At 64.5% G+C, this 56128-nt stretch carries 52 protein-coding genes and 5 pseudogenes (2 of these 57 cut by a window edge); 14 read left to right on the top strand and 43 right to left on the bottom strand.

Annotation, left to right across the window (positions count from 1 at the left end):
- The 23 genes and pseudogenes from aceA to ACZY0R_RS27795 all read right to left on the bottom strand — a co-directional run.
- Nucleotides 1–1177: the 5' portion of an isocitrate lyase gene (gene aceA, locus ACZY0R_RS27685; protein ID WP_045241535.1), read on the bottom strand. 119 nt of this gene lie to the left of the window's left edge; the window shows 1177 of its 1296 coding nt (coding positions 1–1177); it begins with the start codon at nt 1175–1177; its stop codon lies beyond the left edge, outside the window.
- A gap of 430 nt (nt 1178–1607) precedes the next feature.
- Nucleotides 1608–2027 carry a gamma-glutamylcyclotransferase family protein gene (locus tag ACZY0R_RS27690; RefSeq protein ID WP_488862887.1) on the bottom strand — a complete coding sequence of 140 codons (420 nt, stop codon included), beginning with the start codon at nt 2025–2027 and terminating at the stop codon, nt 1608–1610.
- Between the two features lie 2 nt (nt 2028–2029).
- Nucleotides 2030–2527, bottom strand: coding sequence for a ribonuclease E activity regulator RraA (rraA, locus tag ACZY0R_RS27695; RefSeq protein ID WP_488862889.1), 498 nt, complete (start codon nt 2525–2527; stop codon nt 2030–2032).
- A gap of 66 nt (nt 2528–2593) precedes the next feature.
- The gene (locus ACZY0R_RS27700; RefSeq protein ID WP_488866217.1) at nt 2594–4336 is read right to left on the bottom strand and encodes a thiamine pyrophosphate-binding protein; all 1743 of its coding nucleotides are present in this window, start codon (nt 4334–4336) and stop codon (nt 2594–2596) included.
- A gap of 91 nt (nt 4337–4427) precedes the next feature.
- Nucleotides 4428–5687 (bottom strand): MFS transporter, encoded by a 1260-nt coding sequence (locus tag ACZY0R_RS27705; RefSeq protein WP_488862891.1) that lies wholly within the window; start codon nt 5685–5687, stop codon nt 4428–4430.
- A 124-nt stretch (nt 5688–5811) separates the two neighbouring features.
- Nucleotides 5812–6642, bottom strand: a complete 831-nt coding sequence (locus tag ACZY0R_RS27710; RefSeq protein ID WP_488862893.1) for a LytR/AlgR family response regulator transcription factor — start codon at nt 6640–6642, stop codon at nt 5812–5814.
- Between the two features lie 72 nt (nt 6643–6714).
- A complete protein-coding gene (locus ACZY0R_RS27715; protein WP_488862895.1) occupies nt 6715–7911 on the bottom strand; it encodes a sensor histidine kinase in 1197 nt (398 codons plus the stop codon).
- A 106-nt stretch (nt 7912–8017) separates the two neighbouring features.
- Nucleotides 8018–8452, bottom strand: a complete 435-nt coding sequence (locus tag ACZY0R_RS27720) for a terminase (RefSeq protein ID WP_488862897.1) — start codon at nt 8450–8452, stop codon at nt 8018–8020.
- Complete coding sequence (locus ACZY0R_RS27725) at nt 8449–8655, bottom strand: LiaI-LiaF-like domain-containing protein (protein WP_488862899.1); 207 nt, start codon at nt 8653–8655, stop codon at nt 8449–8451. The genes ACZY0R_RS27720 and ACZY0R_RS27725 overlap by 4 nt, the downstream gene beginning before the upstream one ends.
- A gap of 208 nt (nt 8656–8863) precedes the next feature.
- Nucleotides 8864–9811 carry a CysB family HTH-type transcriptional regulator gene (locus tag ACZY0R_RS27730; protein ID WP_488862901.1) on the bottom strand — a complete coding sequence of 316 codons (948 nt, stop codon included), beginning with the start codon at nt 9809–9811 and terminating at the stop codon, nt 8864–8866.
- Nucleotides 9808–10956, bottom strand: coding sequence for a sulfate/molybdate ABC transporter ATP-binding protein (locus tag ACZY0R_RS27735; protein ID WP_045241545.1), 1149 nt, complete (start codon nt 10954–10956; stop codon nt 9808–9810). The genes ACZY0R_RS27730 and ACZY0R_RS27735 overlap by 4 nt, the downstream gene beginning before the upstream one ends.
- Nucleotides 10953–11891 (bottom strand): sulfate ABC transporter permease subunit CysW, encoded by a 939-nt coding sequence (gene cysW, locus ACZY0R_RS27740; protein WP_488862903.1) that lies wholly within the window; start codon nt 11889–11891, stop codon nt 10953–10955. Before cysW ends, ACZY0R_RS27735 begins: the two co-directional genes overlap by 4 nt.
- A gap of 1 nt (nt 11892) precedes the next feature.
- Entirely contained in the window at nt 11893–12837 is a 945-nt protein-coding gene (cysT, locus tag ACZY0R_RS27745) for a sulfate ABC transporter permease subunit CysT (protein ID WP_488862905.1), read from the bottom strand.
- Between the two features lie 192 nt (nt 12838–13029).
- Nucleotides 13030–13740, bottom strand: a complete 711-nt coding sequence (locus ACZY0R_RS27750; protein ID WP_488862907.1) for an RBBP9/YdeN family alpha/beta hydrolase — start codon at nt 13738–13740, stop codon at nt 13030–13032.
- Entirely contained in the window at nt 13737–14654 is a 918-nt protein-coding gene (locus tag ACZY0R_RS27755; protein ID WP_488862909.1) for an EAL domain-containing protein, read from the bottom strand. Before ACZY0R_RS27755 ends, ACZY0R_RS27750 begins: the two co-directional genes overlap by 4 nt.
- A 41-nt stretch (nt 14655–14695) precedes the next feature.
- Nucleotides 14696–14911 (bottom strand): TOBE domain-containing protein, encoded by a 216-nt coding sequence (locus ACZY0R_RS27760; RefSeq protein WP_006161487.1) that lies wholly within the window; start codon nt 14909–14911, stop codon nt 14696–14698.
- Nucleotides 14912–15162: 251 nt separating this feature from the next.
- Nucleotides 15163–16038: an ATP-binding cassette domain-containing protein gene (locus ACZY0R_RS27765; protein WP_488862911.1), complete on the bottom strand. Its 876-nt coding sequence runs from the start codon at nt 16036–16038 to the stop codon at nt 15163–15165.
- Between the two features lie 25 nt (nt 16039–16063).
- Nucleotides 16064–16873, bottom strand: a complete 810-nt coding sequence (gene ssuC, locus ACZY0R_RS27770) for an aliphatic sulfonate ABC transporter permease SsuC (RefSeq protein ID WP_488862913.1) — start codon at nt 16871–16873, stop codon at nt 16064–16066.
- A gap of 11 nt (nt 16874–16884) precedes the next feature.
- Nucleotides 16885–18048 (bottom strand): FMNH2-dependent alkanesulfonate monooxygenase, encoded by a 1164-nt coding sequence (gene ssuD / locus ACZY0R_RS27775; RefSeq protein WP_488862915.1) that lies wholly within the window; start codon nt 18046–18048, stop codon nt 16885–16887.
- Nucleotides 18049–18060: 12 nt separating this feature from the next.
- On the bottom strand, nt 18061–18291 hold the full coding sequence (locus ACZY0R_RS27780) for a hypothetical protein (protein ID WP_488862917.1): 231 nt from the start codon (nt 18289–18291) through the stop codon (nt 18061–18063).
- On the bottom strand, nt 18288–18515 hold the full coding sequence (locus ACZY0R_RS27785; RefSeq protein ID WP_488862919.1) for a hypothetical protein: 228 nt from the start codon (nt 18513–18515) through the stop codon (nt 18288–18290). The genes ACZY0R_RS27780 and ACZY0R_RS27785 overlap by 4 nt, the downstream gene beginning before the upstream one ends.
- Nucleotides 18516–18735: 220 nt before the next feature.
- Nucleotides 18736–19012, bottom strand: a pseudogene (locus tag ACZY0R_RS27790) (NAD(P)H-dependent oxidoreductase); the annotation flags it as partial.
- 61 nt (nt 19013–19073) lie between these two features.
- Complete coding sequence (locus tag ACZY0R_RS27795) at nt 19074–20081, bottom strand: sulfate ABC transporter substrate-binding protein (RefSeq protein ID WP_035865028.1); 1008 nt, start codon at nt 20079–20081, stop codon at nt 19074–19076.
- A 1051-nt stretch (nt 20082–21132) separates the two neighbouring features.
- On the opposite strand from ACZY0R_RS27795, the gene ACZY0R_RS27800 reads away from it, so the two are divergent.
- Nucleotides 21133–21285 (top strand): hypothetical protein, encoded by a 153-nt coding sequence (locus ACZY0R_RS27800; RefSeq protein ID WP_488866420.1) that lies wholly within the window; start codon nt 21133–21135, stop codon nt 21283–21285.
- A complete protein-coding gene (locus ACZY0R_RS27805; RefSeq protein WP_488866219.1) occupies nt 21230–21451 on the top strand; it encodes a hypothetical protein in 222 nt (73 codons plus the stop codon). Before ACZY0R_RS27800 ends, ACZY0R_RS27805 begins: the two co-directional genes overlap by 56 nt.
- A gap of 108 nt (nt 21452–21559) precedes the next feature.
- Here ACZY0R_RS27805 and ACZY0R_RS27810 read toward each other — a convergent pair.
- The 5 genes and pseudogenes from ACZY0R_RS27810 to ACZY0R_RS27830 all read right to left on the bottom strand — a co-directional run.
- Nucleotides 21560–23124 (bottom strand): IS3 family transposase gene (locus tag ACZY0R_RS27810; RefSeq protein ID WP_488859618.1). Its coding sequence is split into 2 segments (ribosomal slippage): nt 21560–22686 and nt 22686–23124, totalling 1566 coding nucleotides; the frame shifts between segments, so codons are not numbered across the junction.
- Nucleotides 23125–23228: 104 nt separating this feature from the next.
- Entirely contained in the window at nt 23229–24536 is a 1308-nt protein-coding gene (gene ltrA, locus ACZY0R_RS27815) for a group II intron reverse transcriptase/maturase (protein ID WP_488861568.1), read from the bottom strand.
- A gap of 537 nt (nt 24537–25073) precedes the next feature.
- A pseudogene (locus ACZY0R_RS27820) lies at nt 25074–25451 on the bottom strand (IS4 family transposase); the annotation flags it as partial.
- A gap of 180 nt (nt 25452–25631) precedes the next feature.
- A complete protein-coding gene (gene ltrA, locus ACZY0R_RS27825; protein WP_488858137.1) occupies nt 25632–26933 on the bottom strand; it encodes a group II intron reverse transcriptase/maturase in 1302 nt (433 codons plus the stop codon).
- Between the two features lie 504 nt (nt 26934–27437).
- A pseudogene (locus ACZY0R_RS27830) lies at nt 27438–28400 on the bottom strand (IS4 family transposase); the annotation flags it as partial.
- Between the two features lie 486 nt (nt 28401–28886).
- Between ACZY0R_RS27830 and ACZY0R_RS27835 the strand changes: the two are divergent.
- The gene (locus tag ACZY0R_RS27835) at nt 28887–29303 is read left to right on the top strand and encodes a helix-turn-helix domain-containing protein (protein ID WP_488858095.1); all 417 of its coding nucleotides are present in this window, start codon (nt 28887–28889) and stop codon (nt 29301–29303) included.
- Between the two features lie 189 nt (nt 29304–29492).
- Here the strand turns inward: ACZY0R_RS27835 and ACZY0R_RS27840 are convergent.
- Nucleotides 29493–30637 (bottom strand): annotated as a pseudogene (locus ACZY0R_RS27840) (IS3 family transposase); the annotation flags it as partial.
- A gap of 305 nt (nt 30638–30942) precedes the next feature.
- On the opposite strand from ACZY0R_RS27840, the gene ltrA (ACZY0R_RS27845) reads away from it, so the two are divergent.
- Together ltrA (ACZY0R_RS27845) and ACZY0R_RS27850 are read left to right on the top strand one after the other, a co-directional pair.
- Nucleotides 30943–32727, top strand: coding sequence for a group II intron reverse transcriptase/maturase (gene ltrA, locus ACZY0R_RS27845; RefSeq protein WP_488857409.1), 1785 nt, complete (start codon nt 30943–30945; stop codon nt 32725–32727).
- A 166-nt stretch (nt 32728–32893) separates the two neighbouring features.
- Nucleotides 32894–33451, top strand: a pseudogene (locus tag ACZY0R_RS27850) (IS630 family transposase); the annotation flags it as partial.
- A gap of 70 nt (nt 33452–33521) precedes the next feature.
- Here ACZY0R_RS27850 and ACZY0R_RS27855 read toward each other — a convergent pair.
- Complete coding sequence (locus ACZY0R_RS27855; RefSeq protein ID WP_488862921.1) at nt 33522–33899, bottom strand: hypothetical protein; 378 nt, start codon at nt 33897–33899, stop codon at nt 33522–33524.
- A gap of 907 nt (nt 33900–34806) precedes the next feature.
- On the opposite strand from ACZY0R_RS27855, the gene ACZY0R_RS27860 reads away from it, so the two are divergent.
- The gene (locus ACZY0R_RS27860; RefSeq protein ID WP_488866221.1) at nt 34807–35181 is read left to right on the top strand and encodes a cupin domain-containing protein; all 375 of its coding nucleotides are present in this window, start codon (nt 34807–34809) and stop codon (nt 35179–35181) included.
- A gap of 245 nt (nt 35182–35426) precedes the next feature.
- Here the strand turns inward: ACZY0R_RS27860 and ACZY0R_RS27865 are convergent, their stop codons facing one another.
- The 4 genes from ACZY0R_RS27865 to ACZY0R_RS27880 all read right to left on the bottom strand — a co-directional run bounded on the left by ACZY0R_RS27865 (nt 35427) and on the right by ACZY0R_RS27880 (nt 38630).
- On the bottom strand, nt 35427–36062 hold the full coding sequence (locus tag ACZY0R_RS27865; RefSeq protein WP_488862923.1) for a glutathione S-transferase family protein: 636 nt from the start codon (nt 36060–36062) through the stop codon (nt 35427–35429).
- Between the two features lie 46 nt (nt 36063–36108).
- Nucleotides 36109–36738: a glutathione S-transferase family protein gene (locus ACZY0R_RS27870; RefSeq protein WP_488862925.1), complete on the bottom strand. Its 630-nt coding sequence runs from the start codon at nt 36736–36738 to the stop codon at nt 36109–36111.
- A 275-nt stretch (nt 36739–37013) separates the two neighbouring features.
- On the bottom strand, nt 37014–37658 hold the full coding sequence (locus ACZY0R_RS27875) for a BON domain-containing protein (RefSeq protein WP_488862927.1): 645 nt from the start codon (nt 37656–37658) through the stop codon (nt 37014–37016).
- Between the two features lie 132 nt (nt 37659–37790).
- On the bottom strand, nt 37791–38630 hold the full coding sequence (locus tag ACZY0R_RS27880) for a universal stress protein (protein ID WP_488862929.1): 840 nt from the start codon (nt 38628–38630) through the stop codon (nt 37791–37793).
- Nucleotides 38631–38976: 346 nt separating this feature from the next.
- Here ACZY0R_RS27880 and ACZY0R_RS27885 point away from each other — a divergent pair, with 346 nt between their 5' ends.
- Nucleotides 38977–39399 (top strand): hypothetical protein, encoded by a 423-nt coding sequence (locus ACZY0R_RS27885; protein ID WP_488862931.1) that lies wholly within the window; start codon nt 38977–38979, stop codon nt 39397–39399.
- A gap of 17 nt (nt 39400–39416) precedes the next feature.
- Here the strand turns inward: ACZY0R_RS27885 and ACZY0R_RS27890 are convergent, their stop codons facing one another.
- The 9 genes from ACZY0R_RS27890 to ACZY0R_RS27930 form a co-directional block, all read right to left on the bottom strand.
- Nucleotides 39417–40766, bottom strand: coding sequence for a phosphoribosyltransferase family protein (locus ACZY0R_RS27890; RefSeq protein WP_488862933.1), 1350 nt, complete (start codon nt 40764–40766; stop codon nt 39417–39419).
- A 211-nt stretch (nt 40767–40977) separates the two neighbouring features.
- Nucleotides 40978–41133 carry a DUF3309 family protein gene (locus tag ACZY0R_RS27895; protein ID WP_045241560.1) on the bottom strand — a complete coding sequence of 52 codons (156 nt, stop codon included), beginning with the start codon at nt 41131–41133 and terminating at the stop codon, nt 40978–40980.
- Nucleotides 41134–41314: 181 nt separating this feature from the next.
- Complete coding sequence (locus ACZY0R_RS27900) at nt 41315–42016, bottom strand: VIT1/CCC1 transporter family protein (protein ID WP_488862935.1); 702 nt, start codon at nt 42014–42016, stop codon at nt 41315–41317.
- A 115-nt stretch (nt 42017–42131) separates the two neighbouring features.
- Nucleotides 42132–44714 (bottom strand): magnesium-translocating P-type ATPase, encoded by a 2583-nt coding sequence (mgtA, locus tag ACZY0R_RS27905; RefSeq protein ID WP_488866223.1) that lies wholly within the window; start codon nt 44712–44714, stop codon nt 42132–42134.
- 107 nt (nt 44715–44821) lie between these two features.
- Complete coding sequence (locus ACZY0R_RS27910) at nt 44822–46288, bottom strand: efflux transporter outer membrane subunit (RefSeq protein WP_488862937.1); 1467 nt, start codon at nt 46286–46288, stop codon at nt 44822–44824.
- On the bottom strand, nt 46285–47382 hold the full coding sequence (locus ACZY0R_RS27915; RefSeq protein ID WP_488862939.1) for an HlyD family secretion protein: 1098 nt from the start codon (nt 47380–47382) through the stop codon (nt 46285–46287). The genes ACZY0R_RS27910 and ACZY0R_RS27915 overlap by 4 nt, the downstream gene beginning before the upstream one ends.
- The gene (locus ACZY0R_RS27920) at nt 47379–48077 is read right to left on the bottom strand and encodes an ABC transporter ATP-binding protein (protein ID WP_488862941.1); all 699 of its coding nucleotides are present in this window, start codon (nt 48075–48077) and stop codon (nt 47379–47381) included. The genes ACZY0R_RS27915 and ACZY0R_RS27920 overlap by 4 nt, the downstream gene beginning before the upstream one ends.
- A 2-nt stretch (nt 48078–48079) precedes the next feature.
- Entirely contained in the window at nt 48080–49216 is a 1137-nt protein-coding gene (locus ACZY0R_RS27925) for an ABC transporter permease (protein WP_488866225.1), read from the bottom strand.
- Nucleotides 49217–49376: 160 nt separating this feature from the next.
- Nucleotides 49377–49844 carry a CBS domain-containing protein gene (locus ACZY0R_RS27930; RefSeq protein ID WP_488862943.1) on the bottom strand — a complete coding sequence of 156 codons (468 nt, stop codon included), beginning with the start codon at nt 49842–49844 and terminating at the stop codon, nt 49377–49379.
- 338 nt (nt 49845–50182) lie between these two features.
- Here ACZY0R_RS27930 and ACZY0R_RS27935 point away from each other — a divergent pair, with 338 nt between their 5' ends.
- The 7 genes from ACZY0R_RS27935 to ACZY0R_RS27965 form a co-directional block, all read left to right on the top strand.
- Nucleotides 50183–50518, top strand: a complete 336-nt coding sequence (locus ACZY0R_RS27935; protein ID WP_045241564.1) for an ElaB/YgaM/YqjD family protein — start codon at nt 50183–50185, stop codon at nt 50516–50518.
- Nucleotides 50519–50545: 27 nt separating this feature from the next.
- Entirely contained in the window at nt 50546–52846 is a 2301-nt protein-coding gene (locus tag ACZY0R_RS27940) for a heavy metal translocating P-type ATPase (RefSeq protein WP_488862945.1), read from the top strand.
- 136 nt (nt 52847–52982) lie between these two features.
- Nucleotides 52983–53477, top strand: a complete 495-nt coding sequence (locus ACZY0R_RS27945; RefSeq protein ID WP_052686213.1) for a hypothetical protein — start codon at nt 52983–52985, stop codon at nt 53475–53477.
- Between the two features lie 172 nt (nt 53478–53649).
- The gene (locus ACZY0R_RS27950) at nt 53650–53853 is read left to right on the top strand and encodes a YgaP family membrane protein (RefSeq protein WP_488862947.1); all 204 of its coding nucleotides are present in this window, start codon (nt 53650–53652) and stop codon (nt 53851–53853) included.
- 30 nt (nt 53854–53883) lie between these two features.
- Nucleotides 53884–54393, top strand: a complete 510-nt coding sequence (locus ACZY0R_RS27955; protein WP_488862949.1) for a hypothetical protein — start codon at nt 53884–53886, stop codon at nt 54391–54393.
- Nucleotides 54394–54406: 13 nt separating this feature from the next.
- Entirely contained in the window at nt 54407–55165 is a 759-nt protein-coding gene (gene phbB, locus ACZY0R_RS27960; RefSeq protein ID WP_488866227.1) for an acetoacetyl-CoA reductase, read from the top strand.
- Nucleotides 55162–56128: the 5' portion of a PHA/PHB synthase family protein gene (locus tag ACZY0R_RS27965; protein ID WP_488862951.1), read on the top strand. It continues 821 nt past the right edge of the window; the window shows 967 of its 1788 coding nt (coding positions 1–967); its start codon is at nt 55162–55164; its stop codon lies off the right edge, out of view. The genes phbB and ACZY0R_RS27965 overlap by 4 nt, the downstream gene beginning before the upstream one ends.

The raw sequence follows: 56128 nt of genomic DNA on the forward strand, positions 1-56128 counted from the left end.
CTTCGCGCTGGTGCTTGACGGCGGTGAAGCCCTTCTCGGCCGCCTTGAACTCGTTTTCCTGCAGTTCGACGAAGGCGGTCATCTGGTTGCGGGCATAGCCATAGGCCAGGTTGAACATCGAGTAGTTCAGCGAGTGGAAGCCAGCCAGCGTGATGAACTGGAACTTGTAGCCCATGGCGCCCAGTTCCTTCTGGAACTTGGCGATGGTGGCGTCGTCCAGGTTCTTCTTCCAGTTGAACGACGGCGAGCAGTTGTAGGCCAGCAGCTTGCCAGGGAACTTGGCGTGGACGGCTTCGGCAAACTTCTTGGCGAATTCCAGGTCCGGCTTGCCGGTTTCGCACCACACCAGGTCGGCCACTTCCGCGTAGGCCAGGGCGCGGGAGATCGATTGCTCGATGCCGGGCTTGGTGCGGTAGAAGCCTTCCACCGTGCGCTCACCGGTGCAGAACGGGCGATCGCGCTCGTCCACGTCGGAGGTCAGCAGGTCGGCGGCTTCAGCGTCGGTACGGGCGATCACCAGGGTCGGCACGCCGGACACGTCGGCAGCCAGGCGCGCGGCGGTCAGCTTGGCAACGGCTTCACGCGTCGGCACCAGCACCTTGCCACCCATGTGGCCGCACTTCTTGACCGAAGCCAGCTGGTCTTCGAAGTGAACGCCGGCTGCGCCAGCGTCGATCATGGACTTCATCAGTTCGAAGGCGTTCAGCACGCCGCCGAAACCGGCTTCGGCATCGGCCACGATGGGCGCGAAGTAGTCGGTGTCGCCCTTGCCTTCGCTCCACTGGATCTGGTCGGCGCGCTGGAAGGTGTTGTTGATGCGGCGGACCACTTGCGGCACCGAGTTGGCCGGGTACAGCGACTGGTCGGGATACATTTCGCCGGCCAGGTTGGCGTCGCCAGCGACTTGCCAGCCCGACAGGTAGATGGCCTTGAGGCCAGCCTTTACCTGTTGCATGGCCTGGTTGCCCGTCAGCGCGCCCAGCGTATTGACGAACGGCTCGGTGTTCAGCAGGTGCCACAGCTTTTCGGCACCGCGGCGGGCCAGGGTATGCTCGATCTGCACGGAGCCGCGCAGGCGCACAACGTCATCGGCGGTGTAGTGACGCGCGACGCCCTTCCAGCGGGGGTTGGTATCCCATTCCTTTTGCAGATTCTTTGCTTCGGTTTCGCGGGACATTTCACTCTCCTAGTGATTAAGACGGGTATGGCATAAGAAACTTGCGACAGGCTTGCCGGACCACGGTGCCGAACTTGCAGACCGGCGCGCTTCGGGGGACGGTTTGGAGGCCGGGTCCTGCTGCCTCGCCACCCCTGTTTTTCACGCTTCAGGTCATGTGTCTTATATAAGAGTGTAGGGAAACGTCCCGCGTCGCAACAGCACGGAATGCAGTCGTTGCTGAGTTTTTTTATTATTTTTAATCAATAACTTACGCAACATATTTCACGATGCGGCAAGCTGTTTTCCATCATGAGAAATGGCAGTTGTGCCTCGCATCTACATTTTTTGCCGCGCAAAACACCTTTCCGCATTGTGAAAAACGAACGGCCGGCAGTGCCGGCCGCGATGCTGCCCAAGGCGGAACGCATCCAGCACCGCCCGTGCGGTCCTACGCACGCGGATTTGCCTCGCGCTCACGCCGGTAAGCCACCCAGTCCCCGGAGGCAATGCGCGGCAAACCCGCCACCGCGTCCTCCCCCACCGGGTACAGCAGGCAGCGCACGGCCTGGCCGCCAACTGTCACCAGCCGCTCCTCGCGAGCGAACAGCGAGGCCTGGCCCGGATAAACCTCTTCGATTTCGTCGAGCACCGGCACCAGGGCGGCATCCACCTCGTACAAATCGCCAGCCACGCCGGGGGCGCCTGCATCCAGCACCAGGCCGGGATAGGTGCCGAAGTCATAGAGCCGGCCCGGCACGGTGGCGCCGCCGAGCAGGCGCGGCGCGGCAATGCCGTGCTTGCGCGCGGCCGCGTTGAGGTCGTTGACTTCGCCCGCGCGCAGGGTGCCGTAGACAAATACCACCGGCATGCTCAGCCCTCCAGCTTGCTGTCCGCCACCAGCACGCCGTCGGCGTCGGCATAGATCCAGTTGCCGGGCCGCACCACGGCGCCGGGCATCTGCACCGTGACCTCGCGCTCGCCCACATTGCGCTTCTGGCTTTTCTGCGGATGCAGGGCCAGGGCGCGCACGCCGATATCGCAGACCGCAAGCTCAGCGCTGTCGCGCACGCAGCCATTGACGATGATGCCGGCCCAGCCGTTTTTCTCCGCCAGCACGCCAAGGTTTCCGCCCACCAGCGCGCAGCGCAGCGAGCCGCCGCCGTCCACCACCAGCACGCGGCCGTTGCCGGGCGACTCGAGCGCTTCGCGCACCAGCGAATTGTCCTCGAACAGCTTCAGCGTGGCGGCCGGGCCGGAAAACGCGGCGCGTTTGCCGAAATGGCGGAATACCGGCGCCATCACGCGCAGCGAGCCGTCGGCCAGCCGTGCCTCATTGGCGTCGCACAGATCGGTGGTAGCAAAGCTCATGAAGAATTCCCAGATCAGAAAGGTGGAAAAAACAGGTTAGACGAGACGAGGCGATGGCGGCCTGCCTCAGGACGCGCCCCGCGCGGCCAGCGCCTGGTCGCGAATGGCCTGCAGCGTGGTGCGCGGCGTGATCTGTTCCGGATCGATGCGGATCTCGATCAGGCTGGCAACCGGTGCGGCCAGCGCCTCGCGCAAGGCCGGCTCGAACTCTTCGTTGCGGGTCACGACGGCGCCACGCGCGCCATAAGCCCGCGCCAGCGCGGCGAAATCCGGGTTGTGCAGTTCGGTGCCGCTCACATGGCCGGGATACTCCCGCTCCTGGTGCATGCGGATGGTGCCGTACATGCCGTTGTTGACGACGATGATGAGCACGGCTGCGCCATACTGCATCGCCGTGGCGAGTTCCTGGCCATTCATCAGGAAGCAGCCATCCCCGGCCAGCGCCACCACCGTGCGCCCTGGAAAGGCGATCTTGGCACCCACTGCCGCGGGCACCCCGTAGCCCATGGCGCCGCTGGTCGGCGCAAGCTGGCCGCGGCCGCCGCCGGCAAAGGGGCGATAGCGGAAATAGCGGTGCAGCCAGCTAGCGTAGTTGCCCGCGCCGTTGGTCACCACGGCATCGGCCGGCAGCACGGTATCCAGCGTGCGCACGATGGCGGCCATGTCCACGCCCTGCCCGGTATAGGGCGGCGGTGCCAGGTAGGCTTCGTAATCGGCGTGCGCCGCGGCGGTCCATGCCTGCCAGCGCGGCGTGGCGGGGGCATCAAGCTGGGCCAGCCGTTTCGCGATGGCCGGCATAGAGGCCTGCACCATCAGGTCGGCCTGGTAGACGCTGCCCAGTTCCTCGGCGCCCGCATGGACATGGATCAGGGCCTGCGCCGGCCGCGGCGCGGCCAGCAGCGCATAGCCCCCGGTGGTCATCTCGCCCAGCCTCGGGCCGATGGCAAGCACCAGGTCGGCAGCGCGGATGCGTTCGGCCAGTTGCGGGTTGATGCCGATACCGACATCGCCCGCATAGCTGGCGTGGCGGCTGTCGAACAGGTCCTGGGAGCGAAAGGCGCAGCCCACCGGCAACTGGAAGCGCTCGGCAAAATGCTGCAGGTCCTGGCAGGCCTCGGGGGTCCAGCCGCTGCCGCCGGCGATCACGAAAGGCCGCTCGGCGCTGGCCAGCATACTGGCCAGGCGGGCCAGATCGCCCTCGCCCGGCCAACTCATGACGCGCTGGTAGTGCGCCAGCTGCGTCACGGCAACCTGCTGGGTCAGCATGTCCTCCGGCAGCGCCAGGACCACGGGGCCGGGCCTGCCTGAGGTAGCGGTCTGGTAAGCGCGCGCGATGTATTCGGGAATCCGCTCGGCCCGCTCGATCTGCGCCACCCACTTGGCCATCTGGCCGAACATGCGGCGGTAGTCGATCTCCTGGAAGGCCTCGCGATCGGCGAAATCGCCGCCGACCTGGCCGATGAAGAGAATCATCGGCGTGGAATCCTGGTACGCCGTATGGACGCCGATGCTGGCATTGGTGGCGCCGGGGCCGCGCGTGCAGAACGCCAGGCCGGGCTGCCCGGTCAGCTTGCCGTAGGCTTCGGCCATGACCGCCGCGCCCCCTTCCTGCCGGCAGATCACGAAGCGCAGGCGGTCGCGCCGCGCATGGAAGCCGTCGAGCACCGCCAGGTAGCTCTCGCCCGGGACGCCGAACGCCAGCTCGGCGCCGTGCGCCAGCAGCGCATCGACCAGGATATGGCCGCCCTGCTGGAGCAGCGGTACCCCGTCGGGGGCGGCATGGGACGGCGTGGCGGCAGGATTGACCATGGGGGCGGCGGACAAGTTGATGGTTCCGTGCGGAACCGTGGATCAGGAATTCGGTAACAGCACAGGGGGGCCAATCGAGGCCGGAAGCGTGTCAGCCAGCGGCCGCGCGGTTGCTCCCCGCATCACGGCGCGAGCGGTTGCCATTGCCCACCGTGACGGCGGTGAAGATCGCCAGCATCTGGAAGGCGCCGATCATGAAGAAGACCCAGCTCGGCCAGCGCGCATCCATCAACATGCCGAAAAACAGCGGTCCGCTGGCCAGTCCGATATCCAGGCCGGAGTAGACCACGCCATAGACTCGCCCGGTGGCCCCGGCCGGCGCGGCGGCGCGCACCAGCAGATCGCGCGAAGGCCCGGCTGTACCCGCACCGAAGCCGATCACGCCCATCAGCACCGGCACCATCACGGCCGGCAGCACGCCCAGCCCCACCACGATGGCGACAAAGCCCGACAGCGTGAAGCTCATCGCAATCAGGCGGTCGTGGTTGCTGGTGCGTCCCGCGGCGAAGCCGCCCACGATCATGCCGCCGGCGCTGCACAGCATGTAAACGGTGTAGGACGCCGTGGCCAGCGTCAGCGGCATGCCGTAGAGCTGGGTCAGCGCGGTCGGCGCGAAACTCTGGATGCCGGAGAACGAAAAGGTGGTGACCAGGAAAAAGGCCCAGCAGATCCACACCTGTGGCAACTTGAGAAACGCCAGCATGCTGCCGCCCGCCTTGGCCGCGGCCTGCCTGGGCGCCGCGCCTGCGGTGCCGCGCGGGTCGAGCACGTGCCGGAAGGCCAGCAGCACCGCCAGCACGCCGAAGGCCACGGCCGAAGCGCAGGCGAGCGCGGTGCGCCAGGTGCTGAACTCGGCAATGGTCACCAGGAAGATCGGAGCGGCGGCCCAGCCAAGGTTGCCCGAGATACCGTGCACCGAGAACGCATGGCCCAGCCGCGGCTGCGACACATGTTTATTGAGCAAGGTGAAATCGGCGGGATGGAACACGCCATTGCCGATCCCCGCCACGCCGGCGCCAAGCAGCAGCATCGCGTAGCTGGGGCTGACCGACAGCAGCAGCGCCGCCGTGCCCAGCAGCCCAAGGCCGCCGAACAGCACCGGCTTGGCACCGAAGCGGTCGACCACGAAGCCCGACGCCGTCTGCACCACGGCCGAGACGGCGAAGAACACCGTCATCAGCAAACCCAGTTCGGCATAGCTCAGGCCAAACTCCGCCTTGATCCATGGGAACAGGGGCGCCAGCAGCAGGTGGAAAAAGTGGGAAACGCCGTGGGCCAGCCCGACCAGGCCAATGACCTGGGCATCGTGGCGCAACGGATTGCGAATGGGATCGAGAGCGGCGGCAGTCATCGGGCGGCAATCTTGCTGGACTTGGCGCGCCGGCCACTGCTGCCTGACCCGGTCACGGACCAGGGGCGCGCTGCGAATACCGCATCATAGAGTAAAATCACCCTCGGCAGGGGTGCCCTGCCCGTTACATCTGCTTGAACAGGTAGGCATACTGGCGAGCCACCGGCAAGGTCTCCGCGCGATTGCGCAGCTTCAGCGCGAGCCGGCCGAGCGACTGGTTCACGGCACTGGCCACGCAGTCGATATTCACCACCGTGCCGCGATGGATCTGCCAGAAACGCTCCGGATCAAGCTGCTGCGTCAGCTCGCGCAGGCTGGTGCGAATCAGCGCCTCCCCGCTGGCGGACACGACGTTGACGTACTTGTCGGTCGCCTCCAGGTAAATCACCTCATCCACCGGGATGATGCGGATTTCCTGCCCGACCAGCGCCTTGATGAAACGCAGGTAGCCATGCTGGGGCGAGCCCGCGGGGGCGTGCAGCGCTGGCGCGCCGCCCGGTTCCAGCGTCTCGAGCCGGGCCAGCAACTGCGCCAGGCGATCGGTGTCGAGCGCGGAGCCGCCCTCCTCACTCGCCTGCGCATGGGCCGCCAGCCTTGCCTTGAGCCGGTGCACGGTGGCCTCCAGCCGGTCGGGCTGCACGGGTTTGAGCACGTAGTCGACCGCCTCGCGCTCGAATGCTTCCAGCGCGAACTGGTCGTACGCCGTGACGAACACCACCAGGGGCGGCGGATCGAACGCCATCAGCTCGCGCGCCACGTCCATGCCGCTCATGCCCGGCATGCGGATATCGAGAAACGCCACCTGCGGCGCGTGCTGCCGGGCCGCCTCCAGCGCGGATACGCCGTCGTGCACCACGGAGACGATCTGCGCCTCGGGCCAGAGACTGGACAGTTCGGCATGCAAGGCGCGCGCGAGCAGCGGCTCGTCGTCAGCGATCAACAAGGTCGGGGACATGGAAGCGGCAGTAATGAAGCGGATCGTTCGGAACGGCGGTTGAGACCGGGGCGGCTGTGGCAGTCAGCCGCCTCAGGGATGAGAAATGCCATGCGCGGCACGGGTAACGGGGGCCATCCCGAGTCCGCCAGGGGCGCTGGCCGGCACCGGCGCAGGCGCCGGCACGGGAACTGCCGCCGGCAGCCGCACGACAGGCAAGGTCAGCCGGACGATCACGCCGCGCGGCGTGTTTTCTTCCATCTGCATGCTGGCCGACGCCCCGAAAATACGCGCCAGCCGCTCGCGCACATGGGTCAGACCCAGGCCGGAGCCCTTGGTCACGGCATGCCCGAACCCCACTCCGGTATCCTGGATCACCACCTGTACCGCGTTCTCGCCCTGCGCGCGCGCCGACAGCACGATGCTGCCGCCACGCATGCATGGCTCGATGCCGTGGGTGACCGCGTTCTCCACCAGCGGCTGGATCAGCATGGGTGGGATCTCCACTTCCGCCAGCTCGGGCGGCAGTTCGATCTGATAGCTCAGGCGAGTGCCGAAACGCAGCGCCTGGATGTCGAGATAGCTGCGCAGCAGCTCGAACTCCTGGCGCAGCGTGCATTGCTCGGCGCGCGTATGCGACAGCGACATGCGCAGGAAGCCGATCAGCCGCTGCAGCAGCCGCCGGGCGGCCTGCTGGTCGGTGGCGATCAGGCAATCCAGGTTGGCCAGGGAGTTGAACAGGAAGTGCGGCTCGATCTGCGCCTGCAAGGCCATCAGCTGCGCGCGCACCAGTTGCTTTTCCGCCTCCTCGCGCTGCAGGGCGTCAAGCGCGGCCTGCCGTTCCAGATGGGCGAGCTTTTCCCGCGACCAATAGAAATAGATCATGCTGGCCGAAGCGAGCATGCCTACCACCAGGCACATGCGCAGCGTGTCGGCGGCTTCCTCGAAGGACTTCGCCGGCTCGTTGAGGATGATGCGCGTCGCCCAGCTGCCCATGATCACGCCAAGCGGCACGGCAATGGCGGTCAGGCACAGGAAGGGCCAGCGCCTGGGCCGCTCGTTCCACCAGATCAGCACGCGGGCGACATCGATCAGCAGCCAGATCGACAGGCCGATCAGGTGGCTATAGACGAAGTTGTGCCACAGCGAGCCGCCGGTACGGAAGCCATAGTTGAGGCTGACGGCAATCATGGTGTTGATGCACAGCACAAACAACAGGTCGCGCGCGAGGATCGAGATCCGGGAAGGAATGGCGGCGGGACAACGAGCTAGCCGATCCAGCGATTTCATGTGGGCAAGGCCTCCCTGCGCGACGGGGAAAATGGCGCCGGTCCTGCCAGCGCTACCGCGGCCGCAGGACAAGTCGGGGATGACTGATCGCTATTGTAATAGCCGCTCATAAGCTCTGGCACCCATTGCCCGGTCCGCGTGTGCGCTGGGTCACCTTGCCACCGGCGTCATTATCGTCATCGCCGGCCACACGGCCATGCAATGCCGCCCACCATTGGCCCGACAAGACAAAGCGCGGAAACGTGATCCACTGCTCGGCCAGGATGCGCAGCGCGATATCGAGCGGCCCGGCGAACGGTTCGGGCCTGACAGCCTCAAGCCGGTGGGCGCGGCCTTGCAGCATCATGGACAAGGCCATGCACAGCACGCCAAGCGCCACCGCCGGGACGGAAAGCGCCACCGCGCCATAGAGGAACAGCACATTGCCGGCCATGAACATCGGCACCGCGACCACGTGCAGCAGCAAGCTGCGCGGGTGATTGTGATTGCGGGCGTAGCCGCGCCACTGCCAGCGCAGCAGCCCTTCCGGGCGCGCGCTCATTGCTCCGGCCCGCGCCGGTCGACACGGCGCCAGGCGAAGCGGCGCACGAGCAGGATTGCACCCACGGCGATCAAGAGCACCGGCCATCCTTCGCGGACGATATAGGCGGGCAGGATGCCGCTGTTTTGCGCCAGGAAGGTCGCGCCCAGTGCAATCAGGATGATTGGGACAATCAGCCCCCTGCCGCTACGGCCTCGTTTCATCGCGCTCTCCTCGTGCAGGACTCGCGCACCGTCGATAGTGCGGTGCATCATTGCCATGTGACGGCATGTGTATTCCGCCACGGACTGTAGCGACTTTACGCCGACAAAGTTCGGGACGGAAGTGGCGTGCGACGAATGGAGAGCGGACGGCGCGAAACGCGAGGATGCGGCGCCACCGGCACCGCAGGGCCCCGTGTCCCCGAGGTCTTCAGGCCTCGACCACCTGCCCGCCCGCGGGTTCGGACAGGGCGCTGGTGAGGGTGTCGCGCGACAGATGCGGCGCGAACATGTTGATAAAGGCATGGGCGTAGCCACGCAGGTAGGCCCCGCGCCGCACCGCCACGCTGGTAGTATTCGGCTCGAACAGGTGGTCGGCCGCAATCCGCACCAGCCCGGCGTCCTTGCGCTCGTCATAGGCCATCGAGGCGACGATGCCCACGCCCAGGTCCAGTTCCGCGTAGGTCTTGATCACGTCCGCGTCCATGGCGGTGAGCACGATCTCCGGCTGCAGGCCGGCGGCGGCGAAGGCGCCGTCGATCTTGCGGCGCCCGGTGAAGCCGGCGTCATAGGTAATGATCGGGAAGCCGGCAATATCCTCCAGCGTCGGCTCCGGCAGGTGCGTCAGCGGGTGGTCCGGCGATACCACCAGGACGTGGCGCCAGGTATAGGCCTCGAAGGAAGTCAGGCCCGCCTCGCTTGCCACCGCCTCGGTGGCGATGCCGATATCGGCCTGGCCGGTCAGCAGCAATTCGACAATGTGCGCCGGCGAGGCCTCCTGCAACGCCAGCGTCACATGCGGATAGGCGCGGCGGAAGCTCTGCACCACCTTGGGCAAGGCGTAGCGGGCCTGGGTATGCGTGGTGGCCACCGTCAGGCGGCCGGTATGCCGGCCGGCGAATTCGTCTCCGGCCTGGCGCAGGTTCTCCGCCTCGAGCAGCAGGCGCTCGACGATGCGCACGATTTCGCGGCCGGGCTCGGTCAGGCCGGTCAGGCGCTTGCCATAGCGCTCGAAGATCTCCACCCCGAGTTCCTCCTCCAGCTCGCGGATCTGGCGCGACACGCCGGGCTGCGAGGTGTAGAGGGCATTGGCAACCTCGGTCAGGTTGAACTGGCGGCGTACCGCCTCGCGGATCGAACGCAGTTGCTGGAAATTCATTGTACGGCTCCCGCCGGGGCAACATTGGCCCTGGCTTGTGATTGTGTTTGTGTATGTGCCTGGGCTGCAGGTTGAGGCTGGACGAAGACACGCAACTGGCGCGGCCGCACCGCCAGCAGCTCGCCTTCGCGGAAGCCCTGGTGGCGGAAGCGTTCGAGCGGCAGCGCCACCTCGATCACTTCCTGGGTGTCTTCGCGCTCCAGTTCGAGCTGGGCCACGGGCCCCAGCGTCAGCGCGCGGCGCAGCGTCACGGCGATGCCGTCGGCGCCGGGCGCGTAGCGCTCCAGGTCGAGATCGTGCGGGCGGACATAGGCCACGGCGTCGCCGGCGGTTTCATGGCCGCTGCCGATGACGGGCAGGATCGAATCGCCGGTGTGCAGCAAGCCGCCCCGCTCGCCCACTTCCAGCCTGCCGTGGAACAGGTTGACGTTGCCGAGGAAGCCGAACACGAAGGGCGTGGCCGGATGGTTGTAGACCGCCTCCGGCGTGCCCGCCTGCTCGACGTGGCCGCGATTCATCAGCACGACCTGGTCGGCGACTTCCAGCGCCTCTTCCTGGTCGTGGGTGACGAACACGCTGGTAACGTGCAGTTCGTCATGCAGGCGCCGCAGCCAGCGGCGCAGTTCCTTGCGCACCTTGGCGTCGAGCGCGCCGAACGGCTCGTCGAGCAGCAGCACGCGCGGTTCCACGGCCAGCGCGCGGGCCAGCGCAATGCGCTGGCGCTGCCCGCCGGACAACTGCGGCGGATAGCGGTCGGCCAGCCAGTCGAGCTGCACCAGTTCCAGCAGCGAGCGCACCTTCTCGCGGATCTGCGCCTCGCCCGGACGCTCGGCGCGCGGTTTCACGCGCAGGCCGAAGGCCACGTTCTCGAACACCGTCATGTGCTTGAACAGTGCGTAGTGCTGGAACACAAAGCCGACCTGGCGCTGGCGCACATGCTGGTGCGACGCATCGCGCCCTTCCAGCAGGATCTGGCCATCGTCCGCCCGCTCAAGACCTGCAATGATGCGCAGCAAAGTGGTCTTGCCGCAGCCCGAGGGCCCCAGCAGCGCCGTCAGCTGGCCTTCGTCGAAATCGAGCGTGACATCATCGAGCGCGACGAAATTGCCGAAGCGCTTCTGCACATTCTTGACCTGGATGCTCATGATGCCTGTCCTTGCAATTTGCCAGCGACCGGATTCCCGGGCGCAAAATTTGCGTCTTCCCTTTGTTCGCCGCGCGCCCGGTATTCCACCAGCGTCTTGATGCCGAGCGTGACCAGGGCCAGCAGCGTCAGCAGCGACGCCACCGCGAAGGCTGCCGCGAAGTTGTATTCGTTGTAGAGAATCTCCACGTGCAGCGGCATGGTGTTGGTAAGCCCGCGGATATGGCCCGATACCACCGAGACCGCGCCGAACTCGCCCATGGCCCGCGCATTGCACAGGATCACGCCATACAGCAGGCCCCAGCGGATGTTGGGCAGCGTGATGCGGCGGAAGGTCTGCCAGCCGGAGGCGCCCAGCACGATGGCGGCCTCTTCTTCCTCGCTGCCCTGCGCTTGCATCAGCGGAATCAACTCGCGTGCGACGAACGGAAAGGTGACGAAGATGGTCGCCAGCACGATGCCCGGCACCGCGAACATAATCTTGATATCGTGTGCCTCCAGCCACGGACCCAGCCATCCCTGCGCGCCGAACAGCAGCACATAGACCAGGCCCGAAATCACCGGCGACACGGAGAACGGCAGGTCGATCAGCGTGATCAGCAGGTTCTTGCCGCAAAAATCGAACTTGGCGATGGCCCACGCCGCCGCCACGCCGAACACCACGTTGAGCGGCACCGCGATGGCCGCCACCAGCAGCGTGAGCTGGATCGCGGCCACGGCATCGGGCTCGACCAGCGAATCGAAGTAGGTCTGCACGCCCTTGCGCAGCGCTTCGTAGAACACCGAAGCCAGCGGGATGAACAGGAACAGCGCGAGGAACACTACCGCTATCGTGATCAGGGTGTAACGCACCCACGGCGCTTCGCCCGTGGCATCCCGAAAACGCGCGGCGGGGGCGGAACGGCCGCCCAGGCCCCGGGTAACGACGCCGGCCATTTCAGTTCTCCTTGTCCGGCGCCACGGAGGCGCGCACTGCCTGGTGGTGACGGCGCGTCCACGCTTGCAGCAGGTTGATCAGCAGCAACAGGGCAAAGGAGATCACCAGCATCACCACCGCCACCGCGGTGGCGCCCGCGTAGTCGTATTGCTCCAGCTTGGAATAAATCATCAGCGGCGCGATCTCGGAGATCATCGGCATGTTGCCGGAGATAAACACCACCGAACCGTACTCGCCGGTGGCCCGTGCGAACGACAGCGCAAACCCGGTCAGCAGCGCCGGCAGGATGGTCGGCAGGATCACGCGGAGAAACGTCTGCAGACGGGTAGCGCCCAGGCTGGCGGCGGCCTCCTCCAGTTCCTGCTCGGCATCCTCCAGCACCGGCTGCACCGTGCGCACCACAAAGGGCAGCCCGATGAACGTCAGCGCCACCACCACGCCCAGCGGAGTGAAGGCGACCTTGACGCCCAGCGGCTCCAGGTAGCGGCCGAGCCAGCCATTGCCGGCATACAGCGCGGTCAGCGCGATACCGGCCACCGCGGTGGGCAAGGCGAACGGCAGGTCCACCAGTGCATCAACCAGCCGCTTGCCGGGAAATCGGTAGCGCACCAGCACCCAGGCCACCACCAGTCCGAACACGGTATTCACGATGGCGGCGATCAGCGAGGCGCCAAAGCTGAGCTGCAGGGAAGCGACGACCCGCGGCGCGCTGATTGCGCTCCAGAACGCCTCCCAGCTCATCGTAAAGGTCTTGAGGAAGGTGGCCGACAGCGGGATCAGAACGATCAGCGTCAGGTAGAACAGCGTGAAGCCCAGCGAAAGGCCAAAGCCCGGCAGCACGGTAAAGCGCTGTTTGCTTGGCCTGGCGGGCGCGCGCTTGCGCGCCTGCGGGGAATCCGGCCTCGCCGGGGGCGGATTGTCCGCCAGGGAAATCGAGGGTGGCATGTTGTCTCGTCTGTGCCGTCAGTGTCGCATTCACCACCCGAAGAAGGATTTCGGCAAACGCTCGGGCCAGAAATCCGGGAAGCGGGGGTGGCTTCTTTATGACGCCGGCGCATAACGCACCGGCCTACGAGACAAATTCTGCAGATCCCGCCTTATAAACAGAACGAATCTTTACGTATGTTCTTAGGCGTTTTAGATATAAGGAAACGTGGACGACACCTCGACACCTGTTTCCCAAGGCTCGGTGCGGTCGTCAGACGCCCCGGCGCAGCCGTCGGCCTCGATGCGCTGTATCAATGTAGCAAGCAAGGCCAGCCCTTCGGGCCACTGGTCCAGCCCGGAATCGGCATTGATGAGGCCTGCCAGGCCAGCGTCGTGCAGCTCGCTCCCCCATAGCGTGCCCCAGCTGAAGGCGGTGCGCTGCAGCATCCAGGGATCGTTGCGGCTGGCGACAAGAATGGTGGGAAACGGCAGCCGGTGGGCCGGCAGCAATGCCGCCACGCCGAACTTGTCGGGGTCGGCTGGCGCCACGAGGAGGGCGCCCGCAATGCCCTCGGCGTCGAGCGCTGCCTGGCGCAAGGTGGCCAGGCAGCCGAAGCTGTGCGCCACCAGGATGGCCCCGCGCGATGCCACGCGCTGCGCCCGCATCACGCTTTCCGAGACGCGCTCGGCCCACAACGGCAGGCTGGGGCGCGACCAGTCGTGCTGCTCCACGCGCTGCCAGTCCGGAAAGCGCTGTTCCCAGCGGCTCTGCCAGTGGCCCGGGCCGCTGCCGTGCAAGCCCGGCACCGTCAGGATCTGCAATCCCTTGGGCACCTTCAGCCGCACGTCGGCGGCGCGCCCGTCGGCGCCCGCCTGGCTGCCGCGCTGGCTCGGCGCGGCAGGCCTCTTCGTCTGCGTCATATCGGCTCCTTGCTGAACTCCATCGGGATGCGGCCGGATCCGCTCCGGGCCGCCCCGCCCTCGAATTCCTCATTGCCTGCGTCGCCGCCGCCAGGCTCCGCTTGCAGCACGCGCAGGTTGCGCGCGCTCACGGCCGCGCCGGTGAAACTGCCCTGCCCCAGCCCGATGCCGGCTGCCTGCAGCCGCTCGGCGTTCTCGGCGTTCTCCAGCCGGCGCCCGATCAGGGTCACGCCGGCGCTGTCCGCGCTGGCCTGCAACCCGGCAAGCTGGCGGTCGGTCCAGTTGCGGCGCATGTCCAGCTTGAGCCAGTCGGGCAAGGCGTGCGCCATCAGCGCACCCGCCTCGGCCGGGTCAGATGCCTGCAGGCTGACGGCAAAGCCGTTGCGGCGATAGTTGCCCACCACATGCAGCAGCAGCGGCAGATCGTCGTTGGCGCTGGCCGGTACCTGGATCACGAACCGTTCGAGCGGCAGTCCCAGCGATTGCAGCGCGCGCCGGAAGGCCGAGCCATGATCGTCGGCCACCGCCGCCAGCAGCCGGTTATGCACATTGAGCACCAGCTTGCGCTCGCCATCGGCGGCGAAATAATTAATGGCGTGCACCAGCCGCGAGAGACGGTCCAGCGACACCAGCGAGGCATCGTCCGCCGCCATCGCGAACAGCTTCCACGCCGCCAGGCCGACACCGTCGCCGGCATAGGTGCGCAGCGTGCCCTCGTGCGCCACCACGTCGCGGCTGGACAAGGTGATGAGCGGCTCGAAGGCACTGGTCAGCGAACAGTTGTAGAACTGGCCCTGCACCTGCCCACGCTCGTCGCGCCAAAGTTGACGATCGCTCTCGGGCCGGCGAGGCAGCCCTTCCAGGTAATGGGTGAGTGCCGCCAGTCCCGCGCCTGTTTCGTTCGCGCTTGCCATTGCCATTTCCTTTGCGTTGCGCTTGCGCCTCGGGCGAGGCTTCAAAGCTTGGCCAGGGACACCTCGGTAGCCTTCACCAGGGCAACGACTTCGCTGCCGATGGTGAGGCCGAGATCCTTGACCGAGCGGGTGGTGATGACCGAGGTGACGATGCCGGCCGGCGTCTCGACGTCGACCTCCGAGACCACCGGGCCTTCGATGATGGCGGCTACCTTGCCGCGGAACTGGTTGCGTACGTTGATCGCCTGAATGCTCATGATAGAAGTTCCTTTGCGTGAGTGAAAATGAAGATTGCGTAAAACTTTGATTTAGCGCCTTGCGTGGTGAACCGGGATGAGTGACGTTGCACGCTCACACTTGCCGCTGCTATGCCGCGGGTTGCACCGGGTACATGCAATTGCGCCGGCACGACCGTTGTCTCTAATTTGTTTGCAACCTGGTTTGCTGCCTTGCCTCCTGCGTCATCCGCCAGCCTGCCTGCACTCGCTTATCCGGTGGTTGGCTTGAGCTAGACTGCCCAGCGCACCGAATCGGCCGTGCGCGCGACCGACCAGTCCACCGCGGGCGCCAGTGCCTGGCCAGACCCGCCGGCGTCGGCCGCCACTGCCTCGTCGCGTTGCATGACCCGCCGCAGCACCGCATCCTCCAGTTGCGCGAAAGCGGCCGAGCCTCGCTGGCGCGGTCGTGGCAACGCCACGCGCTTGTCCAGTGCAATGCGCCCGTCTTCGATCAGCACCACGCGGTCGGCCAGCGCTACCGCCTCGGAGACATCGTGCGTGACCAGCAGCGCCGTAAAGCCCAGGCGTTGCCACAGGGATTCGATCAGCCCCTGCATCTCGATGCGCGTCAGCGCGTCGAGCGCGCCCAGCGGTTCGTCCAGCAGCAACAGCCGCGGGTGATGCACCAGCGCGCGCGCCAGAGCGACGCGCTGGCGCTGCCCGCCCGACAGGCGCGCCGGCCATTCGCCCGCACGCTCGGCCAGGCCGACCTGGCCCAGCACCCTGGCGGCATCGGCCAGCCGTGAGCGAGGCAGGCCCAGCGCCACGTTGTCCAGCACCTTCTTCCACGGCAGCAAGCGTGCGTCCTGGAACATCACACGGACCGCCTCGCGCTGCTTGCGGCCCGGGCCATCGTCAAGCGTCACGGCGCCGCCGTCGCTGTCTTCCAGGCCCGCCACCAGCCGCAGCAAGGTGCTCTTGCCGCAGCCGCTGCGGCCCACGATGGCGAGGAACTCGCCGGGGGCGGCCTGCAGGTCGATGCCGTGCAGCACCTCGCGCCCGCCGTAGCGCTTTACTACCTGCTGCACGCGCAGCGACAGTCCGTTGCCGGCTTTGCTCGCCGGCACTTCCGCCAGCGCAGCCTGTTCGATCGGGTTGCTTTGCATTTCGTGTTCTCCTTGGGCCGCGGGCTCAGTGCGCCTGGTAGCCGGGGTGCCAGCGCAGCCAGAAACGTTCCAGCCCGCGCGACAGCAAGTCAGCCAGCTTGCCCAGCAGCGCGTAGAGCAGGATGCCCACCAGCACCACATCGGTCTGCAGGAACTCGCGCGCATTCATGGTCATGTAGCCGATGCCCGACTGGGCCGATATGGTCTCGGCCACGATCAGGATCACCCACATCAGGCCGAGCGAGAAACGCACGCCGACCAGGATGTTGGGCAACGCACCCGGCAGGATCACCTCGCGGTAAAGGCGCCAGCCCGACAGGCCGTAGCTCTTCGCCATCTCGATCAGGCCCGGATCGACCGAGCGGATGCCGTGGTAGGTGTTCAGGTAGATCGGGAAGAACACGCCCAATGCGACCAGGAACAGCTTGGCTGTCTCGTCGATGCCGAACCACAGGATCACCAGCGGAATCAGGGCCAGCGTGGGAATGTTGCGCACCATCTGCAGGGTGCTGTCGAGCAGCGTCGCGGCCGGGCGGAAGGTGCCGGTGAGCAGCCCCAGCAACAGCCCGAAGCCGCCACCGATGGTGAAGCCAAGCACGGCGCGCCAGCTGCTGACCCACACATGGCGCCACAGCTCGCCCGTGATGGCCAGGCCCCAGGCAGCCTTCACCACATCGAAGGGCGCGGGCAGGATGCGGTTGGACAGCCAGCCGTACTGTGAAGCCAGCTGCCACACCACGATCAGCAGCACTGGCACAGCCCAGGGCGCAGCCGGGCCAAGTACCTTGTTCAGCCAGTCGGCGCGGCGCGGCGGGAGCGTGAGGGGAGCGGGCATGTCGGCCTCCTTCAGCGCTGCGCCGCGCGCGGCACGATGCCAGTCGCCATGACTTCCCCGAAGGGCCCCGACAACACCTTGCCCGGCAGCTTGTCGCGCACGGAACGCGGCAGCAGCGGGGACACCAGTTCGGCGAAGCGGTAGGCTTCCTCCAGGTGCGGGTAGCCGGACAGCACGAACGTATCGATACCCAACTCCGCATACTCCTGCATGCGCGCCGCCACGGTGTGCGGATCTCCCACCAGCGCGGTGCCCGCGCCGCTGCGCACCAGGCCCACGCCGGCCCACAGGTTCGGGCTGATCTCCAGCTCCGCGCGGCTGCGCTCGCCGCCGCCGGCATGCAGCGCGGCCATGCGGCGCTGGCCTTCGGAATCCATCCTGGCGAACACGGCCTGCGCGCGCGCCACGGTATCGTCGTCGAGCTTGCTGATCAGCTTGCCGGCGGCGGCCCAGGCTTCGTCATCGGTCTCGCGGACGATCACGTGCAGGCGGATGCCGAACCTGACCGAGCGCCCATGGCGCGCAGCGCGCTGGCGCACGTCGGCGAGCTTCTTCGCCACCTCGGCGGGCGGTTCGCCCCACGTCAGGTAGGTGTCCACCTGCTCGCCGGCCAGCTCATGCGCGGCATCCGAGGAGCCGCCGAAATACACCGGCGGATGCGGCCGTTGCAGCGGCGGGAACAGGACTTTGGCGCCCTTGACCCTGAGGTGCCTGCCTTCGTAATCGAGTTCGGCGCCTTCATGGCTGGCGGCCAGCACCTCGCGCCAGATGCGGATGAACTCGGCCGAGGCTTCGTAGCGTTCGGCGTGGTTCAGGAACAGGCCGTCGCCCTCCAGTTCCGACGCGTCGCCGCCAGTCACCAGGTTCACCAGCAAGCGGCCACCCGAGAGACGGTCGAAGGTCGCCGCCATGCGCGCGGCCAGCGTGGGCGCCATCAGGCCGGGGCGCACCGCCACCAGGAAGCGCAGGCGGCGGGTGACCGCGGCCAACGTGGAGGCCACCACCCAGGGGTCCTCGCAGGAGCGCCCGGTGGGAATCAGCACGCCTTCGTAGCCCAGCGCATCGGCGGCGGTGGCGATCTGCTTCAGGTAATCGAGATTGACCTCTCGCGCCCCTTCCGAGGTGCCGAGGTAGCGGCTGTCGCCGTGCGTGGGGATAAACCAGAAAACTTGCATGCCTTTGCCTCTTCAGCTTGTCTTGTTGATCTCGTCCATTCGGTATGACTGCATCGCGGGATCCCGCGCAGGCACAGTGCCTGCCGTCGCGGCGTGCATGGCCGCCGCCCTGCCCCACTTCGCCGTGCCCAGGCCGAGCGCGAGCAAGGCGGTGCCCAATCCGCCAGTGAGCAAGGCCACGATCAGCACGTGGCGCAGGCGAGCGCGGCGCGCGGCGTGGCCCTGTTTGCCAGCCTCGTTCAACGCTGTGCCTGCCAGGCGGCATCCGCCGCATCGACCGCCTCCTCCGCCTGCGCGCGGCCGGGCAGCAGCGCATAGGCCAGACCCGTGGCCGCAACCAGCGCTGCCAGGACCAGGCGGCGCTTCAGGTTGCCGGTGCCCGCAACGCGCTGGCGTCGCGCGCCGTTGCCGGCTGGTGTTTCCTGAATATCGCGTTCGTCGGGATGCCTGAAAACTGCCGAGTTCATATCGATGTTCCTGTGCACGATGCAAACGCGATCGCGCCGGCAGCGTGCGGGTGCACGCTCCCCCGCCGCCCTGCAAGGCAGACGGCACAGCAATCACGGATAAGGCTGGTTCTCCCCGGGCGGCGCTCGCGCCCCCCGCATCAACTCAGGCGGAACATCGCTCGGCCGGCACAGGGCGCCGCGCGGCACGACCGAAGGTGCCAGGCAGTACGTCCGGCGACAGCAGGTCCAGGAACGTCTTGAGCAGGCCGCCATAGGCAGCCTTGTAGACCGGGGTGGCAAGGATCACCACCTGGGCCTCGGCCACCACGCGGATGGTGGCAGCGATATCGGGATCGTCCACCCTGGCCGCCAGCAGCGCCGCGGGCGGAAGCTCGCGCAGCGCCAGGTGACTGGTGCGTTCGCCGGTGGCTTCGAGCACGCTGCGCAGATGCGCCAGCAGGATGCCCGGAACGCGACGGGGCGGACGGGCTGCCGGACAGGGTCAGGATGGACATCGGGCTTCCTTCTCAACTGAATGGCGCGGCTGACGCAGTTCGCGCCCGCCCATGCCGCTGATTACTTCTTGCCGGGCTGGTAGACCTGGTCGAACGAACCACCATCGGCGAAGTGCGCTTTCTGCGCCTTCTGCCAGCCGCCGAAGGCCTCGTCGATGGTGAACAGCTTGACCTTCGGGAAATTGGCCGCGTACTTGGCAGCAATCTTTTCCGAAATCGGTCGGTAGTAATTCTTCGCGGCGATCTCCTGGCCCTCGTCGGTGTACAGGAACTGCAGGTAGGCCTCGGCCACCTTGCGCGTGCCCTTCTTGTCCACCACCTTGTCGACCACCGCCACCGGCGGCTCGGCCAGGATCGAGATCGACGGCGCGACGATGTCGAACTTGTCCGGACCCAGTTCCTTGATCGCCAGGATCGCCTCGTTCTCCCAGGCAATCAGCACATCGCCCAGGCCGCGCTCGACAAAGGTCGTGGTGGCGCCGCGGGCGCCGGAGTCCAGCACCGGCACGTTCTTCAGCAACTGGCCGACAAACTCCCTGGCCTTCTGCTCATTGCCGCCCGGCTGGCGCAGCGCGTAGCCCCAGGCAGCCAGGTAGTTCCAGCGCGCGCCGCCCGAGGTCTTCGGGTTCGGCGTGATCACCTGCACGCCCGGCTTGACCAGGTCGTTCCAGTCCTTGATGCCCTTGGGGTTGCCCTTGCGCACCAGGAACACGATGGTCGAGGTATAGGGCGAGGCATTGTGCGGCAGGCGCTTCTGCCAGTCCGCCTTGAGCAGACCCTTCTCGGCAATGGCGTCGATGTCATAGCCCAGCGCCAGCGTGACCACATCCGCATCCAGCCCGTCGATCACCGAACGCGCCTGCTTGCCCGAGCCGCCGTGCGACTGGCGGATGGTCAGCGCGTCGCCACCCTTGGCCTTCCAGGCCTTGGCGAAGGCGGCATTCACGTCCACGTACAACTCCCGCGTCGGGTCGTACGAAACATTCAGCAGGTTGGTGTTGGCCCAGGCGGTCTGGGTGGAACCGATCACGGCCAGTGCCGCGAATCCGATGGCCAGCTTGCGAATCATCTGTCTTGCTCCCGTCTTGTCGTCGTGAATTGGCGGCTGCGCGCCTCGTTTCATGGCCTTCCTTGCGTGGGAAGGCTTGTGTCAGGGAAGGAGACTACCGAGGGGGCTATGTGAAAGGAACGAATGGTTTCGCCGATCCTTGCACGTTTTCCGCATAAGATTCGGCGGAAATATGGACATGCCGCAGGGGTACTGTCGAAACCGTCAGTCTTCAACAACGAGAGGCTGCGGGGACGCCCGCGTGCTACAGGTAGTGCCGAAGGTTGGTCGCCGCAATGCAAATGCGTACAATTCTCACTTGCAAGTCATCCGTTGGCGTGAAGACAGATCACCCCACGGTGTAGCAACCAAGGAGCTTTCCGCGGGAAGGCCTTGGCGTAGCGGAATGCCGTGGCTGCCATCCACGCGACGCCAAGTGCCTGAAGTTCGTAGATCCATTGAAGGTCCGTTCCGCCGGCAATGGGCCGCTTGCCCGGGATACAGCGATTTCGAAGGCTGGGGCGTCGTTGTCCGCACCGCACCTCAAGTTGCCCGGTTTTCGCATTCAGCACCACCTATTGATGCCAAACGTGGAGAGACATAACCTAACCTTAGCATCACCACCCCAATAGATTGGATTATTGAATCCTTTAATCTTTTTCAGCAAACACATTCTATGATTTCCAACTTATACAAAATTAAAATTTTCATTCTCAACTTGATATTATTACAAACCATTACCCAAGCCATCGCCAGCGCAACCGTCGATCAGATTGGCCGCGACAAGGAGAAATTGGCCGACACCAAGAACTTCTCCCACGGGATGGTTGGATTTTCCGGACACATCAGTGAAAGCGAGAATATCTACAGAAAAATACTAAGGAGCGAATTCGAAAATGATATTTTTACAGAAATAATAAGATCCGAATAATCCACGAATGAAGCAAAACTCTATGCCGCGTGCGGACTTCGCGCGCTATCGCCTCCCCTATTCAAGAAGGAAACCCTCAACATCCTTCAAAAGGACGGCTCAGCCAGCGTATTGAGGGCAGATATCCTTAACAAGGAGAAAATGACCGATCTAATTGAATCCATTGAAAAAAAACGGCTGCAATCAAATATCGAAACGAGAAAGACACGACGCTATCGAAAAGATCGACTGGTACGCGATGCGCTGGAAAATAGAGACGTTTCACAAGAACCTGAAGTCCGGCTGCAAGGCTGAAGAGTCGCAGTTGCGTACAGCCAGCCGGTTGACCAACCTGATCGCTATTTTCTGTATCCTTGCTTGGCGAGCATTCTGGCTGACTGAGATCAATCAAGTTAAAACTCCCTTCCACCCAGAATTTGCAAACGCCCCATCAATTTTCCGAACAACGTTTATCATTTAAACTCCTTGCCCGGGACGAACGCAGGCCATGAGCTCATAACAGCACCTGTCGAAGTTGATATACCCCCAGGGGGCATACCGGCGCGCGTCAAGGCAGATGTCGCCTCATTCATGCAGCCAAACGCTGTTTTTTGGCGCCTGGCTTGATACCGCTGGGCACGGCAATCTCGCGCTCCGGGTTGAGCGTGACCGTGCCGATTGGCGTCCAGTTTCGCGTGTGGCGTGACCAGCGACGTGGGTTGCGCTCGCGGGCCTCGGCATAGAGCACATGACGAGCGGCGAGAATCCTATCGTCGTGCCCGGCGTGGCGCTGTGCCGGGCTCACGTAGCGGATGCCGCTGTGCCGATGCTCGTGGTTGTACCAGTGCACGAAGTGCGCCGCCCAGGCGCGCGCCTTGCTCAGATCGGCGAAGCCGCTGGACGGGAACTCCGGCCGGTACTTGGCCGTGCGAAACAGGCTCTCCACAAAGGCGTTATCGTCGCTCACGCGTGGACGCGAATACGAGGGCTTGACACCCAACCAGTGCAACATCGCCAGCACCGTGGTGGCCTTGAGTGTGGCGCCGTTGTCCCCGTGCAGCACCGGCTTGGCCGCCATGGCGTGGATGCCCTCGGCCAGCGCCGTGCGCTTGACCAGATGCGCCGCGTGGTCGGCGTCGTCGCGGTCGTGGACTTCGAAGCCCACGATCTTGCGGCTATACACGTCCAGGATCAGGTACAGATAAAACCAGCGCCCGGTGATCTCGGCAGGCAGGTACGTCATGTCCCAGCACCATAGCTGGCGCGGTGCGGTAGCCACGTGCGTGGTGGGCGGGCGGCTTTGACGGGGCGCCTTGGCGCGGCCTCGATGCCGGCTCTGGCCATGCGCGCGCAGCACGCGGCCAAAGCTCGATTCGCTGGCCAGGTACACGCCTTCGTCGGCCAGCATGGGCACGATGCGCGCCGGCGGCATATCGGCGAAGCGCGGCTCGTTGGCCACGCGCAGGATCTGCTCGCGCTCAGCCTCGGTGAGGGCATGAGCGGGCATTGGCCGCACCGCCTGGGGCCTGCCGTCACCCGATATGAGACCTTGGCCGTCCGTCCAACGCTGCAGCGTGCGCGCGCTGATGCCAGCGGTCTCGCAGGCCGCGTGCAGCCTTGCCCCAGCAGCGTGCGCCACTTCGATGTCGCGGGCCAGAGTCTGGCGATCTTCGAGGCCGATCATTCGTCCTCGCCCTTGTTGAAGATCGCCGCGACTTTTTTTGAAAGTACCAGCAATGCAGCAGTCTCGGCCAACGCCTTCTCCTTGCGCCGCAACTCGCGTTCGAGCTCCTTGATGCGGCGGCGATCATGCTGGGTCTGCTTCGGACTGGCGCGCACCTCCTCCGGTTCAGCCAGCGCCTGCGTGGCGGCTTGGCGCCACTGTTCAAGCTGTTGGGGGTACACACCGTGCTCGCGACACCAAGCACTGCGCGCAGTCTCGTCCATGGCCGCCGTGGCGATTACAGCCTCCAGCCGGGCAGGCGCTGTCCATGCCCGCTCGCGAGCGGGCATGGACAGCGCATCCGCACGCCACCGCTCCAACGTGGCCACTGCCACACCCAGTTCCCTTGAAACCACTTCCACCGCCACACTCTCCGGCGGCAACAACCGCGCTACTGCACGGTCCTTAAACACTTGTCCGTATCGAGCCACTTCCATCTCTTATCGCCCCCAAGGTTCAGATTCTATCTGGGGTCGAGTGGCCCGAGGGAACTGCCCCCTCAGGCTCTCACAGATCCGTACGTGAATCTCTCGATTCATACGGCTCCTCTTGTCCGCCGTTCTTCGAAACAGAAATCCCAGTGCGCGAATAGCTGAGGAAGACTTTCCCGACAACGCTTGAGCCACGCCCAGGATTGCCGTTTGTGTCCTCTCAACCGCTTGTACTTGTTTCGCGCCCACCTTCCAAGCCGTAAGTCTATTCTGATCAAGAACCGCTTTAGCGGCTCCGGATAGAAGGCACCGTAGTAATTCACCCATCCCCGTACCATCGGGTTTATGCGCTGCGCCAGTTCGGGCAGCGTCAATGAGGTACTTCGATTGAGACTCAAGCTTCTGATGGCCTGAGACATTCGCGTTAGCGCCTTTTGACTTACCGCAGGTCCGAATCCGGTGAACAAGTTTCCCGCTCGGTCTTGTACCGTCCGAGCGTGAAAGCTGAATCCAAGGAAGTCGAACTTAGTATGGGTATGTTCCTCCCGACGTCGTCCATCTTTACAGTAAACCAAGCGTGTCTTTTCCGGGTGTAGCAAAAGTCCACAAGCGGTAAGCCGTTCCCTCAAGACCGACAGGAACTTCTCCGCCTGCTGCTTCGTCCTGCAATGACAGACGACATCGTCGGCATACCGTTCAAACGGCACCTCCGGATGCTCAGTCTGGACCCATCGATCAAACGCATAGTGGAGAAAGAGGTTCGCCAACAATGGACTGATCACCCCGCCTTGCGGAGTGCCTCTATCCCGAGCCACCAGTTCCCCGGTTTGCTTCTGCACCGGGCTCTCTAGCCAGCGTCTAATGTAGAGTCGTGCCCATGGCTCCGTGACATGCTTTTCTACCGCACGTCTGAGGAGCTCGTGGTCGATGGTGTCAAAGAAGGATTTCAAATCAATATCGACTACCCAGTCGTAGCGCCAACAGTTCCTTCTCGCTTGCGCCACAGCTTGCTTCGCCGATTTGTTAGGACGATAACCGAACGACGATGAATGAAATATCGCGTCGATTCCCGGCTCAACCATTAACTTGACCGCCATCTGAGCCACTCGGTCCGTAATCGTCGGTATCCCGAGAGGGCGGAACCCATCCCCCTTCGGAACCAGCACCTCTTTGACCGGCTGAGGAAAATAACTCCCCGAACTCATTCGATTCCACAGGGCGTATAGATTTCTCGCCAAGCGATTTCGGAATACTTCAATACTTTCCCTGTCCACGCCCGGCCCTCCTTGATTGGCGGCCACGCGCTTCCAAGCTTCCCAAATCAACCGCTTGGGTATTTCGAACGACTTGACATCAACCCCGGAATCCTCCCGCATCGCGGTTGTTCTGTGATCTCCGTCAGACAAGGTCATGCCTTCGCTCCAGAGGTCATTACAACCCTTTCAACGCTACTACGCATGACTCCGCCCCTGTGCCTCGCATTGGTACTCTGACTCTCACGGGTTCTCCGCTTGAGCTTCTCCCTTAGCATCGAGACGACAGGTTCCCAAGTTCCGTATCCATGCCTGCAGGAAGGTCGCGCCATCTCTATGCCGGATGCCGTCAGACCCACCTCCAGGCTGCCGTCTGACTGATCCCGAGGTGTTGTCGAGCCCTCGGTTTTGACATCATTGCAATTATCGACACTTCTTCGATGGTTCACTTGCGTTCGCCTCCTTCTAGCCTACCTGACGAGATTCATCCCGCCTTTTCCCTAGACGCTCACCACAACCGCTCTTAACGGAAGCAGCTCTGGGTGGTTTGGTATCACCGCCTGATCGGCGAAACCGAGGGGCCTGCCCTCATCACGGATACAGCATGTACGACGACAAACTGTCGCTTTCCTTCTTGGCACACCGACATCTATTCTGACGCGGGGGGATACTTCTAGTCATCTCCTTATACAGAAGTCATGCGCCCTCGTTGCGTAGGGCCTGAATTGTGGCTGCAGCGTCCCTGGTTCGCTGCAAGCCGATCCAGAGCGTCTTTGCGCCGGGTTCGCCATCGCTCTTGCGGCCCAAGAAGCCACCCAGTGATGCAATCAGGCGAATTATTTGATTGAGCGTGGGTGGCTTTGGAGGGCGCGGCTTCTTCGCCAGCAGATAGGCACCCCGTATCTCGTCGGCATCAAAGAACAGCGACGCGTCCAGCTCGGGGCAGGTCCTGCCCAGGCGCATCAGTCGCGCAATACGCCACGAGACCACCATGTACAGCACAAGCGCACGTTCGACTCGGTCCATGTGCGAGAGCTGTAACGCTTCCACCTTGCAGCCGTTTTTCAGCACATGGGTAGGGTCGAGGACTGGCGCGCGCACCTGTAGGCTCCGGTGGTAACTCCACCGCTTTCGCAGTGGACCGCAGTCCGGCTACCATAGTCACGTTTCCAGCCCCCGCCACGTCAAACGGAGCGGGCGGTTTTCCCGCACTCCGCTTTCCTGTGCGCTTCGCACCACGGCTTATGAGACCTATCATGCTGGGGATCCTTTCGGCATGCTCCAGTGCACCCTGTAGTTGTCGAACAACCCCAGAGTGTCGTAGAGCCATCGCGTACTCCATCTCGCCCAGCCGAAGCCCCGTCGTCCCCGAGCGCGCATCAGATGACTTCTGATCTTCAATGCAACCCATCGTTTGACCACTTGGAAGCAGCGACTTGAGTGACCGACAGCAAAGTAATTCACCCAACCGCGCAGCACCGGGTTAATGCGTTGTATCACCCGTGCCACAGGCTGAGAACGATACCGTCGGAACACTTCCTTGAGCGATTGCATCAACGCCGTACGTTTCTTCAACTTCGGCGTGAACTGCGCCCACCACAACCCTTTACTGCTACGGGTCCGTCGGAAGTCGAACCCCAGAAATCCGAAGCTCTCGCCTCGTGTGAGGTCAACCATTCGGCTCTTGTCCTCATTGATCTCTACTTGGAGTTTGGCGAACTCCTCCCGCAATCGCACGACCACCGCTTTATGTAACCAGTCATGCCGCGCATGGGCGTCCACGAGCACTACCAGATCGTCTGCAAACCGCGCATACTCGATTTGGGTGTACTTGCCCCGGCGAGTCAGGGTCTTCGCCCGCTCCAACATCTGATCAACCTCATTGAGGTAGAGATTGCTGAGCAGTGGCGAGATCACGCCGCCCTGAGGGACGCCCATCTTCCCGGAAGATTTCAGGATCATCTTGAGCAAGCGCATTACATCCTCGTCCTGGATTCTGCTTGCCACCTTCCCCAGTAGCCGATCATGCCGGACACTGTCGAAGTAGGCTTTCAGGTCAAGGTCAATCACGCGCGTCTTGCCACTGACGATCGCTCCAGCCACCCGGTCTATCGCTTCATGCGCTGTCCGCTTGGGGCGGTAGCCATATGACCCCGGTTGGAAGTCCGCCTCAAAGATCGGCTCCAATATGAGTTTCAGCGCCCCTTGCACCACGCGGTCACGGATCGAAGGAATCGACAGGACGCGGACTTTCGTCCCCCCATCCTTGGGAATCTCCTTCTTGCGCGCCGGCCTCGGTGCGTAGGTACGTCGTATCAGTTCATCTTGAATCTGCTCGAGGAATCCTGGGCGCCCTGCCGCCTCGATGGCTTCGAAGGTCTCGCCGTCCCCGCCGGGGGCGCCGCGATTCTCCTTGGCCATCTGGTAAGCCGCTTGCAGCGTTTCCATCTTGCAGACATGCACGTATAAACCCCAGAAACGCCAGGACGGTTCAGACTTCGCCTTGACGTATATCTTCCTTCTCAGGTCCTGCAAACTGCCGGGTGTCTTTCTCATCTCACCCTTGCCTCCCTTATGTTGGAAGAGTTACACACAGTAGGGTGCCTTCGCTCCACGGGCATTACCCCGCTTCGTCACTACTACACACCCGTCCGCCACCCTCTCGCCTTCGGCCGACTTCCCGGTGTTGCCGGTTATACGACCTACCCAGCTTCCGTCGATTTCTCGACGGGGCAAGGAGGGCTTCTCCAGTTGCTCAGCATATCCTTGCCACCATGCCGTCGCTTCCACCCCGCCGAAGGATCCCACCGCTTCAGTCAGCCTGCGGTAGGCTCTGCTGCCTTCGCCCTATTCTTGGAGGCTCGGCCTTCGGGGACAGAGTTTCGAGGCCACATCCGCGTTCATTTTCATTACGGCCTGGTGACTCGCCGCCGCCCCACGGACGACGTTGTCGATGGGCTTCAGCGTCCCAGTTTCCCAGGCACGCTGCCATCCTAGCTACGGGGCCTTGACTCTTACCCCGGCGGGACTGACTCCCGCTGAATACGCCAGCCTTTGCTGGACGCACAAGAACATCTCGATCTCCCATCTGGCCCGATACCAATCGATTAGCTCGATCACCGCATCAAGATCTTGCGCGTCCCGATTAGTCAGCAATCGCCACACCACCGGCTTCACGCCGGCCGGCGCGCCGCGTTCCGCGGCCACCAGGCAGGTGAGCGACAGTCCTTTGCGGCCTGGCAACATCACGCGTTGCGCACGCAGCTCCTGCCTGACTTCACGCGCCTTCTGGCCAGCACGCCCGGGCAAGATGAAGGCGATCTCGCCGAGCGCCTCGCTGGCCTCGACCGCATCCCACAGTTTGGCTTCGGCAGCGCCAAGGCTGCGGTTGTGTTGCGATCGGATCAACCAGTCAGCAGGCTGGCCTAACTCATCAGCCCGCTGCATCAACGCAGCAATGTCGCCTTCCCGATCCGCCACATAGACCAGCCGGGTCTGCAGCAGTGTTGCCGCCTGCTCGGCCACGCGCTCATAGCCTTCGATCCACCTCACGCTCTCCTTGATACCGCCGCGTTGCCCGTCCGCATCCTTTGGCTCACGTGCCCACATCCAGGCATCGACCACCCCCAGCGGCTCCCGATCCGGCGTAACCGCATAGGTCGCGTGAAGATACATCCCGCGTTGAACTTCATAGCTCAACGGCCCAGCCCCCTCCATCTCCTGGCCGTTAAAGTCAAGCTCGGTCGTATCGGCAAGGCATAGCACCACCGGAAATGGATGCATCCGCCCAGCCGTACGATCCCAATGCGGCTGCATCATGTCTCGCCACTCGACCTCTTCGTTGCCGAGAAATCGGTACGCACCCATGGTCTCGGCCCAGCCGTCGCATGCCCCCGGGATGCTCGCCGTCGGCTTGGCCGCAAACCGCTTCAGTAACTCCTTCGCGCGACGGTCCCGTCTTGGATCGCCAAGATCCAGCGCTTCAAATTCCTCGTCCACCCACGCTCCTGACTCGTTGCCCATTTGCTCTAGCGGGAAATCCAAGAGTAAACGCGAGTTCGCGCCGGTTTACAACCCCCTCTGCCTCGACATCCATCCACTTCTGCCTCGCACCATCGCTCTGGCCGGCGGTACTTCTGTATAAGGAGATGACTTCTAGTGCCTTACAGTAAAATCGGTAAGCTTGGATTTATTCCATTCGCAGCACCGACTTGGGCAGCGAACGTACCAGCCCCACCAAATTACTAATCGTCTGCGCTCGCTGGTTATCTAATTCATTCTTTTTCGTAAACCCACATGGCAAGTGCACATGGCCAAGTAACGATACCGACGAGCTTTAACCACTTACACAATCTTTCAATTGATGGAAAATGATAACCATCAGCACCAGCAATCCACGCCAAGAAAGGCCAAAAAATAAATTCACAGAAAACCCCTGATATGCTTATTAAGCGCCTCACAAGAAGTATCTCTATAATGTCGGGCCGAACAAGAACCGCGACATAGACGATGGCCGTATTGAAGCCGCTGGAACTGACGAAGGAAGAACGTACCGAGCTTGAGGTTCTGGCGAGAAGCCGCCGTGATTGGAGAACACGAGACAGGTCTCGGACGATTCTGATGTTTAGCAACGGCGTGCCAGCCAAGGAGATAGCCAGGCGGCAGGAGTTGACGTTGGAGGCGGTGTACGAGAGGCGCTATCGTTGGTTGGACAAAGGCATGGCGGGGCTGTCGGACGCGCCGCGTAGCGGTGCGCCGTCGAAGCTGTCGCCGGCGCAGGTTGAGCAGTTGAAGATGTGGGCGACGCAGGAGGCGCTGACGGCCGCGGAACTGCTGGCACGACTCGAAGAGAAGTTCGGGATTCGAGTTCATGTGCGACCTGAAAGTCGCTTGAGTTTCTGTTTCACTGGAGCAGGTATTACCTGATGAAACCGGTTGTTCCATCAACCGTTTGAGGTTACCCCGCTTCGTTGGACAGTCTTACGTTTGAATTTTATGTCTATAGTTGGGTTCCTTTTGATGCGTCGTGCGAGTTGTCCACGGGCGGACGGCGGGTCGCCTTTGTCGACCACGACGCCGCCCGCCCGTGGGCAACTCGCTGGCGATCGGGTCTGCCGATGGCCGGGGGTGAAGCTGTTCAAACTCATGTGGCGAACGATAGCCCAGGGCACTATGTAACCGATGTGGGTTGTACCAGCCTTCGATAAAAGTAAACAACGCCTGGCGCGCCTGGTCATGGGTGGCAAAGCGGTGACGTGCCAGGAGTTCGCACTCGAGCGTGGCGAAGAAGGATTCGCACATCGCATTGTCGTACGCGTCACCGACTGAGCCCATCGAGGGACGTACACCGGCGTCGCGGCAGCGCAGCCCGAACGCGATCGAGGTGTACTGACATCCCTGATCCGAATGATGGATGACCCCATCGGGACGGCGTTGCGTCAGTGCCTGCAGCATCAGGGCGGTGCGCAGGTGACTGTCCATGGCCCAGCCCACGATGCGCCGGCTGTACACATCCAACACCACCGCGAGGTAAAAGAAGCCCATCGCGGTCGGGATGTAGGTCGCGTCGGCGACCCACAGCCGGTCGGGGGCGTCGGCCTGGAAGTGACGCTGCACCAGATCCGGCGCTGGGCGTGCGGTTGCGGCACGCTGGGTGGTGGTGACCGAGCGACGCCGACTGACCCCGCGCAGACCCGCTTCGCGCATCAGGCGCGCCACGCGCTTGCGCGCGACGTGAATGCCCTCGCGGGCCAGCATCGCGTGAATGCGCGGCATGCCATAGGTGCCATGCGATCGCAGGTAGATCGCTCGGATCCGGGCCAGCAGAGCCGCATCCTGCTGCGCATGCGCCGAGGGGACGTGATGCTGCCACGCATGAAAGCCGCTGCGCGAGACTCGGAGCAGTCGTGCCATGGTGGCCAAAGGCCAGGTGGCCTGATTCGCCTTCATGAATTCGAACCCTTGTCGGGTACCGATCCGGTCTCCCGGGCGAACCAGGCCGCCGCTTTTGCCAAAATATCCCGCTCCATCCTGACCTGACGAAGCTCCTTGCGCAGCCGCACGAGCTCCTGGCGCTCGGCAGTGGTCAGGCCGTCATGACGCTTGCCGGCATCGCGATCGGCCTGCGCCACCCAGTTATAGATCGTCTGGGCGGTGGGTTCGAATTCCTTGGCCAGGTCTTCCGGCGTACGGCCGGCATGGACGAGGTCAATCATCTGTTGCCGGAAGGCCGCGGCATACGGCATACGATGCTTGTGCATAGTGGGCACCTCCTACGGTTCAAGATAGGCAGTGTCCAAAAAAACGGGTCAACTCCAGTTCCCTACCCGGGCATGCGGAGCCGGTAACAGCTCGGTGTGAAGCTCTGGGGACAACGTAGCCGCCGGATAACCGGTACGCCGAGCCGCGAGGTAAGGCCGAATCTGCCAGCACAGAGGCGGAGAGGAGCAAGGGATGAGTGGGTACGATCAACATATGTGAACTTCCGATAAACGTCGTCAGAATCAACAAGCCAAACGTGCTGACAGGCTTGGACCAAAACGGTACGCGGTGTGGAGTGGCCTTCGTGAACTGGGCCACCATGGACGACAAGCCGCCGGCGAAGAGGAAGGGTCCGCCCCGCTCGGAAATTCATGCGGAACAGGGTAAGCCCATCGCGGCGCCGGCAACGGCAGGCGAACCGCGAGGAACGCTGTTGGCGCGGTGGGTAAAGGAATGCGGAGAAAGCGAACGCCCGGCTGTAATGGACGGGATACGGGCTGAGACATCGCCCGACGCGAAAGCGGGCAGACTTCCGCGTGGTCATTCATGGCGAGATAACCTTGAACAATCGTTATACGGGGGAAAGCAGATGACGGCAACGGACGCGAAAGCTCCTGACGCTGGTGCACTCTCGAGCGCTGCGCAGATGTGGGACCATGCAAACTGGTCGCACATCGAAGCAGAGGTGAAGCGACTTCAGATGCGTATCGCCAAGGCCGCTCAGGAAGGCCGATGGGGCAAGGTGAAAGCATTGCAACGTCTGCTAACCCGCTCGCATGGCGGCAAGATGCTCGCCGTCAAGCGTGTGACGGAGAATCGCGGTAAGAGAACGCCGGGGGTGGACGGCAAGATATGGTCATCCCCGGCGGCCAGATGGAACGGAATGCTGTCGCTACGACATCGCGGCTATCGTGCGATGCCGTTGCGGCGTGTCTACATTCCCAAGAGTAATGGGAAGAAGCGTCCGTTAGGAATCCCGTGTATGCGGTGCAGGGCGATGCAGGCCTTATGGAAGCTCGCTCTGGAACCCGTCGCGGAGACCCTTGCAGACGCCAATTCCTACGGCTTTCGGCCCGAGCGCTCGACCGCCGATGCCATCGAACAGTGCTTCAACGTTCTGGCCAAGCGTGCCTCGTCAGAATGGATTCTGGAGGGTGACATTCGGGGCTGTTTCGACAACTTCAGTCATTCCTGGTTTCTGGAGAACGTACCGATGGATAAGGAGGTTCTGCGCAAGTGGCTTCGAGCCGGATATATCGATGAAGGAACCTTGTTCGAGTCACAAGCGGGCACACCCCAAGGGGGTGTGATCTCGCCTGTGATCGCGAATATGGCGTTGGACGGACTTGAAGCAGCAGTTCATGCAAGTGTGGGCACATCCACACTTGAGTGCAGAAAGGCGCAGCTCAACGTCGTCCGCTATGCCGATGACTTTGTGGTGACTGGCGTATCGAAAGATGTGCTGGAATCCCGGGTACTTCCGGCAGTCAGGCAGTTCATGGCGGCTCGGGGTCTGGAGCTCTCGGAAGAGAAAACCCGGATCACGAACATAGCGGCGGGTTTCGATTTCCTTGGCCAGAACGTGCGCAAGTACGACGGCAAGTTGCTGATCAAGCCAGCGAACAAGAGCATCAAGTCGCTGCTTGACAAGGTCAGGGGAATCATCAAGGAAAACGCGAGCGCCACGCAGGAGGCGTTGATACGACAGCTCAACCCTGTGATCCGGGGATGGGCCCAGTATCACCGTCACGTCGTGTCGAAAGCGATCTTCTCCTCAATCGACTCCCACATCTGGCAACGGCTCTGGAGATGGGCGAAGCGTCGTCACCCCATGAAAGGAGCCCGATGGGTCCGGCAACGGTACTTCCGGCGCGACGGATACCGGTCCTGGGATTTTGCAACAGAGGGTTCAACCGAGGGTGACACCTGCGGCCTGCAACTCTTCCGCGCAACGACCGTCGCGATCCAGCGACACGTCAAAATCCGGGGACTGGCCAATCCGTTTGACCCGGCATGGGCCGCCTACTTTGCCCGCCGTCGAACCGCGAAACGTTCCGCTGGTCTGCCCGGTGCCACACAATGGTGCTGAACGAATGGCTTGAGCCGGATGCGGGGCGACTCGCACGTCCGGTTCTTAGGGGGCGGCGACGTAGTAATGCGTCGCTGCTACCCGACCGCAATACGCTGACAGGGATTCTCAAACGGGCGGGGCTGGTATGGAAGCGAACCCGGCATAGCTTAAAAAAAAGCGGGACGAACAGCGGTTCCGACAAGCCCAATCCGAAATTGGGGAGTTGGTCCAGCAAGCCCAGCGTGGCGAAATCGAACTCGCCTACGTAGACGAAGTTGGCTTCGCGCAAGCGCAGCCGAATCGAAGTGCGTGGACACCTGTCGGGGAGCAACACATGATTGAAGCCCGGCGTGGTAAGCGTCTGAACGTGGTCGGAGCACTGCTGTCCTCGGGAGAACTGTTTGCAGCGAAGTTGTGGGAGACGATGACCTCGATGCTGTTCGCTGGATTTCTCGGCCTGCTGGTCGAACACGTCGGCAAGCCGCTGACCGTGATTCTCGACAATGCTTCGGTCCACACGGCCCGCGCACTGCGGCCTTATCTCCGGCTGCTACAAACGAAAGGCTTGACGTTGTATTTCCTGCCACCGTACAGCCCGGAGCTCAATCGCATCGAGAAGCTCTGGCACAAGATGAAATACGAGTGGCTGGCCTTCAAAGCCCGCGACACCAAAACCCTTGAAGCTGATGTCGATGTAATCCTTCAGGGATTTGGAGCAGACTACAGATTCACTTTTTGTTGAAAGCTTATCAGATCAAAAAATATGCAGTAGTAAAGAAATATAATTAATTTTTTCATTATGTGCAATCTCATTATTTTTTCTCTGACGTCTTACGATTCAGAATTCCATTAACTGCTTCTGATGCGCCCTCCGAGCTGATTACCCCAGCCGTAGTGCCGCCAACAGATGGTAAGGCGCTTGGTGGAATATATTGAGACATACCAAATCCTATATCCTTCCATGTCTGACGATACCAAGGATTTATGCTGTTGTTTAATGCGCCCTCAAGCTTGCCGCCAGCATAAAAACCTACCAATGTACCCGCAACTGCAACTGCCATATTGAGATTTGGATTTTGTCCCGCAATGGAAGATCCCGCGAGCGCACCCCCTGTATTTACAAGGAGGTTAGGTAATAGGCTTACGCCGAATGTCAATGCACCAGTTGCACCTGCCATACCAACATTCACTAAATTTATTTTTCCATCATTGAGAACGTATTAAGCTCCGGCATTAACGGAGGCCCCAATAGTTCCGCACTTGTTCGCTCACGCAACTGGGAGTGACTTGCAACCAAACCTAGAGTTTTTGCGCTGTGAAGTGCGGCGTGCTTAGGAAATTTCCTGAAATTGGGGAGACTTTTCCCAACCTTGCACGATTCTTTCGCATGACTGCAGACCGCGCCTGCGGCTCCGCGTCAGCACCGCATGGGGTAATTCCGTGTCACAGGATCTGCTGGCCTGGCGAACCCCATGTCCTGAAGACCAGTTGCAGGGTCGAAGCGCTGCAGCTATCGCACATGGGCTTGACTGGGTGGATTTCCTTGGCGCAACAGCGATGGTGAACCTGGCGCCAAGACAATCTGGATCGGCATGCAGCGAACCATGGACGGCGCACCCGCTATTCAGGCACTGCGGGAAGAACCATGACTTCTGCATAAGGGAATGCACATAAAATCACTTGCCGAAACTGAGATCCTGCAACTGGCAGGAGCCATGAACCTAGACGGCGACGCCATGTCCACCAACCTCCCATCCTGGCGCGATCACATAGCGCGTGGGCATCGGCAGCGTCCGGCTTGTGTTGCCATTGAAGTCGGGCAGGTCATTCCTGAGTTGCTTGCAGAGCGCCACCAAGTAGTCCAAGCATGACGCTTGCCGATGTAGGGCTGCGCCTTATTCCAAACACACCGGCGCATTTGCTAGCATCTGCCATCGTCTCGCCGGCCCGTTCCCGTCGGCCACCTGCCCCGCTTGCATCCAGTTCCAGGCGTCCCCTGAATGCCACGCTTTCCAGGCGACATGCCTTTTGAAGTGAAACGCAGCAAAACAAGACCAATCCGGGAGAAGACAGACCATGAACACCAGGACACTGAGCATGCTTGCGGGCGCCGGGCTATGGCTCGCATCTGGCGCCATGCTGGCGCAGGGCAGCGGCCTTACACGTACCCTCGTCGGCAAGGAGGACGTTTCCGTGCCGGGGCGGGAGGCCGTGGTGGCACGGGTGGAGGTGGCGCCCGGCGCCTATGCGGGACGGCATACGCATCCGGGCGACGAGGTCAGCTACATATTGGCAGGCCAGGCCGAACTCCTGATCGACGGGCAACCGCCGCGGGTCGTCAAGGCGGGCGAGTCGTTCGTGGTCCCTGCCGGGGTCGCGCATGACGCGCACAATCCCGGCACTGCGCCGGTCAGCCTGGTCGGCGTGTATGTGGTCGAGAAGGGCAAGCCGCTCGCAACGCCCGCGCCCTGAGCCTGTGGATCCCGCGTGAGACTCACATAAAAAAGCCCGCCCCACTTGCGTGGCGCGGGCCAAGTTTCCGTATTCTGGAAACGGGTAGACAAGTCATGAAGAGCGCCCCCGCATCTCCATGACAGAAACCATCTTATCCGGACTGACCGTTGCTGCACTTGACCCATGTCAAACGGATCGCAGGTGCCGGAGAGCCCCTTCTGCTGGCACGATTTCCGTGGGCGCAGCCATCGGTCGGCGATGGCCTACGCCGCATCGTCCAGCTTGACCGCAAAGCCGCGCTGTACCCCTGGCCGGGCGAACAAGGCGTCGTACCAGCGCCGGATGTTGGGAAAGCGATCCAGGGAGACCTGATGGCGCTCGTGCCGCCACGCCCACCCGAGGATGGCGAAATCCGCCACGGATAGCGCGCCCGCGACGAATTCCACTTCCGCCAGCCGCCGGTCCAGCACGCCGTAAAGACGGTTGGTTTCCTCTGAATAGCGCTTGAGCCCATAGTGCCGGTCGGCCTCCGGCTCCACAGTGCGGAAGTGATGGACTTGTCCCGGCATGGGCCCGAAGCCGCCCATCTGCCACATCAGCCACTCCAGTACCGGTACCCGGTCGCGCAGGGAGGCTGGCAGGAATTTGCCGGTCTTCTCGCCGAGGTAAAGCAGGATCGCGCCGGACTCGAACACGCTGATCGGCTGGCCGTCGGGACCATCGGGATCGACGATGGCCGGAATCCGGTTGTTCGGGCTGATGCGCAGGAAGTCCGGCTGGTGTTGCTCGCCCTTGGTGATGTTCACCGTCTTGACGGTGTAAGGCAATGCCATTTCCTCGAGCGCGACGCTGATCTTGCGTCCGTTCGGCGTGTTCCACGTGTGCAGGATGATGGTCATGGGAGTCGGTAGGTGATGAGGGGGTTCGCCCTGGCTTGCGCCCGGATCAGCTCAGCGGCACGCCAACATACTGCCGGAAGCCGGCACGCCCGCCGACGCGCTGGTACCAGCGATCCAGGTCCGGCGTCGAGGGGCGGTCGATCCGGGCGTCGAGGCCGTACCAGCGGCGCGCGTAGGCGCCCAGCACCAGGTCGGCCAGCGTGAACGTGTCGCCCTCGAGAAAATCGCGGTCTTGCAACTGACGGTCGATGATCTGCCACAGGCCCGCCACCGTGGCGGCGTCGGCATTCAGGCGCGCCACGTCGCGCCCTGCGGCCGGCGTTCGCACATAACCCCAGAATACCGGCCTTTCCGCCGGCTGCAAGGTCGAAAGGGACCAGTCCAGCCAGCGGTCCACGCTTGCGCGCACCTTCGGCTCGGCCGGGTACAGCGTGGTGCCTTTCCCGTACAGCATGGCAAGGTAGCGCAGGATCGAATTCGACTCCCACAACACAAAGCCGTCATCGATGAGCGTCGGGACGCGCCCGTTCGGATTCATCGCAAGATACTCGGGCCGGTCGTTGCCGCCGAATTGCATGCCGGCGTCGATCCGCTCGAACGGCAGGCCGAGTTCGCCGCAACACCACAGTACCTTCTGCACATTGACCGAATTCGCCCTGCCCCAGATCGTCAGCATTCCATGCGTCCCCAGTGAAAACACCTCGTTTGCGGAAGACGTCAACGATACACCAAGGCCGGGATGCCAGCCGCTGGCTCCGCCTCGGTGGAGCCAGCGGCTTCTCCTCTAGTTTCTCCATTGGCGCAGAGCGCCGGGGTAGCGCGCAAGGGGGGGCGGGCAAGTTGAAAAACGACGCCGGCACCATGCACCAGCGTTCTCTATTCTAGAGATTGTGCCCGGCTCAAGCGATAGTCATTGACTTCGGAATACTCGGCCAGTTCGAGGTAAAGGCCTCAGGAGAGCACGAGATGATCGACCACCCTGGTCACGCCCGGCGCCGACCGGGCCGCTCCCAACACAACCTGCCGCTCCCGTGGCGAATCGACCCTGCCATCCAGCGTCACGACGCCACCCAGCACCTCGATCCGGATATGCGCCGCTTCACGCCCGGCATGACGCCGCAAGGCTGCGTCGATCCGCTCGGCCACGTCGGGCGGCGCGATGCGAGGCTTGATCGCAATCTGGTTGATCACACCAGCCACGCCACGCAGAAGTCCGACGGAGCGCTCGGCCAACTCGCTCTGATAACTCCATTCCACTTCGCCAGCCAGCGATACCCAGCCCTTTTCGACGCGCACCTTGATCCCGGCGGCTGGCAGGCTCGCATGCGCTTGCAGCGCTGCCCTGGCCGCTTCGGCGATGGCCTCGTCATCGTGCTCGCCCGCAACGCGCACATCGAGTTCGACCACCACGGCCTTGACACCGTCAACGCGCTCGGCGGCGCGCTCCGCCGCCAGCTTCTCCACATAGGTTCGCAGGTGGCCGCTCAAGGTCACCACGCCACGATTTACTTCCACGCCAACCGTGGCGGCGTCGACCGCGGGATCCCAGGCGAGTTCGTCACTCACGTCCTGCTTGATCTGCAAATCGGTCTTCATCCATGTTCTCCTTACTGGTACCGGCGCCGGGTCCATCTGGCGCGACCGGTATTCCAGCTTAGATGCCGGGCAGGCGCGGCCCTTGACACATATCAAGCCCCGGACTTCCGTTTTGCGCTCTGGATATCGGACTCAGTGCGAGAACAGCACGGGAATCGTCATGGTTTCCAGCAACGTCCGGGTCACGCCACCCAGCATCACCTCACGGAACCGGTTGTGCCCATAGGCGCCGGCCACGATGAGATCGGCTTCCAGGTCAGCGGCTTCCGACAGCAGCCGCTCGCCCGCATCGGCGAGGGTGGTCACGGGGAGGTTGCAGACCGCCGCCGTCACGCCATGCGCCGCCAGCCAGGTCGCGGCGTACTGCGCAGGCGTGTTCCATGGGTCGCCGGCCTTGCCCGCCACCGTGCAAGTGGCAATGGTCACGGCCTCGGCCTGGCGCAGAAATGGCAGCGCATCGTGGATGGCGCGCGCCGCCTCGCGCCCGCCGTCCCAGGCGATCAGCACGCGGCTGCCAACGGTGTTGAACCGGCCCACCCTGGGAATCGCCAGTACCGGCCGGCCACTGGCAAGCACGATGGATTCGACAAACCCCTCGGCCACGAAGGCCGTCGGATCCGCCGGGTCGTCCTGGCCGACCACCAGCAAGTCCGCCAGGCGTGCTTCGCGCTGGCCGATGGCCAGGGGAAGCCCGTCGAAAGCCTGCCATTGCGCAGTGATCGGCAACTCTTCCGTCGCGCCCTCGAAGCTGCGCCGCACGATCTCGCCATCCTCCTCGTAACGTGCCTGAAGGGCATCGAGGTAACGCGCGCCGTCGGGCAGCCGGTACACCCACGCGGGCTCGGGACGGTGGCAGGCGAACATGCCGACCAGCGTGGCTTTGTGTCTGGCGGCCAGCTGCGCGGCGATTTCGATGCGATGGTACGAGCGGCGGCTGGGATCGAGAATCACCATGATGGTGGCGTAGGACATAGGGAGGCTCCCGCCCGTCGACCGGGCTCGTGATCGGGTCAGAATGCACTGTAGTGCCTGCGCCGTACAGCGCAAGCGCGGCCGGTCCGGTCGTTGCGCCAGGTCAAGATATTGCCGGGCCACGGCCACCGGGCAACGCAGTACATGAGAAACCGCAGCAGTGCGAGCCGCGCTTCGGCGCCTTCGCAATGCGCGCAGCGGATATTGGCATTCTGTATCACGCTGCTTGAGGGGAATATGACGCACGTCAATGCGCGGCATCTGCGCGAGCCTATTCTTCCCAAGGAGCCGCCGCCGGGAAAACCCCATGCCGCGGCGAACCACCGGCCGCAGCCTTGGAGGCGCGATGAACAGGTCCAGGATCCTGCCCTTGGCGCTGATCTGCTTCCTGCCGGGTTGCGCCATCCATGCGCCGGCGCAGCAGCAGACCAGGCCCCCGGCCGCGATCGCCACGCCAGGCGTTCGCTATCTGGCCGGCGGCGGCAGCGCCGCGAGTCGCGATGCCATGCTGGCCAGGGCGGCGGATTTCAATATCCGCCTGCACCTTCCGGACGACAAGCCCGCAGGCCAACCCGCTACGGTATCGGTCACTTTGTTCGATGCAACGCGAGAAATCGTACTGGTCACGGAGACGATGGGGAGCCTGCTCTACCTCCAACTGACGCCGGGCGACTACCGGATCGTGCTGCGCCGTGGCAACCTGATTGAATGCCATGGCTTCGAGGCCGGCGCGGCTCCGCTCGACCTCTATCTCGTGCCCCCGGGATAAACACCCGACAGGCTTGCCTACACGACGGCCACCCGTCCATCGGCAAGCAATTGCGAGAACCAGCCGCCTGCCAGCGTGGCCAGTTCCTCGATCGCGGCGGGCTCCTCGAATACCCGGCCCTCGCCCGCCACCAGCCGCAGTTGCCGCGGACAGCGAAGGCTGGCGAACGCCAGGTCATTGATCCGGATGCCTTCCGGATCGCCGGCACCCACCACAAGAAGCGTGGGTACGGCCACCTTGCCCAGGGTGTCGGCGTCGGCCAGGTCCACTCGCCCCGCGGCGAGCACGAGCGTGCGCAAATCCGTGCCCGCTTCTCCCGCCAGCTTCAACGCGACGGCGGCGGCGGTGCCGGTGCCAAAGCAGCCGACGGGCAGCGCCGGCAAGCGCAGCCGCGTGCGAACGTAGCCCGGCACCGCTTGCATCACCGTTCGCAGCCGTCCGGCCAGCATGGCAATATCCTGGCGCTTTTCCGCCCGCATCGACTCCCTTGGCCCGATCAGGTCCACCAGCAACGTAGCCAGTCCCCTGGCGTTCAGTTTCCTCGCGACATACTGGTTGCGCACAGCGTGGTCGCCGCCCCCGTTGGCATGGACCATCAGCACCAGCCCGACCGGATTGCCGGGGGCGTCGAGCACGCCGTGAAGCCTGGTGCCGTCGCACGCGATGCCTACCGGCAAGCCATCGGCGAGGGCTCTTGCTCCGATGGCCTCGGCGTGGCGCGATTCGATGTCTCGCCACAACAGCGCACGGACCTCCGCGTCGTCCACCTGCGGAAAGCGCTGGTAGGCATGGTGGATATCGGGATCCGTCCCGGCTGCCCGCAGGCACACGACCTCGTCGGCGCAGGCGCGGACCACCGCCAGGCCTTTTGGTGCGCCGATGGGAACGGCGCAAACCAGCCTGACCGGCTGCTGCCTGCGCACGGTATGGATCGCCGCCATCATGGTGGCGCCAGTGCAGATCCCGTCATCCACCAGGATCACAACGCGGCCACGCGGGTCCAGCCGCGCGCGATGCGACGTGTAGATCGCGCATTGTTGCCGCAGCAGATCGAGCTTTGCCAGCCGCTCCTGCGCAAAATGGATGGGATCGGGCTGTCCCCCCGCCGGGCGCTCAACGGCGTAGGTCCAGCCATTCTCCGTCACGGCGCCAATCGCGGCGACGGCGTTGTCCGGGCCGGTAAGCTTGCTGACCAGCATCACATCGAGATCGCCCTCCAGGGCGTCGGCGAGTCCGCGCCCGACAGCTACCCCGCCCTTCGGAACGGCAAGGATCAGGGGATGCTGGCCACGATAGGCGCGCAGCGCTTCGGCAAGCTGCGCCGCGGCGTCCTCGCGGCTCTCAAAGCGGGCAACCAGCGGATTCATCGATCTGCTCCTCTCCTGTGTGCCGCAGCAGCGCGGCGCGGCTAGCGCCCAGAATAGTCCCCCGGCGGCGACACCACTTGCGCTATGTCAAGGATTGGCAACAGCCGGTCTCAACGTGAAGCGCACCCTACTCACGTGACCCCTGGATACCAGAGCGGGTTCCATATCAGGCACTGCCAGTTCACCGGTGGTACGTCTGCCGCCGGGAACGCTAGATTCGGCCCTGTACCAGCAATACGATGACGATCAGGAGTACCAGCCCCAATAAGCCGCTGGGCGCGTAACCCCAGTTCCGGCTGTGCGGCCAGGCTGGTATTGCGCCGATCAGAACCAGTATCAAGAGAACTAAAAGAATAATCCCCAGCATTTCGCGTCCTCCTTGACTTCCAGCCGCTGCTTGTCAGGTCACTATATGTTGGATTGAAGCCTGGCAGTTGTCGTGTATCAAGCCGCGCGCAGGCGGGACGGGCAGCGTGCGATCGGCGCTGGGCCTGCCTTGCGCGGAGCATCCTGATCAGGACATCGAGTCCATGACGCAAGCCGATGCCCTAAAGGACGGCGCCCGACAGTACACCGACGCCGGCGGTGATGGCCATGGCGAGAGCGCCCCAGAAGGTGACGCGTCCCGCGCCCGAGATTTTGCTGGCACCGCCGACCTGCGCAGCGACGGCGCCTAGCGCAGCGAGGAAGATGAGCGACATTCCCGATACCCATGGCATCAGCCCGCGGCCAGGCGCCAGCCAGGCCACCACCAGCGGAAGGAGCGCGCCGACGGCAAAGCTGGCGGCCGATGCCATGGCAGCCTGGATGGGTTGTGCGCTCAGCGCCTGCGATATGCCGAGCTCATCGCGTGCATGCGCCGCCAGGCTGTCGTGTGCCATGAGTTGCGCCGCTACCTCCTTGGCAAGACCCGGCTCAAGCCCACGCTCCACATAAATCGTCGCGAGTTCGTGCTGCTCGGCAGCGGGATCGGCATCCAGTTCTCCACGCTCCCGCCTCAGGTCGGCCTTCTCGGCGTCCGCCTGCGAATGGACCGAGATATATTCCCCCGCGGCCATCGACATGGCTCCGGCCACCAGGCCCGCGATGCCGGTCACCAGGATATTCGCCTGGCTCGCACTGGCGGCGGCGACGCCCAGCACCAGGCTGGCGGTGGAGACAATGCCATCATTGGCACCGAGCACGGCGGCGCGCAGCCAGCCTATGCGATCAACCCGGTGACGTTCACTGTGGCGGGATAAGGACCTCATGGTGCAGCGGCCTCCGATGTGGACTGCAGATGACCTGAGGATGCTACCTGCGAGGCGTCCCGGTTGCAACGAAGGCACCCGTTTCCCCGGCCATTCCTGCACATGGGATACGCATTCAGTCGATGGCAAAACGCCGCACCAGCCAGCCGCGCAGCGCATAGGTCAGGCAGCAATAGCCAAGGAGGATCGGCAACAGCAGCACCCAGAACACGCCGGGCGGCGATACCAGCCCCAACGGCGCCGCCAGCGGCGAGTACGGCAGCCAGATGCCGGTCAGGCAGATCGCGACGCCGGTGGTGATCAGCGCGGTACTGCCACGGCTTTGTATGAACGGGATCTTGCGGGTGCGAATCACATGGACGATCAGGGTCTGCGACAGCAGCGATTCCAGGAACCAGCCGGTCTGGAACAGGTGCTGCTGCGCGGGCGTGCTCGCGCCCAGCAGCCAGTAAAGCATGGCAAAGGTGACGTAGTCGAACAGCGAACTGATCGGGCCGATGCACAGGATGTAGCGGCCGATCTTGCCGATCTCCCAGCGGCGCGGACGGCTGATGGCATCTTCGTCGACATTGTCGGTCGGCAGCGCGGTCTGCGAGAAATCGTAGAGCAGGTTGTTCGTCAGCACCTGGATCGGCGCCATCGGCAGGAACGGCAGCCAGGCGCTCGCGCCGAGCACGCTGAACATATTGCCGAAATTCGAGCTGGCGCCCATGCGCAGGTACTTGAGCAGGTTGGCAAAGACCTTGCGGCCTTCGATCACGCCGTCGTGCAGCACCAGCAGGCTCTTTTCCAGCAGGATGATGCTGGCCGATTCCTTCGCGATATCGGCGCCGCTGTCCACCGAGATGCCCACGTCGGCCGCCTTGAGCGCCGGTCCGTCGTTGATGCCGTCGCCCAGCACGCCCACCACCCGTCCGCGCGCCCGCAGGGCCTTGACGATGGCCGCCTTGTGCGCCGGCGCCAGCTTGGCGAAGAGCTGCGTGCGCTCGGCCAGTTCCCCCAGGGCTTGCGGCGAGAGCCCGTCGAGTTCGTGGCCGAGAACCGCGCGGTCCACGTCGATGCCGACTTCCCGGCAGATCTTGCGCGCGATCACCGGGCTGTCGCCGGTCAGCACCTTGACCTCGATGCCGCTGCCGCGCAGTGCCGCCAGCGCCGGCGCCGCGCTATCCTTGGGCGGGTCGATGAAAGCGATATAGCCGAGCAGGATCAGCGCGGATTCGTCCGCCACCGAGTAGGGCTGCGTATCGGGCGCCGGCGGCAAGGGCTTGTAGGCGATCGCGATCACCCGGAAGCCATCTTCGTTTAGCGCATTACAGACCGTCATCAGGGTGTGGCGATGCGAGTCATCCAGTGCAATGGCCTGCCCCCCAAGTTCGGCGCTGGCGCAGACTGCGTAGACCTCCTCCACCGCACCCTTGCAGACCAGCAGCCTGCCCCGCGGCCCATCCACCACCACCGACATGCGGCGCCGCTCGAAATCGAACGGCACCTCGTCGATCTTGCGATAGCCGCCCTGTTGCCGCAGCATTTCGCCCACTTCGTCATGGAAGAGCACCGCCTTGTCCAGCAGGTTGTGCAAACCCGACTGGTGGTAGCTGTTCAGGTAGGCGAACTCCAGCACGCGCGCGGTCTCCCGGCCTGCTAGGTCCACATGCTTCTTCAGGATGATGCGGTCCTGCGTCAGCGTGCCGGTCTTGTCGGTGCACAGCACATCCATGGCCCCCAGGTTCTGGATGGCGCTGAGATGTTTCACGATCACCTTGCGGCGCGACATGGCAAGCGCGCCCTTCGCCAGGTTCACGGTCACCAGCATCGGCAGCATCTCGGGTGTCAGCCCCACGGCGACGGCCACCGCAAACAGCAGCGCCTCCAGCCAGTCGCCCTTGGTCAGCCCGTTGATCAGGAACACCAGCGGCGCAAGGATCACGATCAGGCCGATCATCAACCGGGCGAAGCGCTGCAGGCCTTGCTCGAACACCGTGCCGGACGTCTCCTCCGACAGCGAGCGGGCGATGCCGCCGAACATGGCGCGCGGCCCGGTCAGCACCACCACCACGGTCGCGCTGCCGCTGACCACGGCCGTGCCCATCAGCACGATGTTCTCCAGCGTGCCGGGTTCGTCGCCGCTGGCGCTCTCGAGCGCGAATTTCTCCACGGGCAGCGATTCCCCGGTGAGCGCCGACTGGTTGACGAACAGATCCTTCGACGCCAGCAGCCGGGCATCGGCGGGGACAAGATCGCCCGCCGCCAGGTGGACGATGTCGCCCGGCACCAGCGCGCCGATCGGCAGTTCGCTGATGGCGGGCGATGTACCCGGCCCGGCCCGGCGCTGCGTGGCGGCGGTGGTATGGACCATGGCGCGCAGCGCTGCCGCCGCGCGTCCGGAGCGGCGCTCCTGCACCGTGGCCACGCCAACGCTGAGCATCACCATCACCGCGATCACTGCCGCGGCGTCGTAATCGTGGATGGCCGCCGATACCGCCGCCAGCGTCAGCAGCAGCACATTGAGCGGATTGAGCAGGCGGCGCAGCAGGTCGATCACCGCCGGACGCGGGCGTTCGTGCGCCACCAGGTTGGGGCCATGGCTTTGCAGCCGCAGTTCGGCCTCGGCGTGGGTCAGGCCTTCCGGGCTGGCGTCCAGTTGCTTGAGCAAGGCCGCCAGCGGCGTGTTGGCAGCCCGCAGCAACGCCTCCGGCATGCCGCAGGGCGCGGGCTCCGGACCGGCCGGACCGCCGGACGATGCGGGATGCCGGCGGCGCATCCGGCTCACCCTCGCGCCAAGCCACCGGATGGCCCGGACGATCATCACGGCCGCCTTGCCTGCGCTTGCGCGGTACCGGCGTCCCAGCCCCCGCCCAGCGCCAGGAACAATGCCACGGTGTCCTGCAACCGCTGGGTCCTGGCCTGCAGGTAGCCGATATCGGCCTGGTGGTACTGCGCGTTCGCCACCAGCACCTGCAGGTAGCCGGCGGTGCCGGCCTGGAAGTTGGCCTGCAACTCCTGCAGGGCCTCGTAGGCGAGGTCCCGTGCCTGGCGCGTGGCGGCGACCAGTTCGCCGTCGTGCTCCAGGGCGCGCAGCGCGTCGGCCACCTGCCCGAAGGCAGCCAGCACAACCTGCCGGTAGCCGGCCTGCGCGGCATCCCACTGGGCCACGGCGGCTTGCCGCCGGTAATACAGTTCGCCGCCGTGGAACAGCGGCGCCGTGATGCCCGCCCCGAGGCTCCAAACCGCGCTATTGCCACCGAACAGGGAACCGATCTGCAAGCTGTCGCGGCCGTAGCCGGCGCTCAGGGTAATGGCAGGGAACATGGCGGCGGTGGCCACCCCCACTTCGGCACTGGCAACGTGAAGCTGCGCTTCCGCCAGCAGCACATCCGGACGGCGCCGGACCAGTTCCGCCGGCAGCAGCCGTGGAATGTCAGCCGGCAAGCGCAAGGTCTCCAGCGTCACGGCAACGGGCTCGCCTTCGGCCGGGTAATGGCCCGACAGGGTCGCCGCCAGGTGATCCGCCTGCTCCAGCCGCTGCCGCAGCGGCGGCAGCGTCGCCTCCAGCGAGGCAAGCTGCACCGCCAGGCTAAGCTCGCTGACGTGCGCGGCCGTCCCGGCCTGCACCTGCGCGCGCGTGATCTCCACCTGCTCGCGCACCAGTGCCGCCAGCTCGGTGGTGGCCTGGATCTGGGCGGCGTAGCCGGCCTGCGCGACCACGGTGTTGACCAGGTTGCCGGTCAGCGCCAGGTAGGTGGCGCCCAGCGTCTGCCGCTGCAGGTCGACCTGCGCGGACAGCGCCTCGACCGCGCGCCGGTTCAGGCCGAACAGGTCGAGCGTGTAGCTGACGGTGGCGGTCAGCGAGAACAGGTTGAAGACGCTGGATGGAACGGATTGGCCAAAGCGGACCGGCGTGGCCGCCTGCCGCGTCGCCCCGGCGGTAGCGTCCAACTGTGGATAGAACACGCCGGCACCGGCGCGCATGGCGGCCTCGCTCTGCCGCAGGTTGGCCTGCGCTACCTGCAGCGTGGGGTTGCCAGCCAGTGCCTCGTCCATGGCGCTGTCCAGCGCGGTGCTGCCGAACATGCGCCACCAGTCCGCTGGCAGCGGGGACGCGTCGGTGAAGCGCTGCGAAACGCCATCGCCAGCCGGCGTCCGCGCCGCGTCTCCCCCGCGCGTGAAGCTGGCCGGCACGGCCGGGTCGGGGCGCACGAAATCCGGCCCCACGGCGCAACCGCCCAGCAAGGCAAGGACCGCCGCGATCCCGGGCAGCGCATGGCGCTTCACGATGCGCCGCTCACGTAGACATCGACCAGCTGGCCCGGATAGACATTGACGTCGGGCGGCGGGCTGAACTTGAACAGCAAGGGCAGCACGCGCACGTCCACGCGCTCGGTGCGCTGGTCGGAAAGCTGGATCTTGGGCGTGACGTAAGGCTGCATGCGCAAGAACTCGAGCGGGATGCTGGTGTTGGTGCCACGCACGAACATCCTCGCCTGGATGCCCTTGCCCGCCTTGGCGCCGGGCAAGCGCTGCAGCAGGATCTCGTCGACATACACGCGCACCGCCAGCGTGCCCGGCACGCTGCCCATGACCATCACGGGCGTGTAGCCCTGCGTGTAGGTGCCATAAGTGCCCAGCGAGGACGCGAAGGCGCCCACCGCCGTATTGACCGACATCACCACGCCGTCCACCGGCGCGCGGACCACGAATTTGCCGAGCAATGCCGCCGAGGCGGCAGCGGCCTTGCGCAAGGCGTCCACCTGCCGTTCCTGGTTACGGATATCGTAGACCCAGGCGCCGGCGCGCGTCAGTTCCAGCTGGCGGCGCGCAACGTCGAGGTTGCCGCGCGCCACGCGCACCGCGTTGGCTGCGTTGTCCATGGCGTCCTGGCTGACGGAGCGAGCGTTGAGCGCATACGATCGCTGCAGTTTGTCGAACTGATCCTGGACTGTCCTCAGGCCCGCGGCACTTGCCTCCACCTGCGCGCGCGCCACTTCCAGCGTCTCCTTGCGCGGCAGCGCCTTCAGTTGCGCCAGCACGGCCTCGGCTGCCTCCGCCTGCGACTGTTGCTGCGCCGCCAGCGCGCGCTGGACCGAATCTTCGATCACCAGCAGTTCCTCGCCCCGCCTTACCTCCTGTCCCTCGCGCACGGGGATGCGCACCACCGTGCCCGCGACTTCGGGATAGAGGTTGATGTTGGCGCCGTTCTCCTGGTAGCTCTCGATGATGCCGTTAGCGTAGATGCCACTCTTGTAGGGATTGGCGGCCGGCTCGAATGCCGGCGGCAGCGGCGGTCTTTGCTGGGCGTAGAAGATGGCGGCCACCACGCCGGTGGCGGCGCCTGCCACGGAGAGGATGAACAACCACCTGATCTTCATCCGGCCACTCCCCGCTCGATGCATTTGAGCTTGCCATCTTCCATGTCGAGAATGCGCGTGGCCATGTCGAAGATGCGGGCGTCGTGGGTGACGATGACGATGCAGCGATGGTCGTTGAGGATATGCGTCCTGACGAAGGCCATGATGGCGTGGCCGGTATCGCCGTCCAGCGAGGCCGTGGGCTCGTCAAGGATCAGGATATCCGGCTGGCTGACGATGGCGCGCGCGATGGCCACGCGCTGCTGCTCGCCGCCGCTGAGCTTGATCGGCGGCAGCTGGGCGCGGTTGGCCAGGCCTACGATTTCCAGGTAACGCTTGGCCTCGTTTAACGCATCGTTCCAGTCGCGGCCCTTGAGGATCAGCGGGATCGCCACGTTCTCCAGCGTGGTCAGGCGCGGAAACAGGTGGAAGTCCTGGAACACGAAGCCGATCCTGGCGAGCCGGAATGCGGCCAGCGCATCGTTATCGAGCGTCCAGATGCTGGTGCCGTCGATCATCACCTCGCCGCCGTCCGGGCGCAGGATGCCGGAGATGACGCTCAGCAGCGTGGTCTTGCCGCTACCGGATGGGCCCACGATAAACAGGATCTCGCCGAAGTACGCCTCGAAGCTGACCTGCCGCAGCGCATTGGTCCTGGCCTCGCCTTCGCCGAACCATTTGTCCAGCGCCTTCGCGGCAATGGCAACGCGCGGCATGCTTACCCCCGGAAGATATCGAAGGGCTCGATGCGCAGCACCTTGCGCACGCCGATATAACCCGACACCCCGGCGATCACGATCACCATGACCAGCGCCAGGCCCAGGTTGTGGAAGGTGATCATGGCGGCGTAGTTGGGAAGGCGCAGCCGCGCCAGGCTGATCAGGATGGCGCACAGGCCAATGCCCAGGCCGTATCCCGTCAGCGCCGTGAAGGTTGCCTGGAACACGATCATCGCCACCAGTTCGTGCCCCTTGGCGCCGATCGCCTTGAGCGCGCCGAACTTCTCCAGGTTTTCCAGGATAAAGGTGTAGAAGGTCTGCCCCGAGATCGACAGCCCGACGATAAAGCTGATCACGGTCATCAGCAGGATATTGGTGCCGAGCCCGGTCTGGTACTTATAGAAGTCGGAGATGCGCTGGATGAACTGGTCCTTGGTCAGCGCGCGGTAGCCCAGCTCCTGCACCTCTCGCTGAATCCGCGTCACATCGGCCGCGGACTTCGGTTCGACCAGGATGTAGGAGATCGTATAGCGCGCGGTCGGCAGGTACTGGATGGCACGCTGGTAGGTCGTATAGAGCGTCGGCACGCCGAACAGCCCGCTGGTGGAGACCTGCGCAATGCCGACCACCACGCCGCGATGGTCGTTGATCTCGAAATCCGTGCCGACCACGGGGTTTTCCAGCTTGCGGAATTCGGCATCCTTGACGACCAGGAAAGCATTCTCGGCATAGATGTCCTCGACCCTGCCCTGGAGCACATCCGGCCGCCCGAACAGGCTGGCATCGTCGATGCCGACCACCGTCACGGGCTGGTAGGTGCCGCTCTTCAGACGCACCAGCGCGCCGCCCGAGTAAAGCGGCACCGCGAACTTGACGCCCTCGATGCTGCGCACGGCATTGAGCATGTAGTCCGGCATGCCGATGGTATTGGCCACGGTATTGACCGCCGGGTCCATGACCCAGATGCTCGCGCCGATGTTGTACACGGTTGACGACGAGCGGTTGAGCACGCCGGCGAACAGCGACGTCATCTCGATCATCAGGAACACCGCGAACGTGATCCCGACCAGCAGGCCGGTGAACTTGGCCCGGTCGTTGACCAGTAGCTTGTAAGCGAGCTTGAGAATGCCGGGCACCATACTTTTTCTTTCTTGTCAGCGTGCCGCATTGGCCGCATTGGCCCCGCTACGTACAGCTATCGACCGCCAGCAACCGCTATCGCCCGCTCCGGGCGGGATCCGGGAGGGCATCTGAGGTAGGGGGCGAGCCGCGCCGCAAACCTCGCGCTCCCGCCGTTCAGGGGTGCAGCGGCGACTGCACGCTGCCTGAGCGCTCACGCTCACGCTCGTTATGCAGCACGCTGGCGAGCATGTTCCATTGGGAGCCGAGGGCGTCCACCAGATCATCCAGGGACAGCACGCCAACCACCGTCTCGGCATCCGTTACCGCGAGCCGGCGCACGCCATGCGCCAGCATCGCTTGCAACGCGTCGTCCATGCCGGCATCCTTGCCGATCGCAACCACGCCGCGCGTCATCACGTCGGCCACGGTCGCCTGCCCGGGCGCGATGCCTGCGGCGGTGCTCTCCAGCACGATGTCCCGGTCCGTCACGATGCCGATCGCGCGCTGGCCGCCGCCGAAGGGCTCGGTGACCACCAGCGCGCCGACGTGGCGGTCGCGCATCTGCACGGCGGCGTCGCGCAGCGTGCACGTATGCGGGATATGAACGGCGGACAGCGAGCAAATCTCTTCGATCCTCATCATCATTCTCCTGACGTGGCGTAGCCGGGCTACACGCGCTCATCAAGCTTCGCGTGCAGTACATCGGCGATGCACAGGGGCTTGCAAGGCACGCCGGACCTGAACTCAGTCTAGCGCCGGGCGCGCGGCCGCCATTGATGCAAATCAACCCGCTTGCCGGCTTTTGCCGCGCCTGGAAGGCGGGATCGCTCCCCGCCACGGCGCCAGGCATTGATAAGGATCAACCGGCGCGCGGGCCCGCTGCCTATAGTGGGAGGTGCCTTCGCGCTATCCGCCACTGCGGATACGTCACGCTTCATGCCACCCGTATCCACTTCGACCGAACCAGCCAGGAGAATGCCGTGAACGACCTCAGATCCGCCCTGTCCGCGCACCGTGCCACGCTACAGCACGACATCAACGTCTTGCTGGCCGATGTGCAGGCATTGCTACGCGACACCGCCGCCCTGACCGGCGAGCAAGCCGGCCAGGCCCGTGAGCAGTTCAAGGCACAGCTGGAGGCGCTTCAGCTACGCCTGCGGGATCTGCAGGCGCAAGGCCGCGACCAGGTCCGCGACTGGGCCGACGCCGGCGAGGAGTACGTGCATGCGCACCCATGGCGCACCCTTGGCGCGACCGCCGCTGTTGCCGCCGCCTGCGGGGCGCTGTTCGCCCTGGCGCTCGCCCGCCGGAACTGATCGCGGATCGCCGGGGCTGATCGCAGCATGGCGCTTTTGGAGCCCCGCTATCACCGCTGGCTCGATATCGGGCTCCTCTCGGTTTCCGCGGTCACGCTGAGCGCGGGATCGCTGCTGTACTGGTTCGAATCGGCCGCGCATGCGCGCGCCGTGTGGCTGACAGGCGTCGTGCCGGTGCTGATCTCGCTGGCAGCCAGCACCATCCTGGCGGCATGGCGCCGCCAGGCCGGCGTGGACGTCCTGGCGCTGCTGGCGATCGGCTTCGCATGGTGGCTCGGCGAGCACTTTGCCGCGGCTGTGATCAGCCTGATGCTGGCCAGCGGGCGCGCGCTGGAGAGCTACGCGGAAGCGCGCGCAGCAAGCGAGATGAGCGCGCTGCTGCGCCACGCCCCGCGCGAGGCCAGCCGTTACGAAAACGGGGAATGGCGGCCGGTGCCGCTGGACCTCGTGCGTCCGGGCGACCGCTTGCTGGTACGCGCCGGCGAAGTGGCGCCTGCCGACGGGACGCTGATCCAGTCCGCCGACCTCGACGAATCCACCCTCACCGGCGAGGCCATGCCGCAGCGCCGCGCGCCGGGCGAGCCCCTGCGCAGCGGCGTGGTCAACGCCGGCGCGCCGTTCGAGATGCTCGCGGGCGCCACGGCGGCGCAAAGCACTTATTCGGGCATCGTCCGCCTTGTCATGGAGGCCCGGCAAAGCCGCAGCCCGTCCACGCGCATGGCCGACCGCTATGCCCTGCTGCTGGTGCCGCTGGCACTGGCCGTGGCGGGCGCCGCCTGGTTCTTGACCGGCGATGCACGCCGGGCGCTCGCGGTGCTGGTGGTGGCGACTCCCTGCCCGCTGATCCTGGCAGTGCCGGTGGCCATCGTCTGCGGCATGTCGCGTAGTGCCAGCCGCGGCATCCTGGTCAAGAGCGGCGCCGCGCTCGAAAGGCTGGCGCAGGGCCGCGTACTGTTCTTCGACAAGACGGGCACGCTGACCGCCGGCCAGGCCCGCGTCTCGGCCATTGAGGCAGCGCCGGGAGACGCGCCCGATGAAGTGCTTCGCCTGGCTGCCTCGCTGGCGCAGGCATCGGTGCATGTGAGTTCACGCGCACTGGTCGCCGCGGCCCGCGAGCGCGGGCTGGCACTGGCGCTGCCGGCCAAGGTCGGCGAGGATCCCGGCGCCGGCCTGAGCGGCATCGTCGACGGCCACGCCGTCACCCTGGGCTCGCTGGCATATGTGGCCAGGGCAACCGTGCCCAAGCCGTGGAGCACGGCCTTGCTGCGGCGCCTGGGCCATGAGGGTGCGTCGGCCGTCTTCCTTGGCGTCGATGGCGCCATGCGCGGCGCTCTGCAACTCGCGGACCAGATCCGGCTCGACACGCCCCGCGCGCTCAGGCTGCTCAGGCAGGCCGGCATCCGGCGCATGGTGATGCTGACCGGCGATCGCGACGACGTTGCGCAGATGACCGGCGCGATGCTGGGCGTGACGGAAGTGCGCGCCCAGCAAACGCCGGCACAAAAGCTCGAGGCGATCCGCCAGGCGCAGCGCCACGACACGGTCATCATGGTCGGCGACGGCGTCAACGACGCCCCCGCGCTGGCTGCCGCAGACGTCGGCGTGGCGATGGGCGCCGCGGGCGCCGCCGCCTCGGCGCAGGCAGCTGACATCGTCCTGCTGGTCGACCGCCTGGACCGCCTGGCTGAAGCCATCCAGATCGCCAGGCGCGCGCGCCATATCGCCGTGCAGAGCGTGGTGGCAGGCATGGCGCTTTCCCTGGCGGCCATGATCGCAGCCGCCTTCGGCTACCTGCCGCCGCTTGCGGGGGCGCTGCTGCAGGAGGTAATCGACGTCGCCGTGATTCTGAACGCACTGCGGGCACGCAAGGCGGGACCCGACTGGCGGCCAGCGCAGCTCTCCCGGGCCGAAGCCGCGAAACTGAAGACCGAGCACACCGAACTGGGGCAGGTGCTCGACCAGGTGAGATCGATGGCGGATCGCGTTGCCAGCCTCCCCGGTGGCGTCGCCGCCCTGGAACTCGCGCAACTCAACCAGGCACTGCGCCAGCGATTGCTCGCGCATGAGCGGCACGACGACGCCGACCTTTATCCGGAACTGGCGCAACGGCTTGGCGGCAGGGACCCGCTGGCCGCGCTGAGCGGCGGGCACCGCGAGATCTTCCGCCTGGTGGGCCTGCTGGAACGCATCGCCGCCGACCAGCCGGCGGACGGGATCGACCTGGAAAGCGCGCAGGAAATCCGGCGCCTGTTGTATGAGCTGAATGCGATCCTGCGCCTGCATTTCGCGCAGGAGGACGAGTTGTATCACGCGCTGGGCGACGCCTGACGGACTGCCCGCCGGCGCGCTCAGCCTTGCGCGGCATTGCGCTGGATCAAGCGGCAAGCCGCGCCACCGGCAATACTGGAGACACCGGCGCGCGGTTGACATTGGCGCGCAGACTCAGACACGGACCGACTTCATCATGGCTGGCAAACTTATCCCCGGCTCGCTCGCGGCAGCGGCCCTGGCAGGGCTCATCGGTGCCGCATTGCCCGTCCACGCGGCGCAGCCGAATCCTGAAGCCCTGCCCCAGGTACTGCAGGTCAATGGGATCGCCTATGTGTCCGGCGGTGTCGGCGAGGACGAGGCAAAGGCCATGCGCGCGGTGGCCGGCCGCTTCAATGTGCGGCTTGGCTTCTACAGCGCGAAGGACGGCGAGGCCTTGTCCGACGTCACGGTATCGCTCGTGGATAGCGACGGCAAGCGGCGTCTGCGGGTCGTTTCCAGCGGCCCCCTGCTCTATATGCAGGTACCGGCGGGTGCCTATACCTTGCGCGCCCAATACCAGGCCGACAGCCAGGCGCGCCGGTTCACGGCCGGACGGAACGCGGTCAGCTACACGTTCCGCCTGCGCATCAATGAAATGGAAGATGACTGGGTCTATTGCGAGTCGCGGTGTCCGCGGCCCGGCCTGTGATGAGACCGGCAGCATCGCGGTGTGCGCTCCTTGCGTCAATTGCGCGCGGCGGTTGCCGCAGATCAAAGCCGGCGCCAGCCATCTGGCTATATTGGAATCCTGCACTCGCCGGATCGCGCAGCCGCCTCGGCGAATCACATCTACCCTGCCGGGCTATCGAAAGGAGTTCACCGTGCAAGCCAATATCGGAACCGTTGACCGGACACTCAGGATTGTCGTCGGCCTGGCCTTGATCGGCCTTGCCGTCACCGGCACGATCGGCGTGTGGGGATGGATCGGCGTGACTCCCATCCTGACCGGACTCGTTCGCGTCTGCCCGCTCTACAGCATGCTCGGCGTCAGGACCTGCCCGTCCGCGTGCGGAAAGCCCGACTGACATGGCCCCCATTCCAATACGGAGATTCACATGACAGACCAGACCGATGCCCCCTTCGCGTTCTTCAGCGCCAATTGCGAAGCGGGCCTGCGCGCGCTGACATTGATGCAGGAGAGCCGCGAGCGTTTCGTTGAGATCCAGCTCGACGCCATCCGCCGGGACATCGAGACCACGCGCGAAGTCGGCGAGCAGCTTGCCAATGCCAGCAACTTCGCCGCTTTCGGCACGCTGCCCGTCACCATCCTGCGCAATGAAGCCGAACACTGCGCGCAGCTGATGCAGGCGTGGATGAGTCTCGCCATCCACAACCAGACCGCCATGGTGGAACAGATGCGCGAAGCCGGCGAATCCTGGCAGCGCTGCCAGGCGACGGGCTTGCAGCAGGCGGGGAATACCGCCTCGATGATGGTGCCGGTGCAGGCTTTGTTCGAGAAATTCAGCCAGGCCGCTGCGTTGAAACCCGCGTTGAACGGCACAGGCGCCGAGCCGGCAGACGGCGCCCTGGCCGCGACGCGCAAGAAGGCCATCCATGCCAGCTGACCGCCCCGCCGGCATGCCCGCCAATCCGACTTCAGGCCGGATCGCACTGGTGACTGGCGGCCTGGGCGGACTGGGTGAAGCCATCGCGATGCGCCTGCACGACGCCGGCCATCGCGTGGCCGTCACCCATTCGATGGGCAATGACCATGTCGAAGCCTGGCTAACGCGCCAGCGGGCAGCGGGACGCGAATTCAGCGCCTTTGCCACCGACGTGGCCGATTTCGAAGCGTGCCAGTACTGCGCCGCGCAGGTCCTTGCCGAAATGGGCCAGGTCGATATTCTGGTCAACAACGCGGGCATCACCCGCGACATGACCTTCAGGCGCATGACCAAAGCCGACTGGGACATCGTGCTCAGGACGGACCTGGACTCCATCTTCAACATGACCAAGCCCTTGTGCGACGGCATGGTCAGCCGCGGCTGGGGCCGCATCATCAATATCGCCTCGGTGAATGGCTCCAAGGGCGCCTTCGGCCAGACCAACTATTCCGCCGCCAAGGCCGGGATACACGGGTTCACCAAGGCGCTGGCGCTGGAAGTGGCAGCCAAGGGCGTAACCGTCAACACAGTTTCGCCCGGCTACCTGGCCACGCACATGGTCACCGACATGCCTGCCGACATACTCCAGGCCAGGATCCTGCCGCAGATCCCGGTTGGCAGGCTTGGGCGGCCGGAAGAAGTCGCCGCGCTGATTACCTACCTGTGCTCCGATGACGCAGCATTTGTCACCGGCGCCAATATCGCCATCAATGGCGGACAACACATGCAATGAACGCACCCGCGCCAAGCAGTGAACTCGCCGCAGCGCCCGAGGCGGAATGCGGCTGCGGCCCCATGGAGGCCGAGCGGCACCAGCTAGACGAGCAGGTACGCTCCACGCTGGCCAGCGCCACGCAAGGTATGTCGCTGGCCTCATTCTGGCTGGCCGGACTGGACTGGGCATTGCACCTGGCGATCTCGCCCGGCAAGGTCGACACCGCCGTGGGACAGTGGATGAGCGGGACGATTGCCGCTGCCGCCGGCATGTGGCCGGGGCCGGCGAGCGCGCAGCCAACGCCCGGCGTGCCGGCGCCGCCGTCCGACCTGCGCTTCGCCGACCCCGCCTGGTCGCAGTGGCCCTACCATTTCTGGCGCGACGTCTTTCACAACAACGAGGCGCTATGGGAGTCGCTGACGCACGGGCTGCGTGGCGTGTCCCCCCACCATGAGCGGATCGTGTCGTTCTGCGCGCGGCAGATGATCGATATCTGCTCGCCCGGCAATGCCTGGTGGCTCAGCCCCGTGGTGCTGCAGGCCACGGCCGCCAGCGGCGGCACCAACCTCCTGCACGGTGCCCGGCACTGGCTGCACGATATGCAGGACGTGGTGGCCGACCTGTCGCGCGATCCCAGCCTGCGCCGCCCACCGACCTTCAAGGTCGGGCGGGACGTCGCGGTCACACCCGGCAAGGTGGTGTACCGAAATGCGCTGATGGAACTGATCCAGTACTCGCCGGCGGGTGCCGAGGTATGGCGGGAGCCGGTGCTGATCGTACCGTCCTGGATCATGAAGTACTACATCCTGGATCTCCAGCCGCGGGATTCGATGGTGCGCTACCTGGTCGGGCAAGGCCACACGGTCTTCATGATCTCGTGGAAGAACCCCGATGCCGAAGCGGCCGGCATGGGCCTCGACGATTACCTGCAACTGGGCATACGGGCCGCCTTGCGCGTGGTCGGCGAACGCTGCCCCGACG

The organism is Cupriavidus sp. F041 (assembly GCF_057814235.1).

What these genes read in the sequence shown, in the direction of transcription:
- ACZY0R_RS27690 (WP_488862887.1), bottom strand. Translation starts at nt 2,027, where the DNA reads ATGCCGGTGGTATTTGTCTACGGCACCCTGCGCGCGGGCGAAGTCAAC.
- rraA (WP_488862889.1), bottom strand. Translation starts at nt 2,527, where the DNA reads ATGAGCTTTGCTACCACCGATCTGTGCGACGCCAATGAGGCACGGCTG.
- ACZY0R_RS27700 (WP_488866217.1), bottom strand. Translation starts at nt 4,336, where the DNA reads ATGGTCAATCCTGCCGCCACGCCGTCCCATGCCGCCCCCGACGGGGTA.
- ACZY0R_RS27705 (WP_488862891.1), bottom strand. Translation starts at nt 5,687, where the DNA reads ATGACTGCCGCCGCTCTCGATCCCATTCGCAATCCGTTGCGCCACGAT.
- ACZY0R_RS27710 (WP_488862893.1), bottom strand. Translation starts at nt 6,642, where the DNA reads ATGTCCCCGACCTTGTTGATCGCTGACGACGAGCCGCTGCTCGCGCGC.
- ACZY0R_RS27715 (WP_488862895.1), bottom strand. Translation starts at nt 7,911, where the DNA reads ATGAAATCGCTGGATCGGCTAGCTCGTTGTCCCGCCGCCATTCCTTCC.
- ACZY0R_RS27720 (WP_488862897.1), bottom strand. Translation starts at nt 8,452, where the DNA reads ATGAGCGCGCGCCCGGAAGGGCTGCTGCGCTGGCAGTGGCGCGGCTAC.
- ACZY0R_RS27725 (WP_488862899.1), bottom strand. Translation starts at nt 8,655, where the DNA reads ATGAAACGAGGCCGTAGCGGCAGGGGGCTGATTGTCCCAATCATCCTG.
- ACZY0R_RS27730 (WP_488862901.1), bottom strand. Translation starts at nt 9,811, where the DNA reads ATGAATTTCCAGCAACTGCGTTCGATCCGCGAGGCGGTACGCCGCCAG.
- ACZY0R_RS27735 (WP_045241545.1), bottom strand. Translation starts at nt 10,956, where the DNA reads ATGAGCATCCAGGTCAAGAATGTGCAGAAGCGCTTCGGCAATTTCGTC.
- cysW (WP_488862903.1), bottom strand. Translation starts at nt 11,891, where the DNA reads ATGGCCGGCGTCGTTACCCGGGGCCTGGGCGGCCGTTCCGCCCCCGCC.
- cysT (WP_488862905.1), bottom strand. Translation starts at nt 12,837, where the DNA reads ATGCCACCCTCGATTTCCCTGGCGGACAATCCGCCCCCGGCGAGGCCG.
- ACZY0R_RS27750 (WP_488862907.1), bottom strand. Translation starts at nt 13,740, where the DNA reads ATGACGCAGACGAAGAGGCCTGCCGCGCCGAGCCAGCGCGGCAGCCAG.
- ACZY0R_RS27755 (WP_488862909.1), bottom strand. Translation starts at nt 14,654, where the DNA reads ATGGCAAGCGCGAACGAAACAGGCGCGGGACTGGCGGCACTCACCCAT.
- ACZY0R_RS27760 (WP_006161487.1), bottom strand. Translation starts at nt 14,911, where the DNA reads ATGAGCATTCAGGCGATCAACGTACGCAACCAGTTCCGCGGCAAGGTA.
- ACZY0R_RS27765 (WP_488862911.1), bottom strand. Translation starts at nt 16,038, where the DNA reads ATGCAAAGCAACCCGATCGAACAGGCTGCGCTGGCGGAAGTGCCGGCG.
- ssuC (WP_488862913.1), bottom strand. Translation starts at nt 16,873, where the DNA reads ATGCCCGCTCCCCTCACGCTCCCGCCGCGCCGCGCCGACTGGCTGAAC.
- ssuD (WP_488862915.1), bottom strand. Translation starts at nt 18,048, where the DNA reads ATGCAAGTTTTCTGGTTTATCCCCACGCACGGCGACAGCCGCTACCTC.
- ACZY0R_RS27785 (WP_488862919.1), bottom strand. Translation starts at nt 18,515, where the DNA reads ATGAACTCGGCAGTTTTCAGGCATCCCGACGAACGCGATATTCAGGAA.
- ACZY0R_RS27795 (WP_035865028.1), bottom strand. Translation starts at nt 20,081, where the DNA reads ATGATTCGCAAGCTGGCCATCGGATTCGCGGCACTGGCCGTGATCGGT.
- ACZY0R_RS27800 (WP_488866420.1), top strand. Translation starts at nt 21,133, where the DNA reads ATGACCGATCTAATTGAATCCATTGAAAAAAAACGGCTGCAATCAAAT.
- ACZY0R_RS27805 (WP_488866219.1), top strand. Translation starts at nt 21,230, where the DNA reads ATGCGCTGGAAAATAGAGACGTTTCACAAGAACCTGAAGTCCGGCTGC.
- ltrA (WP_488861568.1), bottom strand. Translation starts at nt 24,536, where the DNA reads ATGACCTTGTCTGACGGAGATCACAGAACAACCGCGATGCGGGAGGAT.
- ltrA (WP_488858137.1), bottom strand. Translation starts at nt 26,933, where the DNA reads ATGAGAAAGACACCCGGCAGTTTGCAGGACCTGAGAAGGAAGATATAC.
- ACZY0R_RS27835 (WP_488858095.1), top strand. Translation starts at nt 28,887, where the DNA reads ATGGCCGTATTGAAGCCGCTGGAACTGACGAAGGAAGAACGTACCGAG.
- ACZY0R_RS27860 (WP_488866221.1), top strand. Translation starts at nt 34,807, where the DNA reads ATGCTTGCGGGCGCCGGGCTATGGCTCGCATCTGGCGCCATGCTGGCG.
- ACZY0R_RS27865 (WP_488862923.1), bottom strand. Translation starts at nt 36,062, where the DNA reads ATGACCATCATCCTGCACACGTGGAACACGCCGAACGGACGCAAGATC.
- ACZY0R_RS27870 (WP_488862925.1), bottom strand. Translation starts at nt 36,738, where the DNA reads ATGCTGACGATCTGGGGCAGGGCGAATTCGGTCAATGTGCAGAAGGTA.
- ACZY0R_RS27875 (WP_488862927.1), bottom strand. Translation starts at nt 37,658, where the DNA reads ATGAAGACCGATTTGCAGATCAAGCAGGACGTGAGTGACGAACTCGCC.
- ACZY0R_RS27880 (WP_488862929.1), bottom strand. Translation starts at nt 38,630, where the DNA reads ATGTCCTACGCCACCATCATGGTGATTCTCGATCCCAGCCGCCGCTCG.
- ACZY0R_RS27885 (WP_488862931.1), top strand. Translation starts at nt 38,977, where the DNA reads ATGAACAGGTCCAGGATCCTGCCCTTGGCGCTGATCTGCTTCCTGCCG.
- ACZY0R_RS27890 (WP_488862933.1), bottom strand. Translation starts at nt 40,766, where the DNA reads ATGAATCCGCTGGTTGCCCGCTTTGAGAGCCGCGAGGACGCCGCGGCG.
- ACZY0R_RS27895 (WP_045241560.1), bottom strand. Translation starts at nt 41,133, where the DNA reads ATGCTGGGGATTATTCTTTTAGTTCTCTTGATACTGGTTCTGATCGGC.
- ACZY0R_RS27900 (WP_488862935.1), bottom strand. Translation starts at nt 42,016, where the DNA reads ATGAGGTCCTTATCCCGCCACAGTGAACGTCACCGGGTTGATCGCATA.
- mgtA (WP_488866223.1), bottom strand. Translation starts at nt 44,714, where the DNA reads ATGCCGGAGGCGTTGCTGCGGGCTGCCAACACGCCGCTGGCGGCCTTG.
- ACZY0R_RS27915 (WP_488862939.1), bottom strand. Translation starts at nt 47,382, where the DNA reads ATGAAGATCAGGTGGTTGTTCATCCTCTCCGTGGCAGGCGCCGCCACC.
- ACZY0R_RS27920 (WP_488862941.1), bottom strand. Translation starts at nt 48,077, where the DNA reads ATGCCGCGCGTTGCCATTGCCGCGAAGGCGCTGGACAAATGGTTCGGC.
- ACZY0R_RS27930 (WP_488862943.1), bottom strand. Translation starts at nt 49,844, where the DNA reads ATGATGAGGATCGAAGAGATTTGCTCGCTGTCCGCCGTTCATATCCCG.
- ACZY0R_RS27940 (WP_488862945.1), top strand. Translation starts at nt 50,546, where the DNA reads ATGGCGCTTTTGGAGCCCCGCTATCACCGCTGGCTCGATATCGGGCTC.
- ACZY0R_RS27945 (WP_052686213.1), top strand. Translation starts at nt 52,983, where the DNA reads ATGGCTGGCAAACTTATCCCCGGCTCGCTCGCGGCAGCGGCCCTGGCA.
- ACZY0R_RS27955 (WP_488862949.1), top strand. Translation starts at nt 53,884, where the DNA reads ATGACAGACCAGACCGATGCCCCCTTCGCGTTCTTCAGCGCCAATTGC.
- phbB (WP_488866227.1), top strand. Translation starts at nt 54,407, where the DNA reads ATGCCCGCCAATCCGACTTCAGGCCGGATCGCACTGGTGACTGGCGGC.